Origin of the sequence: Saccharopolyspora sp. NPDC050389 (assembly GCF_040655595.1) — a bacterium.
GTDB lineage: Bacteria > Actinomycetota > Actinomycetes > Mycobacteriales > Pseudonocardiaceae > Saccharopolyspora.
Genome location: NZ_JBFAKG010000030.1, coordinates 1 through 56,806, shown reverse-complemented (window position 1 = coordinate 56,806; position 56,806 = coordinate 1). Strand labels below are relative to the sequence as shown.

Here is a 56,806-nt window from a genome sequence, read left to right as displayed (position 1 = left end):
AGCGCAACAACCCGCTGAACATCTTCCGCCGCGGCAAGGAGTGATCATCGTGCGTGCTCGTCCCAGACGAGTACGCACGATGCGAGCAGCGGGATGATCTGCCGCCACCGGTGCACGGAGAAGGTCGTCGGCTTCGGCCCCGGAACCTCGTCGAGCAGGTCGAGCACCTCGGGCAGCTCGCAGTGCAGGGCGAACTCGGCGGCGATTTCGCTGCACCATCCGATCCTCGCGCCGAGGTCGCCGAACCTGTTCTGGCGAAGCGTCACGTGGAAGTCGTGGTGGTCGAAGCGATCGGCGTCGGTGGGCAGTGGCAGCGGCCAATGCCATCGCTGGCCGAGCGATCGCCACTGCTGGGCGAGCGGCACGTCGGAAGCCGTGAAAGACCGCAGCAGCTCGATGTCCCGGAACAACCACACCTGCTTCTCGCCGCCAAGGAACGCCACGCCGTAGGACGCGTTGATCGACCCGAAGCGCATCGTGTAGCCGGATTTGTCCCCGAGGCGCAGCCAAAGCAGGCGGTACACCTGATCAGTGTCGGGCGCGGCGGATGTCGTGTCATCCGATTTCGCGGATCAGAGTGCTTTGAGCTCTTCGACGACTTCTCGCACCGAGGCTTTCGCGTCGCCGAAGAGCATCGTGGTCTTCGGGTCGGTGTAGAGCGGGTTGTCCACGCCCGCGAAGCCCGCCCGCATCGAGCGCTTCAGGACGACGACCGCCCTCGCCTGGTCGACGTTGAGGATCGGCATGCCGTAGATCGGCGAGTTCGGGTCGGTGCGGGCCGCCGGGTTGGTGACGTCGTTGGCGCCGATCACCAGCGCGACGTCGGCGCGGGCGAACTCGTCGTTGATCTCGTCCATCTCCTTGAGCTGCTCGTAGGGCACGTCCGCCTCGGCGAGCAGCACATTCATGTGGCCGGGCATCCGACCCGCCACCGGGTGGATCGCGTAGTCGACGGAAACTCCCTTGTCCGCCAGCAACTTCGCCATGTCCTGCACGGCGTGCTGGGCCTGCGCGACCGCCATGCCGTAGCCGGGCACCACGATCACCTGCCCGGCGTAGACCAGCTGGATCGCCACGTCGGCCGCGCTGACCGAGCGCACCGTGCCGTCGATGGTCGCCGGGGCCGAGGCCGCGCCGCCGCCGAAACCGCCGGCCACGATCGACGGGATCGACCGGTTCATCGCCTTGGCCATCTGGTCGGTGAGGATCGAACCGGACGCGCCCACCAGCATGCCCGCCACGATCATCGCGGTGTTGCTCAACGCCAGCCCGGCCGCCGCCGCCGACAGCCCGGTGAACGCGTTCAGCAGCGACACCACCACCGGCATGTCGGCCCCGCCGATCGGCAGCACCACCGCGATCCCGGCCAGCCCGGCCAGCACCAGCACCGCCACGATCAGCAGTTCGGCGGTGCCGCCGAGGCCGATCGCCACGGCGCACCCGACCGCCCCGGCCAGCAGCAGCACGTTCAGCGGCATCTGCAGCCGGCCGACGGTGATCGGGCGGCCCGGCACGATCTCCTGCAGCTTGCCGAAGGCGACGAGCGAGCCCCAGAACGAGATCGAGCCGACGATCGCCGCGAACAGCGTCGCGATCGCCACGTTCGCCGGCTCGCCCTGGAAGCCGGTGGTCTCCCGGAACTCGACCCACGCGGTGAGCGCCACCGCGCCGCCGCCGACGCCGTTGAACAGCGCGACCATCTGCGGCATCGCGGTCATCTTCACCCGCCGCGCGGCGGGAATGCCGATGACCGTGCCGACCACCAGGCCCAGCACGATCAGCCACCAGTTGCCCAGGCCCGGGGTGAGCAGCGTGGCGGCGACGGCGATCGCCATGCCCGCCGCCGCGATCGCGTTGCCCCGGACCGCGGTGCGCGGGCCGGTCAGCCCCATCAGGCCGTAGATGAACAGCGCGAACGCCAGGATGTAGAGCACCGAGCGCAGCGTGATCACTTGTCGGCACCCTTCCGCGTAGCTTCCGGCTTCCGCTTGAACATGCCCAGCATCCGGTCGGTGACCAGGAATCCGCCGACGACGTTGATGGTGCCGAACACGATGGCCACCAGCGCCAGCAGCTGCGAACCGAGGTCCTCCACCCCGGATCCCAGCACCAGCACGCCGCCGAGCAGCACGATGCCGTGGATGGCGTTGGTGCCGGACATCAGCGGGGTGTGCAGCGTGTTCGGCACCTTCGAGATCACCGCGAAGCCGACGAACCCCGCCAGCACCAGGACCGCGAGATCGGCCAGGAACATCGCCCCTCCTCCACCTGGAAGCTCGTTGACGCTCATGTCGGGTCCGGGCGGGTGATGCAGGCGGCGGCGAGGACCTCGTCGGTGAGGTCGGGCGCGAGGCGGCCGTCGACGAGCATCAGCTCCAGGAGCGCCTGGACGTTGCGGGCGTAGAGCTCGCTGGCGTGCTCCGGCATGCTCGCCGGGAGGTTCAGCGGGGCGGCGATGGTGATCTCGTGGGAGACCACGGTTCGCCCCGGCTCGCTGAGCTCGCAGTTGCCGCCCGTCGCGCCGGCCAGGTCGACGATCACGCTGCCCGGCCGCATCCGGCGCACCGCCTCCGCCGGAACCAGCTTCGGGGCCGGCCGGCCCGGCACCAGGGCGGTGGTGATCACCACGTCGAAACCGGCGATGGCCGAGTTGAGGCGGTGGGCTTGCTCGGCGCGCTCGTCGGCGGTCAGTTCCCGGGCGTAGCCGCCCTCGCCGACCGCCGAAACACCCAGGTCCAGCCACTTCGCGCCAACCGAACGCACCTGGTCGGCGACCTCCGGTCGCACGTCGTAGCCGGTGGTGCGGGCGCCGAGCCGCTTCGCGGTCGCCAGCGCCTGCAGCCCGGCCACCCCGACGCCGAGCACCAGCACCGACGCGGGTTTCACGGTGCCCGCCGCGGTGGTCAGCATCGGGAAGAACCGAGTGCATTCGCTCGCCGCCAGCAGCACCGCCCGGTATCCCGCGACGTTGGCCTGGGAGGACAGCGCGTCCATCGACTGGGCACGGGAGATGCGCGGCACCGATTCCAGCGCGAAGCCCCGCACCTCGGCGGCCCGCAGCCGGTCGGCGATGTCCGGATCGGTCAGCGGCGCCAGGAATCCGATCAGCGCCGACCCGGGCGACAGCCGGGCGATCTCCGCCTCGGTCGGCGCGTTCACCTTGACGACGACATCGGCGGACCACGGATCGCCGATGCTCGCGCCGGCCTTGGCGAACGCCTCGTCCGGGATCAGCGCGGCATGCCCGGCGCCGGCCTCGACCACGACGCCGAGCCCCTGCGCGCACAACCGCTCCACCACGCCCGGCACGAGCGCCACCCGGCGTTCACCGGGCGCCGTCTCGCGCGGGACACCGACGCTGGTGCGACCGCTCTCCGGAGAGGTCATGACTCCAGATGTCCACACCGCGGCGCAAACCGCAAGGCCACCCGCCCGTTCGCCCCGGCGGATCACTAAGTGGATGTAGCGCGGATGCCCCGCGCGGCGGGTTGGTACGGTCCAAGTGCGCTGAGCGAGAACCAAGCCAGCGCAGCAACCCCCAATCTTTGGGGAAACCGGGCTGGTTCCAACCCGGCTGGTGCTGATCGCGGAAGACCTGGCCGCTCGTCGAGCGACCCGGCAGCGTGAGCCAGGGATCTCCCTCGTTTACGGAGGGAGAGGGTTCAATAGGACAGACGTACTGGGTGGCGAACGCTGCACAGCGTCGAGAGCCTGCTGTTCAAATCTCACAGCATTTGGCTAGCAAGGGGCAGGATTTGCAGTTCCAAGCGAAACTGTAAATCCTGCCCCTTCTTCAGAGGTCGGTGATGTCCCACGTGAGGGTGCGCTGCTCGTCGCCGGGTCGGGGCGTCCAGCGCACCTTCGTGAGCTCCGTGTTCTCCGGCAGCACGTACACCGTGTGGCCGCCCGCCGTTTCGCCCGGCTGCACTCCGATGCGGTGCGGCGGGCGGGAGGACAGCGACACCGGCGCCTTCGACACCGCCGCGCCGTCTTCGGCGATCAGCTCCAGGTACAGGTCGGGCAGCGACGCGAACGGCGTCGCCCCGCGGTTGGTCAGCTCGGTGTGCACGACGACCGAGCGCTCACCTTCCTGCAGCTCGTAACCGGCCGCGGTGAACAGGAAGTCGGCCGGGTCCACGACCTCCACGAGCAGGATCGTGATCCGCTCGCCTTCCAGTCCCTCGACGTCGAGCTTGCTGCCGACCTTGCCGGTGCGTACCGGCGGCGGCTGCTGCTGCGCGGGCTGGGCGCCCGGCCACTGCTGGTCGCCGCGTGCCCACGCGGCCGATCCCGGCGGCCCCCACACGTTCATCGGGTTCGGCGGCCCCTGCGGCGCGGGCTGCTGCTGGAAGGACGTCGCCGGCGGGCCGGTCGGGACGAACGGCTGCGGGCCGTTCGGGCCGCCGTATGGCGTCGGATAGCTACCGCTGGGCATCGGGTAGCCGCCGGTCGGCTGCGGGTAGGAGCCGGACGGCTGCACCTGGTGGCCGCCGCTGCCCGGCCCGGGCACCTGGTACGGCCCGCTGGCCATGTTCTGCTGCGCCGCCCAGTGCTGCGCGGCGGCGACCGCGTTGCGGATGGCCTGGGCGTCGCATTCGACGCCGACGACCAGCGGCAGGCCGGTTGTGGAGAGGGCAGCAAGGCGCGCGGCGACGTCACGCACGTCCATGCCGAGCCGACCGGCGATCTCGGGAACCGCCGCACGGCCCATCTCGGCGACGACGCTCAACAGACGCACGTCCACGGGATCAGGGCCAGCCACGTCGTGCCACGCTACCCGCTCGCCCCTTCCCATGTGTAAACGGCACGTCGTTTTGATCCGGACTTCGAGCCGTGGCGGGCGGGGAGAGGGCCGGCTCACACCCCGCCCGCGGGAAACACCGCGCAACGCCGGGGGAATCTCCGGACGCGTCGGAGCCGGGAGTTAGGCTGACAGCTCTCCCAGAAGCCCGCCGAAGGAGGACTTTCCCGTGCCTGTCGACCCCTTCGTTCACCTCCATGTGCACACCGAGTACTCGATGCTCGACGGTGCGGCGAAGGTGGGGGCGTTGTTCGCCGAAGCCGAGCGGTTGGGCATGCCCGCGGTGGGGATGACCGACCACGGCAACATGTTCGGCGCGGACGAGTTCTACCAGCAGGCGCGCAAGAGCGGCATCAAGCCGATCATCGGGATCGAGGCGTACCTCGCGCCCGGCAGCCGGTTCCACAAGAAGCCGGTGTTCTGGGGCGAGGCCAAGCAGCGCGGCACCGACGAGTTCGGTGAGGGCGGCGACGTCTCCGGCGCGGGTGCCTACACGCACATGACGATGCTGGCGCGCAACGCGACCGGGCTGCGCAACCTGTTCACGCTGTCCAGCCGGGCCAGCTTCGAGGGCTACTACCGCAAGCCGCGCATGGACCGCGAGCTGATCAGCGAGTTCTCCGAGGGCATCATCGCCACCACCGGCTGCCCGTCCGGCGAGGTGCAGACCCGGCTGCGGCTGCGGCAGTACGACGAGGCGCTGCAGGCGGCCGCGGACTACCAGGAGATCTTCGGCAAGGACTACTTCTTCCTGGAGCTGATGGACCACGGCCTGGCGATCGAGCAGGCGGTCCGCGAGGGCCTGCTCCGGATCGCCAAGGAGCTGAACCTCAAGCCGCTGCCGACCAACGACAGCCACTACGTGACCGCCGACCAGGCCGAGTCGCACGAAGCGTTGCTGTGCGTGCAGTCCGGCAAGACGCTCAGCGACGCGAGCCGGTTCAAGCTCGACGGCAACGGCTACTACCTGAAGTCCGCGGCCGAGATGCGCGAGTACTGGGACAAGGAGCTGCCCGGCGCGGCGGACAACACCCTGCTGGTCGCGGAGATGGTCGAGTCCTACGAGGATGTCTGGAAGTTCCAGGACCGGATGCCGCGCGTCACCGACGGCACCGGCCGGAGCGAGCGCGAGCTGCTGGAGGCAGAGGTCCAGCAGTACCTGCCCACCCGCTACCCGGACGGGCCGACGCAGGAGTGCCTGGACCGGGTCAAGGTCGAGCTGGACGTGCTCGACACCAAGGGCTACTGCGCGTACTTCCTGGTCGTCGGCGACCTCACGCGGTGGGCCAAGTCGCAGGGCATCCACGTCGGGCCGGGCCGTGGCTCGGCGGCCGGTTCGCTGCTGGCCTACATCCTGCACATCACGAACCTGGACCCGCTGGAGCACGGGCTGATCTTCGAGCGGTTCCTGAACCCGGAGCGCGACTCCCCGCCGGACATCGACCTCGACTTCGACGACCGCCGCCGCGACGAGGTGCTGCAGTACGCGATCAACAAGTACGGCCGCGACAAGGTGGCGCAGGTCATCACCTTCGGCAAGATCAAGACGAAGGCGGCGATCAAGGACTCCGCGCGGGTGCACCACGGCCAGCCCGGATTCGCCATCGCGGACAAGATCTCCAAGGCCCTGCCGCCGCCGATCGCGGCCAAGGACATCCCGCTGTCGGGCATCGTGGACCCGCAGCACGAGCGCTACGCCGAGGCCGCCGAGGTCCGCAGCCTGATCGAGACCGATCCGTCGGTGTCGCAGATCTTCGACACCGCTCGCGGTCTGGAGGGCCTGATCCGCAACGCCGGCGTGCACGCCTGCGCGGTGATCCTCTCCTCGCAGCCGCTGCTGGGCACGGTGCCGCTGTGGGCGCGCGACGACGGCTCGATCATCACCGGCTGGGACTACCCGTCGTGCGAGGCCATCGGCCTGCTGAAGATGGACTTCCTGGGCCTGTCGAACCTCACGATCCTCGGCGACTCGCTGCGGATGGTGAAGGACAACCACGACCGCGACATCGACCTGTCCAACCTGGGCCTGGACGACAAGACCACCTACGAGATGCTCGCCCGCGGGGAAAGCCTGGGAGTGTTCCAGTTCGAAGGTGGCGGCATGCGGGAGCTGCTCAAACGCCTGCAACCGACCGCCTTCGGTGACCTGGTGGCGGCCAACGCGCTGTACCGACCCGGCCCGATGGACGTCAACGCGCACCTCGACTACGCCGACCGCAAGAACGGTCGCAAGGAGATCGAGCCGATCCACCCCGATCTCGAAGAGGACCTGCGCGACATCCTCGACGAGACCTACGGTCTGATCGTCTACCAAGAGCAGATCATGGCGATCGCGCAGAAGGTGGCCGGTTACAGCCTCGGCCGAGCGGACATCCTGCGCCGCGCGATGGGCAAGAAGAAGAAGTCCGTCCTGGACCAGGAGTTCGAGGGCTTCCACGCGGGAATGAAGGCCAACGGCTACCGCGACGAGGCCATCACCAAGCTCTGGGAAACGGTGCTGCCCTTCGCCGGCTACGCGTTCAACAAGTCGCACGCGGCCGGTTACGCCCTGGTGGCGTACTGGACGGCGTACCTGAAGGCCAACTACCCGGCCGAGTACATGGCCGGGCTGCTGACCTCCAACGGCGACAACAAGGACAAGATGGCGATCTACCTCGCCGAATGCCGCCGGATGGGCATCAAGGTCCTGTCGCCGGACGTCAACGACTCGCTCGACACGTTCAACGCCGTCGGCTCCGACATCCGCTTCGGGATGAGCGCGATCCGCAACGTCGGGTCCAACGTGGTGGCCTCGATCGTCAAGACCCGCGACGAGAAGGGCCGCTACACCTCGTTCACCGACTTCCTGGACAAGTCGGAGATCCTGGCCTGCAACAAGCGGGTCATCGAGTCGCTGATCAAGGCGGGCGCGTTCGACTCGCTGGGGCACAGCCGAATGTCGCTGGTGCAGCACCACGAGGCCGCGGTGGACGCGGTGATCGGGCTGAAGCGGCAGCAGGCGATGGGCCAGTTCGACCTGTTCGGCGCGGATTCGTCGGAGGACAGCGCGGACGCCTCGCCGCTGGCGCACCTGGTGTTCACCGCGGAGGAGTGGCCGCGCAAGCAGCTGCTGTCCTACGAGCGGGAGATGCTGGGCCTGTACGTCTCGGCGCACCCGCTGGACGGGGCGGAGCGGCTGCTCGCGCCCTACCAGGACACCGGGATCGCCGACCTGGTCGGCGGCGAGCGGGAGTTCGGCGGCGGCAAGGAGCAGCTCAAGATCGCCGGCATGATCTCGGGAATCCAGCGCCGCATCAACAAGAACGGGCACCCGTGGGCGATCGTCACGCTGGAGGACCTGGACGCCAGCGTGGAGGTGCTGTTCTTCCCGAAGTCCTACGAGATGTTCTCGGACTGCCTGGTGGAGGACACCGCGCTGGCGGTCAAGGGCCGCATCAACGAGCGGGAGGGCACGATCAGCGTGTTCGCCTCGGATGCGGTGCCGGTGGACATCTCGGCGGCGGAGACCGATCCGGGCACCGACCCGGCGTTCGTGATCAAGGTGCCGGTGGGCCGGGTCGACCAGTCGCTGGTGGCGGAGCTGAAGCGGACGTTGCAGGCGCACTCGGGCACCACGCCGGTGCAGCTGAAGTTGCAGAGCACGCGCGGCACGACCCGCCTGGCGCTGTCGAGCGACTACTTCGTCTCCACGGAGACCGGCCTGCAAGGCGAGCTGAAGGGCCTGCTCGGCGCGGGCTGCTTCGAGGCGTACTGATGCCGCGGCGCCCTCGGGTCCACAGTGGACCCGAGGGCGCCGGTGTCATCGGACGGCGCGCAGCCGGTCCACCACGGGTTGGTAGTTGGGGAGGCCGTGTTCGACCCAGGACTGGGCGTTCTCCAGCGCGGTGCTCCCGTCCTCCGCAGGGGAGTCCTCGGCTCCGTGGTCCAGCAGCACCTCGACCAGTTCGAGGAGGGTCTCGGCGGGCACTTCGTGCTCGTCGTACCCGGTGTCGCCGATGAGCGCGCTGAGCGCGTGCTCCTTCTCCGCCCCTGATTCCAGGAGGAAGCGCACCTCGTTCGTCCGGACCCGCAGTGCTCGGGCGGACTGGTAGGGCAGGTCTTCGAGCAGCTCGTGGAGGGACTGGCCGTCCAGTTCGCCGCTGCGCGCTCCGCGGCCGACGAGGAAGCGCACGTCGTCCTCCGGGTAGGGCAGGCTCCTGATCGTCAGGTCGAGCATCGTCGCGCCCGTGAGCGAGGTCGCGTTCATCGGGGCTCCCGCCTCGACGAGCGCCCGCAGGATCTGCCGGTGGTCGTCGTCATCGATCTGCGCGGCGCACGGCTTGACCCGCTGGTTGACGTCCAGCGCCGCGAAGTGCGGAGCGTTGCCGTACTCGGCCTGGAGCTCGGTGCGCGCTCCGGCCGCGAGCAGTGCTGCCACGGCGGCCGGCTGCCGGTGCGCCACGGCGACGTGGAGCGGCGCCATGCCGCGTTCGTCCAGCGCGTTGACGTCCGTACCGGCTGAGATCGCCGCTGCGATGCCGTCCGCATCCCCGCGGCGGCACGCGTCTGCGAGCGTGCGGTCCTGTTCGGTCGGGGCGCCGGTCGGCTGGAGCTCGACGATGGCGTACGCCAGCTCCTGGTGGGGCGGGGCCGCGCTGGCGAGGAAGGCGAAGCGCGCGCCGTTGAACCGGATCAGCGCCCGGCCGAGGTAAGGATCGTTCCAGAACCCGGTCGTCACGATTTCCATCGCGCCGAAATCGCCGTCGAGCAGGCGCGCGACGAGCCGCCGCCCGGGCGACTCGACCACACCCGCCTCGGGATGGCGGTACTCGGCCTGGTCGTGCTCCTCGGGATCTTCCACATCGTCGATGCGGTTCGCCAGCAGGTCCAGCGCTTCGTACATCGACGAGGCGTCGCCCACCGCCATGCCGACGGCGTACTCGAGCTCGTCCTCGTCCTCGAACTCGTCGTCCTCGAAAACGTCGAATTCGTCGTCGAGCTCGTCTTCGTCGAACGGGGTGTGGTCGTGTTCGCCGGTGTACTCCACGAGCACGTAGTGCCCGTTGCAGAGTTCGGGGCGGAGCCGGCCGGCGTCGGCTTCGGCCAGGCAGCGGAGGACTTCTTCTAGATCCACGTGGAGATCCTGCCTGACGCCGGAGCGGCGTTGGTCTGGTTTGGGCAAGCCCGTGCGTACTTTGTGTTGCGGTAGCAGCACAAAGTACGCACGGGGCCGGTGCTCAGCTGTCGCGGAGGCGGCTGATCAGGCCCGCGAGCATGGCGATCTGGCCGGGCGACTCGCCCGGGATCACGTGCTCGTCGCGCGAGTGCGGTCCGGCGCCGACCGCGCCGAGGCCGTCGAGGACCGGCTTTCCCAGCGCCGACACGAAGTTCGCGTCGCTCACCCCGCCCACGGCGGTGCCCTCCAGGTCGCGCCCGATGTCCTGCGCGGCGGAGCGGGCGGCGTCGAACAACTGCTCCGACGGTGGGTTCGGGTTCATCGGCGGCCGGTTCCAGCCGCCGGTGATGTCGAACTTGATCCGGCCGTCGGTGACCGCCAGCGCGGCGAAACCCGCGTCGATCCGGGGCATCTCGGCCGGATCCTGGATGCGGATGTCGATCTCGCAGCTCGCCCGGCCCGCCACCACGTTGCGGCCGGTGCCGCCGGTGATCAGGCCGAGGTTGATGGTGGTGCCGCGCTCCGGCGCGGCCAGCGCGGTGATCTGCGGGACGAGCTCGGCGATGGCGTGGATGGCGCTCGCGCCGGCCGTCGGATCGAGCCCGGCGTGCGCCTCGACGCCGTAGACCGCCAGGTCGAACATGCCCAGGCCCTTGCGGCGGATCTTGGCCATGCCCTCCCTGCTGGGCTCCAGCACCAGGGTCGCGGTGGCCTCGGTGCAGGCGCGCTCGATGTGCGGGCGGGACGCGATGCTGCCGATCTCCTCGTCACCGGTGAGCAGGAACCGCACCGCCGGGTGCGGGATCTCCAGCTCGCGCAGCAGGCGCAGCGCCCACACGCCGTGGACGATGCCGAGCTTCATGTCCAGGCAGCCCGGCGCGGTGATCCGGTCGCCTTCGGTGGTGAAGGGCCATTCGGCCAGGGTCCCGATCGGCCACACCGTGTCGTAGTGGCACAGCAGCAGGACGGTTCCGCCCGCGGTGCCGGGGAAGGTGATGTCGAGGATGTCGCCGCGGTCGCCGCCGTCGTGCCGGGCCTGCGCGCTCGGCTCGCCCAGCCGCTCGGCGAGCCAGTTCGCGATGTCCGCGAGCCCGGCGTCCAGCGCGGCCTTGTCGTTGCTGGGGGTCTCGTGCTCGACCAGCCGACGCAGGTCGGCGATCACCTCGGGAAGGTCGCGCTCGGCCGCACCGGCCAATGTCGTCGCACTGCTCACTCGTCGTCACCTCTCTGCTCGTGTTTGCGGGGTCATCGCACCGGGGCACCCGGGCCGAGCGGCACGCCGAGCGCCCACCACGCGATGAAGAACAGGGTCCAGCTGATCAGCACCGCGAAGGAGATCGGGATGGTCAGCGACATGAGCGTGCCGATCCCGGCTTCCTTGCGGTAGCGCTGCAGGAGGCCGAGCGCCATCGCGAAGTAGGGGCTCATCGGGCTGATCAGGTTTGTCGCCGAGTCCGCGATCCGGTACACGGCCTGGGTCGTCTCCGGCGACACGCTGAGCAGCATGAACATCGGCACCAGGATCGGGCCGACCAGCGCCCACTGCGCCGAGCCGCTGGTGATCAGCAGGTTGATGCAGGTGACGAGCGCGATCAGGCCGAGGAACAGCACCAGCGGATGCACGTTCGCCGCCTGCAGCTGCGCCGCGCCGTGGATGGCGATGATCTCGCCGATGTGCGTCCACTTGAAGTAGGCCAGGAACTGGGAGGCGGCGAAGAACAGCACCACCACGGGCGCCAGGTCGACCACGCCCTTGGCCATCGCGCCGGGGATCTCCGCGGCGCGGCCGATCGATCCGGTGCTGCGGCCGTAGACCGCGCCGGTCAGCAGGAAGGCGAAGCCCAGGACGTAGGCGACTCCGGTGATGATCGGCGAGCCGAGGACGTCGCCGTCCTCGCCGCGGAACGGCGAGCCGCTGGGCACCAGCACCGCCACCAGCACCGCGACGAGGGCCAGCAGGGTCAGCCCGGCGTTGCGCAGGCCCCGGCGTTCGGCGGCGGACAGCCGCATCTCGCCGAGCTGCTGGTCCGGGGCGCCGTCGCCGTCGGTGGTCATCCCGGCGGTGCGCTTGGTGAGCACGAACTCGGTGACCAGGGTGATCACGAACGCGAGGAAGATCGCCGAGCCGATCGAGAAGTAGCAGTTGGCCAGCGGCGTGACGGTGTAGTTCGGGTCGATGAGGTGGGCGGCGGTGGTGGTCAGCCCGGCCAGGATCGCGTCGGTGGGCGTCAGCAGCAGCGAGGCGTTGTACCCGGCCGAGATCGAGCCGAACGCCACCACCAGGCCGAGGACCGGGCTCCGGCCGACGGCCTTGAACACCATCGCGCCCAGCGGGATCAGCACCACGTAGGCGGCGTCGGAGGCCACGCTGCCGCTGATCCCGACCAGCGCCACGACGAAGGTCAGGTACTTGGCCGGGACGCGGGTGACGCTGCCGCGCAGCATCGCGCTGAGCAGGCCGCTTTGCTCGGCGACGGAAACGCCCAGCATCACCACGATGATCAGCGCCAGCGGCGGGAAGGACGCGAAGTTGTCGACCGCGTCGCCGATGATCGCCTGCAGGCCTTCGGCCGACAGCAGGCTCTTCACCTGGATCGTCTTGCCGTCCACAGGGGACACCGCGGATACGCCGATCGCGCTCAGCACCGCGCTGAGCGCGATGACGAGGCCGGCCATCATGGTGAACAGCCAGAACGGGTGCGGCAGCTTGTTCCCCAGGCGTTCGACGCCTTGCAGGAAGCGCAGCAGCAAGGACATCGAGCGCGTGCTACGCGCGTCCCCGGTGGTGGTCACCTTGCAGCTCCTAACCCGGTCCGGTCGGGCCCGGCATTGCTCCGATAGGGCGACATTTAAATCGGACATGATGGGAACTGTCAATAGTGGTGAATCGGATGGTGCATCTATTCATCTAGCTGGAACATGTGGGGATACTATCGACGATGTGGTCGGAGATGTCGTGCTGGACGAGCTCGATCTGAACCTGGTCGCCGCGTTGCAGGAGGCGCCGCGGGCGCCCATCAACGCGCTGGCCGAGGCGCTGGGCAGTTCCCCGAGCACCGTCGGGCGGCGGTTGCAGCGCCTGCACGGCGAGCGCCTGTTGCGCGTGATCGGGCAGCTCGACTGGCGGCTGATCTCCGACACCCATCCCCGGCACGTCTGGATCACCACCGAGGCCGGGCAGCTGCAGAACGTCGCCCAACGCGTGGCGGAACTCCCCGAAGCGCAGTACGTCGCCATGACGACCGGGCGCGCGGACGTGTACTGCACCGTCCACCCGCCGCGCCGGGACGCGGTGAAAGACTTGCTGACGCGGCACATCCCGGGCCTGGCCGGGGTGGTCGCCACGCAGTCGGACCTGGTGCTGCGGCCCTTCGGCAGGGCCGACGCGTGGCGGGTGCGCCACCTCGACGACGACCAGCGCGCCGTGCTCGCCCCGCACCGCATCGGGCAGCCCGAAGTGCCTGCGGCCCAAGGGTTTTCCGAGCACGAGCGCCAGGCGGCCCGATTGCTGCACGCCGATGCGCGGCTGACGTCCAGCGAGCTGGCGCGCGATCTGGGCGTCAGCCAGTCCACCGCGCACCGGCTGATCACCGGGCTGCTGGAACGGCAGATCGTGCGGCCGCGCGTCGAGGTGGAGCCCGCCCTGCTGGGCTTCCACCTGGAGGTGGTGCTCTCGCTGACCACCGAACCGGGATCCACCGACGAGGTCGGGCGGGCCTTGGGCGGTCATCCCTCCGCCCGCTACGTGTCGATGGTCGCGGGCAACGCGACCGTGATCCACCAGGGCGTCTTCCGCGACGAGGAGCGGCTGGCGGACTTCCTCTCCGGCGACCTGGCGCAACTGCCGGGCATCCGCTCCGTCGAGGTTTCGGTCGTCCTGGACGTCCTGCGCCGCTACTGGATCGGCCGGGACCGCAACCGCCTCGGCGCGGCCCACCTGCCCACCGACGGCTGATCTGCCGGGTGGCGCGGGCCGCCGATCGGGGGTGCCGGTTGCGGCGAGGTCCGTGTGCACTTTGCGTTGCTATAGAGGCTGTTTTGGATGTGGTGACGTGCGGATGTGGTAACCGTTTTGTATTTGAAGCGGCGCAGCCGCTTAGCCCACCCACGCAACCGGCACCGCCGCGGGTTCACGGTGCCCACCCCTCCGGGGTTCTCCCAGCGAGGACAGCCCCGACGTGGTGAATTGGCATTCATGATGTCGGGGATCCCACAGCGAGAAGACCGCGGTGACTCCCGCAGGGGGCCGCCACCCGCACCGCTACGCAGGACGAGTTTGGAAACAGGCTCTATAGCAGCACAAAGTGCACACGGGGCCATCGTCACACCGTTTCGAAGGTCGCCATCATGCCCATGTCCTCGTGTTCCGCGTTGTGGCAGTGGAAGACGTAGCGGCCTCGGTAGCCGTCGAAGCGGGTGATGACCTCCACCGCCTCGCCCGGGCCCATGTCGACGGTGTCCTTCCAGCCGCCGTCCAGCGCGCCGGGCGCCCGGCCGCCGCGCGACAGGACCTGGAAGTTCACCAGGTGCAGGTGGATCGGGTGGTGCAGGTCGGTGACGAAGCGCCAGATCTCCACGTCGCCGAGGCGCGGCCGGGCCGCCACGTAGCCGGTGTCGAACGGGCGGCCGCCGATCAGCCAGCTGTGCCGTCCGCCGTGCTGCCCGCTGCGGAAGGAGAAATCCCGGGTGACCACGGCCTGTTCGCGGCGCAGCGGCTCCACTTCGGACAGTTTCGCCGGGATGGCGGTGTCGTCGAGCTCCCGCCGCGTCACGCGGAACCGCATCACCTGCGCCGTCGAGCCGGCGCCCAGCCGGTTGACGAGGGTGACCTCGGTGCCGACCGGGTAGCGCCCGAAGTCGACGATCGCGTCGACGCGTTCGGCCGACGCGAGCGTGATGCTGCCGTGCTCGCGCGGGGATTCGAGCAGGCCGCCGTCGGAGCCGATCTGCACGAATGCCGGGCCGTCCGGTGGCGGCGGGTCCAGCGCGAGTTCGTAGCGGCGGGCGTTCGAGGCGTTGAGCAGGCGCAGCCGGTGCCGCGTCGCCGAGACGTCGTGGACCGGCCACGGCACGCCGTTGACCAGGATGACGTCGCCGAGCACGCCGGCCAGGTAGGAGTCGGTCACGCCCGGCACCCGGGTCAGCGACGGGTCGAGCGACGGGTAGTCGAAGGAACCGTCCGCGGCGAACGCCCTGTCGGTGATCAGCAGCGGGATCTCGCGGTCGCCGCGGGGCAGCGGGAGGGATTCCTCCTCGTCGTCGCGCACGATGTGGAGCCCGGCCAGCCCGCGGTACACCGCCGGGCCGGTGAAGTCCATCCGGTGGTCGTGGTACCAGAGCAGCGCCGCGCGCTGTTCGAGCGGGAAGGTGTAGTCGCGCGTGCCGTTGGTGATCACGGCCGCCGGGTCGTGCATCGAGTGGTGGCCGCCGGACCAGCCCCGGGTGGGCAGGATCAGGTCGGTGGGGTAGCCGTCGGACTCCGGCGGGGTGTGCCCGCCGTGCAGGTGCACGACGGTCGGCACCGGCAGGTCGTTGTGGTGCCGGACGATCGTGGCCCGGCCGCGCCGGGATTCGATGGTCGGGCCGGGGAAAACGCCTTCGTAGCCCCAGATCGGGGTGCGCACGCCGGGCAGGATCTCCGCCTCGGCCTCCCGGGCGGTGATCTCGTAGTGATCGGCTTTCCCGTCCCGCGCAACGGGTTCGAGCACCGGCGGCATGAGCAGCGGCATCTGGAACGGGGCGGGCAGCCGGACGGCGCTGCGCAGGATCGCGCCGGCCGAGGTGCGCTGCGCCAGCAGCTGAGGGCCGCCCAGCCCGGCGGCCAGCACCACTCCGGCGCCGCCGGCGAGGCCGAGGAAGCGGCGGCGTCCCAGTTGGCCGCTCATCGGGTCACCGCCGGGAGGCCCAGGGTGCGCGGCCGCCAGAGCGCGATCAGCGAGGTCACGGTCAGGACGATCAGCGCGACGCCCAGCGGCAAGTGCAGGTCGAGCGCGCCGTTCATGCCGGCGATGTACTGGACCGTTTCGCCGAGGACGATCAGCAGGGAAACTCCGCTTGGCCAGCGCGCGCCGCGCAGCGCCCACAGCACGATCGCGGCGACCAGCTGCGCCAGGCTGAGGTAGAAGACGACGTCGGCGCCGACGGCGTGGTTGTGCAGCATGTCGTAGTTGCCGCTGAGGAACACGCCCGCGAACACCGGTTGCCCGAAGATGGCCACCGCGTGCGCCGTCGCCACGAGGCGGAGCGTGAACAGCGCCGGGCGGGCCCGGTTTCGGACAGGTGCGGCCGGTTCGGCCAAAGTGGACGGTCCCATCGCGGTTCTTCCTGATTGTTCGGGGATTCTCGGAGCGATTGCGACGTTAACGGCGTTTTCCGATACCTTCCAAGGCCAATTTCGCTATGTGCTCATGCCTCGTGAGGCATGATGAACGGATGGACCTACTGCCGCTGCGCTACTTCCAGGCCGTCGCGCGCCACGAACACATCAGCCGGGCCGCGGCGGAGCTGCGGGTCTCCCAACCGTCGCTGAGCCGCACGATCGCACGACTGGAGAACGAGCTCGGCGTCCCGCTGTTCGACCGGCAGGGGCGCCACATCAGGCTGAACCGCTTCGGCGCGGCGTTCCTGCGGAGGGTCGACCGGGCGCTGGGGGAGCTCGACGACGGCCGGCAGGAACTCTCCGACGCGGCCGGGCTGATCAACGGCAGCGTCGCGGTCGCCGCCGAAACGATGTTCACGGTCGCCTCCGCGCTGGTCGGCTTCCGCGCCGAGTACCCGGGCGTCGACGTGCGGCTCGTGCAGGCGCCAGCGGAGGCGATGCTGCAGCGGCTGCGCCGCGGTGAGGTGGATCTGTGCCTGTCGTCGCAGCCGGTGGACGATCCGGCGCTTGAGGTGGCCGAGGTGCTGCGCGAGGAGGTGCTGCTCGCGGTGCCGGCCGGCCACCGCTTAGCGTCCCGCGAGAGCGTCGGCATCGAGGAGCTGCTTGGGGAGCCGTTCATCAGCACCGACCGAGGCCACTGGCCGCGCGAACTGGGGGAGCGGCTGTTCGCCGCCGCGGGCCGGCGGCCGACGATCGTCTGCGAGGGCAACGAGCCCGGGGCCACGGCGTTCCTGATCGGCACGGGGCTCGGCATCGGCTTCGTCCCCGAGATGGCCAGCCGGTACGACGTGGCGCCGATCGCGTACCTGCGGGTCGACGCGCCCGACTGCCACCGCACCCTGTCGTTCGTGTGGCGCCGCGACGCCTACCTCTCCGCGGCCGCGCGGCGATTCCGGGAGCACGTCACCGACGCCATTCGGAGCAACGCCGAGGATTCCGCCGGCCGAATCTCGTGAGTGCTTTGGAGTGCCATAGCGACCCAAAACGCTCACGAGGTGCGAACCGGAAACGCTTTGCCTGAGCCGGTTCTCAGGTCTATATGACAGCCGGACGTGAAAGGAGTTCACTGGATTCAGGGTCAACGCTGCCTAGCACGAAGGAATCCGATGTCCACCACCGAGGCGCCCACCGATCTTCCCGTCTTCGACCACGAGTTCGTGCAGAACCTGCACGCCCGGTACGACAAGCTGCGAGCCACCACCCCGGTGCAGCGGATGGTCACCAGGGACGGCTTGGAGGTCTGGGTGATCACCCGCTACGACGACGCGCGCGCCGCGTTGGCGGACTCCCGGCTCAGCAAGGACGTCACCCGGCTCAAGCTGGTGATCAACGAGAAGCTGCCGCCGGAGGCAGCCCGCCGGGAGTTCGCCAGCGAAATGGCCGAGCACATGCTCAACATGGACCCGCCGGACCACACCCGGCTGCGCAAGCTGGTGGTCAAGGCATTCACCGCGCGCCGGGTGGAGGCCATGCGCCCGCGCGTCGAGGAGATCAGCGCGGGACTGCTGGACGCGATGGCCGATGAGTCCGAAGTGGACCTGCTGGACGCGTTCGCGTTCCCGCTGCCGATGCAGGTGATCTCCGAGCTGCTCGGAGTGGATGAGACCCGCCGGGACGACTTCCGGGCCTGGACCAACACCCTGGTGGACGCCTCGGACCACGAGTCGGCCAAGCAGGCCGCCGAGGCGATGGCCAAGTACCTGATCGAGCTCATCGAGATCAAGCGCCGCGAACCGGCCGACGACCTGCTCACCGGGCTCATCGAGGCCACCGAGGACGAGGATCGGCTCAGCAAGCATGAACTGGTCTCGATGGTGTTCCTGCTGCTGCTCGCCGGGCACGAGACGACGGTGAACCTGATCGGCAACGGCGTGCTGGCGCTGCTGCGCAACCCCGATCAGTGGGCGGCGCTGGTGGCGGATCCGGGGCTGGTGCCCGCCGCCGTCGAGGAGATGCTGCGCTTCGACGGCCCGGTGATCCACGGGACGTTCCGGCACACCGCCGAGGCGGTCGAGGTCGGCGGCGTGGAGATCCCGGCGGGCGAGATCGTCTGGGTGGGGCTGGCCTCGGCGAACAACGACCCGGAGCGCTTCGCCGAGCCGGAGCGCTTCGACATCAAGCGCGACGCGCACGGCCATCTGGCCTTCGGCCACGGCATCCACTTCTGCCTCGGCGCGCAGCTGGCCCGCCTGGAGGCGCAGATCGCGATCCGGCACCTCGTCGAGCGCTTCCCGAACCTCCGGCCGGTCGGCTCGGTGGAGGACGCCCAGTGGCGCTTCAGCAGCCTGATCCACGGCCTGCGGGGCTTGCCGGTGCACCCGAGCTGATCTCCTCCTCGAGGAGGAGGTTCCGGTCCGGTCGGCGCGGCTACCGTGGTCCGATGCGGATCTCGTGGCCGGGCCGACCGCTGGTGGCCGACGGCGTGCTCGCGGTGCTCGTCTTCGCGTTGGCGGGCGGCACGTCGTTGACCGCCGTGCGGGACGCCGATCCGCTGCTGTGGGCGGCGCTCCTCGCGGTTTCGGTCTGGCTCTCCGCGAGCCTGGCCTTCCGCCGGGCCCGGCCGACCGGGGCGTTCGTCGCGGGCTCGATCGCGATGCTGGTCCTGGTGGCGCTGCCGGACATCCCCGGCGACATTTCGCCGGTGCTGTTGCCGTTCTCGCTGATCTACCCGGCGTTGCTGTACTCGGTCGTCGCCTACGCCGAGCGGTCCGCGCTGCCGGTGCTGTGCGGCTTGCTCCGCGCCGCGATCGTCGTGGCGCGGGTGTTGTTCGACTACCCGGAACCGGCGATCGACTGGCCCACCGTCGTCGGCCTGGGTGCCGGAGCGGTCGGGTCGGTGCTCGCGGCCTGGGCGCTCGGCCGGTACCGGCGGATCAGGGTCGCTTACGTGCGCTCGCTGGAGGAGCGCGCGGCGCAGGCGGAGCAGCTGCGCGAGCAGCAGGTGCGCGAGGCCATCGCCGCCGAGCGCCGGCTGATCGCCCGGGAGATCCACGACGTGGCCGCGCATTCGCTGGCCGTCGTGCTCGCCCAGGCCGACACGGCGCGGCTGGTCTTCGACCGCGATCCGGACAAGGCGCGGGCGATGATCGGCACGGCGGTGGAGGTCGGCCGGGAGGCGATGGGCGAGATGCGCAGCATGCTCGGCGTGCTGCGCTCCGGCGACGAGAAGCTCGAAACCGGTGGAGATCTCGCCGAGCTGGTCGAGACGTTCCGCGGCGCGGGCGCCGACGTCGAACTGGTCAGCACCGGCGACCCGCGGGACATCAGCACCGCGCAGCGCCACGCCGTCTACCGGATCGTCCAGGAATCCGTCACCAACGCCCTCAAGCACGTCGGATCCGAGGTCTCCTGCCGGGTCGCCCTGGACTGGGGCGCGGACCGGCTCGTGGTGGCGGTGTCGGACGACGGGCCGGGAACCGCCGCGGATCTCGCCGCGCGCGGCGGCTATGGCATCGTCGGCATGGCCGAGCGGATGCGGCAGAGCGGAGGCGATTTCGTGGTGCGCAGCGCGCCCGGTGCCGGGACCGAGGTCCGGGCCGAATTCGGGTATTCCGCGCGATGACGATCCGAGTCGTCGTCGCCGACGATCAGCAGCTCATCCGGTCCGCGCTGACCACGGTGCTCGGTCTGCACGACGACCTGGAGTGCGTGGCCGAGGCGTCGACGGGCCGGGAGGCCGTCGAGGCGTGCCGGGCGCACCGGGTGGACGTGGTGCTGATGGACATCCGCATGCCCGGCCTGGACGGCATCGCCGCGACCGAGCTGATCACCGGCGAGGTGCCCGGCACCCGGGTGCTGGTCCTGACCACGTTCGACCTGGACGAGAACCTGTTCGCCGCGCTGCGGGCCGGCGCCAGCGGCTTCCTCACCAAGGACACGCCGGGCGAGGATGTCGTCGAAGCGGTCCGAACAGTCCACGATGGACATTCGATCGTCTCGCCCCGCGCGACCGGCAGCCTGCTGGAACTCGCCCGCCGCGCGGCGCCCCGGCACGGGCCGGAATGGGCGGCGCTGACCGGCCGGGAACGCGACGTGCTCGTCTCGCTGGCGCGCGGCTCGTCCAACGCCGAGATCGGCGCCGAGCTGCACCTCGCGGAGACCACGGTGAAGACCCACGTCGGCGGCATCCTGCGCAAGCTCGCGGTCCGTGACCGCCTGCACGCGGTGATCTGGGCCTACGAGAACGGCGTGGTGTGACCGAACCTCCTCCTTGAGGAGGAGGAAGCGGGGCCGTCGCGGAGGAAGTCGGCGAGAGGTGCTTCCGGCGAATATCGGGGCATGACAACCGAAAGACACCGCTTTCCGGTCTACCTGGCCGGAATCACCGGACTGGCCCTGATCGCGATCGCGCTGCTGTGCTGGGCGACCGGAAGCCCCAACCCGCTCGCCGTGGCGGATGACAACTTCGGAAGATCGCTGCTCTTCCTGCCGCAACCCGCCGCGCACCTGGTGCTGGGCGCGGTCGGTGCGCTCGCCCTCGTCGCGGTCGTGCTGAGGCGCAGCCGGCTAGCCGGGGTGGCCGCGGTCGGCGCGCTGGCCCTGCTGCTGGACTCGAGCGTGCTGGGCGCCATCGGATACCTGCCGTTCATGGCGTTCTCGGCCCTGACCGGGCACGTCGACAGGCTCGGCGTCTACCTCTCGCCGTCGCTGCTGGCGCAGGTCGGCATCGCCGCTGCCGCCGCGAGCCTGCTGTGGGTGCAGGTGAGCCGGGCGACGAGCGCCGCAGGCCAGGACCCGGCGGCGCACGAGCGGGCGGCCGTGCGGACCCGGCGGTGGACCAAGATCGCCATGGAGGCGCCGCTGATCTACGCCGCCACCCGGGTCCTGATGGCGCTGCAGGTGCCGGGCTTCGACCTGCCGATGGAGCGCGACGCGGTGCTGGCCGGGCTCGGCCTGGCCGTGGCGGCGACCGGCGGCGCGGTGCTCACCTGGGGGCTGATCCGGCCCTGGGGCGAGCGCTTCCCGCGCTGGATCCCCGGTGCCGCCGGGCGGCCGGTTCCGGTCAACCTCGCCGTCGTGCCCGCGCTGACCGTGGCCGTGCTCGTGCTCGCGGCGTCCAAAGTGGTCTTGACGATGCTGTTCGCCGAAACCGGGATCGGCCTCGAGCACGTGCTGGTCTGGCTGCCGATGTTCCTCTGGCCACTGTGGTCGGTCGCCCTGGCGCTGGCGGCGGTGAACTACAAGATCCGCCGCAGCGCCGATCAGCGCAGCGCGATGATGGTGTAGGGGCCGACCTCGCGCTTGGCGAAGGCGGGCGAGTCGAACACGGCAGGGTCGAAGTAGACGTCGTAGTCCCGGACGTTCGGCAGCTGCGGGAAGGCGTCGTCCTTCAGCTGCAGCACCAGCTTGCCCGCCTCGTCATCCGGAAGCTCCACAGTGGAGTACCGGCTCGCCGGGTTGCTCAGGACGAAGACGTTGGGCGTCTTGAACCGGCTGTCGCGCAGCATGTTCAGGAACTCGTCGGAGGTCTTCGCGGTGGTCCACCGCCGGATCTCGGCGGCCCGGTCCTGGTAGTCCGCCAGCGGGTTGGCGTAGTGCGGCGTCTCCTGCTGGAAACCCCAGTAGGGCTTGAAGGACATCAGCTTGTAGTCGGTGGTGAGCAGCACGTTGTGCTCCGGCTTGCGGCCGGTCAGCTCGGCGATCGCGCGGATCTCGGCGTCGGTCCACGAGCCGGGCTTGGCCGGGTCGCGCTGGCCCATCGCGTTGTCGCCGGTGGGGTAGTAGTCCGCGTAGGCGCGTTCGACGGACGGCTGCAGCGCCAGCCCGATCGCGCCCTGGTTGATGGTGATCGCACCGAGCAGCCCGAGCGCGGTGGCGACCATGCTGATCCGCAGCGCGTACCGGGCGTCCAGCTTGCGCCGCAGGTAGCCGATGAGTTCCAGCAGGCCGAAGACGCCCGCGACGGCCAGCGTCACGTCCAGGATCACGTTGAGCCGGAACGCCAGCAGCGTGGTCTTCGCGATCAGCGCCAGCGTCGACAGCACGAACCAGCCGTAGACGGCGAGCACGATGGTCAGCATCGCGGCGGCGACCTCGCTGCGCCGGCACCGCAGCAGCAACCACACCAGCCCGGCCAGGCACAGCATCCCGAACGCGGTGCCCTCCAGCATCGGCACCGGCAGGAACGCGCCGTCCTCGGGCAGGTAGTGCTGCGCCGCGCTGCGCGGGTTGGACAGCAGGAAATGCGTGGAGAGCAGGTACGGCAGCCAGACCAGCAGCGCGATGACGAGGCTGACGATGCCGATCGGCAGCAGCCGCAGGAACAGCTGCCGCACCGTCGGCCACAACCGCTGCCCCTGGTGCACCCGGAACGCGCCGATGATCACCGCCATCAGCACGACCATCAGCACCGCGAACGCGAAGTGCAGGGTGTAGGTGATCGCCGCGAAACCGACGTAGCCGCCGATGCAGACCAGCGCCCACCGCGGAGCGCGCTCCTGGCGGCGCAGCGCGTGCCAGGCCAGCACCGCGACCGGGGCCAGCCACGCCGCCGACGGCCAGGCGTAGGGCTCCTCGATGCCGTGCAGCATGCCGGCGAGCGCCGTCACCACCGCCGCGAGCAGCGCCAGCCGGCGCCGCACCACGACGCTCCACAACGTGAACGCGACGACGGTGGTCACCGCCACCCAGGCCAGCGCGTACGGCTTGTACGCCGCCCAGCCTTCCCAGCCGATGAGGTTGGCGAACCGGCCGCCCAGCCAGAACCAGCCGCCCGGGTAGTAGGGGGAGGTGTCGGCGTAGTTGAGGTCGGCCAGGCCCGGAGTGGTGGCCATCCGGGTCATGTACTGCAGGCGGAATCCATTGTCCACCGAGGACCCGCCGTAGTAGAACCTGGTGGCCTGCAACGGGATCGCGAGCGCGAAGGTGCTGAACGAGCTCAGCGCCACCCAGGTGCCGAACAGTCGCGCCCACCGCGGCGAGCTGCGATGCCCGAACGCCAGCAGCAGGAACAGCACCGCCAGCACCAGCGCGCTGCTGACGGCCGCGAGGGCCTCCGGCGCGAAGCTGGGTTCGCTGATGCCCAACCGGGCGATGGCGAACTGCAGCACCAGGCTCACCACGGCCGCCACGAACGCGCCGAGCAGCAGCTCGACGACGGTGCTGCGCAGCGGCAGCCGGACAGCCGAATTTCGGCGAGGTTCGTCGATCGGGCTCGGTCCGGTCAACAGCGGACTCGGCAGGATTCCCGCCACTTCGCGCGTCCTTCGGCGTAGCTGACATGGGGGCCCGCGCAGAATAGTTGATGTGCGCCCCGTGCCCCGCCATCGGGTGATGCGGGCAGGACGTGGCGGAGCGCTAGGGTGACGCAGCAGAATGGTCGTGGTAGCGGGTAGGAGGAGGTCGGCGGGTGGCTGACAGCCCGGAGGAGCCCGGCGGCACGCGCGCCGCCCCGGAGCGGATCGAGCCCGCGTCCAGGCCCGCGGCGGCAGTGCCGGTGCCGCGACTGGCCCCGCCGGTGCCGCACGTGGTGGTCAAGGCCGACCTGCTGCCCGCGGTGAGCGCGGTGTCGCTGATCGCTCTGCTGGGCCTGCCGATCGGCTGGGTGTGGTCTCGGCTGGCGCCGCCGCAGGAGAGCGTGCTCGGCCATCGGGGAACGCTGACCCCGCTGCTGGTGGAGGGCTACCACGACTTCGACGCGATCGCGATCTTCGGCCTGCTCGCCTTTGCCGCCGGGCTGCTGACGTCCGCGGTGCTGTGGCTGCTGCGCGGGCGCCGCGGCCCGGTGCTGCTCATCGCCGGCGTGCTCGGCTCGGTGATCGCGTCGTGGCTGGGCATGCAGATGGGCGCCTCGTTCGCCGGAGGCCTGTACGCGATGCCGCCGAACGCGCAGCTCGGCGACCTGATCACGGTGGCCCCGCAGGTCGGCAGCGGCTGGGTGCTGCTGTTCCAGCCGATGGGCGTCGCACTCGGCTACGGCCTCGCGGCCTCCTGGAACGGCCTCGACGACCTGGGCCGCCGCCTGCGCTGAACGGCCGGCGCGATCACTTCGGGGTCGCGCGGAGGGTCTGGGTGATCTTGTTCAGCGTGTCCATCGGAACCGCGTCCGGCACGCCCTGGTCCGCGACGGCGAGGAACACCATCGAGCTCTGCCCGTCGTTGTTGGTGGCGACCACGCTTACCACCGCGGACTTGGAATCGCACGGGCCGGGCGCCATCAGCGTGACCTGGGCGGTGACCCGGACGGCCGGGATGCCACCGGGGAGCTGCAACGGCTCCGGCGCGCCCGGGACGATCAGGGGCTTGACGCCGTCGCGGCTGTAAGCCAGCTCGGCCAGCTTCTGCACCGTCTCGTTCGCCACCGTGGTGTCGTCCGGGCCCTTGCGCGCGCTCGCACCCGTGGTCGCCCGGAAGCTGTTCGGGTCGCCGGGGCAGAAGCCCTCCATGTAGTCGGCGACACCCGTCATCGTCACCGCGTCGTCGGCCGGGCCGAAGGCGTGGATGTTCTCCGGGTTGGGATCCAGCTTCCAGCCCGCGTCCGCCGGCACGTCGTAGATCGCGCCCCGCTTCGGCACCGCCGCCACCTGCCAGCCGGCCACCACCGGCTGCAGGTGCGGGTTGGCCACCGTCGACGTGGCCGGGGGCGCGCTGGTGGTCGGCCTGGTCGGCGTGCTGGTGCGGGTCGGAGGCGGCGGTGCTGCTTCCGGCCCGCCGGAGGTGCTGAGCACGACGATCGTCGTGACGATGGCGATCACGGCCACCGAGGCGAGCGCGATCGCCGCGATCAGCGGCCCGCGGCTCTTGCCGGGCGGAGCCGGCGGGCCGCCGACCATGCCCGGATAGACCGGCTGCTGCTGTTGCGGCGGCGGTGGCGGCTGCTGGGGTGGCTGCTGGGGTGGCTGCTGGGGCTGGGAATACGTGCCGAAACCCTGGTACTGCATGCCGGGTTGCGGCGCCGACCCGCCGGTGTTGCCGGCGACGGGCTGACCGGTGATCGGGTCGTACTGCCCGTACTCGTTGGAACCCCAGTTGCCAGGTGATGACATGGGGCGATCCTATCGAGGCGGCCCACGCCGTCAGTTGACGCTGGTGTGCTGCGCGAATTCGGCTAGCGGCGCCGGAACCGCGCGGAGCTCGCGGAGGAACTCGGCCTCCCGCAGCAGCAACCGCCGGATGCTGCGCAGCCGCTCCAGCGGATCCGTTTCGGCCAGCAGCTCCTGCCGGTCCTCCACCGTCAGCACGCAATCGTCGGCCAGCAGGTAGGAAAGCGCTGCGGCGTCGGCATCTTCGCCGGCCACGTCGCGCCGCCGGCCGCGCAACCCGGTGTCGTGGTAGCGCTGGTGCGCCGAGCGGGCGGCGGTGACCAGGTGCTCGCGGCGGGCCGGCGAGTCGTTCTCCGGGGCGGTGTCCGGCAGCCACTCGACCTCGGCCATCAGGTACGGCGCCGCGGTCCGGTCGATCTGCAGCAGCCGGAACCGACGCTCGCCGTTGGCGCTGATGTCGTAGCGCCCGCCGGGCAGCTGCCGCACCTGGTCCAGCAGCGCCGAGCAGCCGACGTCGTACATCGAGTCCACGTTGTCCTCGCCGACCTCCCAGCCCTGCCTGATGCCCACCACGCCGAACCGGCGGTCCGGCAGCTCCTCGCCGACCAGGTCGGTGACCAGCTGCCGGTAGCGCGGCTCGAAGATGTGCAACGGCAGGTGGCCGCCCGGAAGCAGCGCGGAGCCCAGCGGGAACAACGGCAGCACGTCAGTCACGCCCCAAACCTACGTCCCAGTTCACCCGATGGCAGCACATCTGGGGGTGGGCGGGTCGTTCTGGCGCGGGAACTCCGGGCTACGTCGGTGGGCGGAACACCGCGAACGGGTCCGTGACCTGCAGGTCTCGGGAGGTGAACTGGAACAGCGCGGGCGGGCGGCCGCCTGCCGGGCCCGCCGGCACCGTGCGGCCGGTGGGTTCCAGCACGCCGCGCCGCGACAGCACGCGCTGGAGGTTGGTCGCCGCGACCTGGTAGCCGAGCGCCGCGGAGTAGATCCGGCGCAGCTCCGAGACGGTGAACTCGGCCGGGGCCAGCGCGAAGCCGATGTTGGTGTAGGACAGCTTCGCGCGCAGCCGGTCCTGCGCGGCGAGCACGATCAGCTCGTGGTCGAAGGCGGTCGGCGGCAGCGCTTCGACCGGGTGCCACGCGGTGTCGGCGGGCACCTCGGGGTCGATGTCGGAGGGCACCAGCCCGAGGAACGCGGTGGCGACCACCCGGCGGCCGGGCACCCGGTCCGGGCTGCTGAACACCGAGAGCTGCTCGACGTGGGAGAGCTTGTGCACGTCGACCTTCTCGGCCAGCTGGCGGCGGATCGAGGTCTCGACGTCCTCGGTGGCCGCGAGCCGCCCGCCGGGCAGTGACCAGCGGTGCACGTCCGGTTCCTGGGCGCGTTGCCAGAGCAGCACCTGCAGCCCGTCGTCGCGGACCTGGAGGACGCCGGCGAGCACTTCGTGACCAGCGTCGCTCTTGTCCGCACAACTTGCGGTGTTAGGATGTTGCACGTTTTCGATTCTAAGGCGAAAACCTCGGAGCGCTTGATCCGGGGTGCAAACGGAGCCTCCGGGCGGGTGATCCCGGAGGTCCGGCGAGGAGGACGACATGGCCGCGACTGCAACCTGGGAGCGGACCGACGCCGGTTACACCGGGGTGGAGCCCACCGCGGACTGGGCGCGCGAGGTGCGCCGGCTGGCCGACGAGCGGGACGCGGTGCTGCTGGCGCACAACTACCAGCTGCCGGAGATCCAGGACGTCGCCCACCACACCGGCGACTCGCTGGCCCTGAGCCGCATCGCGGCGAACAGCTCCGCGAGCACGATCGTCTTCTGCGGCGTGCACTTCATGGCCGAGACCGCGAAGATCCTCGGCCCGGAGAAGACGGTGCTCATCCCGGATGCCCGGGCGGGCTGTTCGCTGGCCGACTCGATCACCGCGGACGAGCTGCGCGCCTGGAAGGCCGAACATCCCGGCGCGGTCGTGGTGTCCTACGTGAACACCACCGCCGAGGTGAAGGCGGAGACCGACATCTGCTGCACGTCGTCGAACGCGGTGGACGTGGTGCGCTCGATCCCGGCCGACCGCGACGTGCTGTTCTGCCCGGACCAGTTCCTGGGCGCGCACGTCAAGCGCGAGACCGGCCGCGAGAACCTGCACATCTGGGCCGGGGAGTGCCACGTGCACGCCGGGATCAACGGGCCTGAGCTCGCCGACCGCGCGGCGGCGAACCCGGACGCGGACCTGTTCATCCACCCCGAGTGCGGCTGCGCCACCTCGGCGCTCTACCTGGCCGGCGAGGGCACCGTTGCCAAGGAGCGGGTGAAGATCCTTTCCACCGGCGACATGCTGACCGCGGCGAAGGAGACCGGCGCGCGCTCGGTGCTGGTGGCCACCGAGATCGGCATGCTGCACCAGCTGCGCCGCGCCGCCCCCGAGATCGACTTCCGCGCGGTCAACGACCGGGCGTCCTGCCGCTACATGAAGATGATCACCCCGGCGGCGCTGCTGCGCTGCCTGCGGGAAGGCGCCGACGAGGTGCACGTGCCGACGGACGTCGCCGACCGCGCGCGGGCCTCGGTCGAGCGGATGATCGCGATCGGCAAGCCGGGAGGCGGCGAATGAGCTGGGAAGCGGGCGCGGACTTACTCGTCGTCGGAACCGGTGTCGCGGGCCTGACGGCGGCGCTGCGAGCCCGCGAGCTGGGCCTGCGGGTGCTGGTGGTCAGCAAGGACGCAGTGACGGCGGGCAACACCGGCTGGGCACAGGGCGGCATCGCCGTGGTCCGGCCCGACGAGCTCGATCCGGGCGACAGCCTGCGCGAGCACGTCGAGGACACGCTGACCGCAGGCGTCGGGCTGTGCTCGCGCCCGGCGGTGCGGGACATCCTCGCCGACGGCGCGACGGCGATCGCGCGGCTGCAGGCGACCGGCGCCCGGTTCGACGTGGGCCCGGACGGCGAGCTGGCGCGCGCCCGCGAGGGCGGGCACAGCGCGTTCCGCGTGATCCACTCCGGCGGCGACGCGACCGGCGCGGAGGTGCAGCGCGCGCTGTCCGAAGCCGTGCGCGGCGGCGGGATTCCGGTGCTGGAGCAGCATTGCGTCGTCGAGCTGCTGCGCGGCGACAGCGGCGCCGTGGTCGGTGCGGTCGCGATGGACGCCGAGAGCAGGCCTGGTGTGCTGCGCGCCCCGGCGGTGCTGCTGGCGACCGGCGGGCTCGGTCAGCTCTACGCCGCGACCACGAACCCCGAAGTGTCCACTGCGGACGGTATCGCGCTCGCGCTGCGGGCCGGTGCCTCCGTGGCGGATCTGGAGTTCGTGCAGTTCCACCCGACGGTGCTCTACACGCCGGGCGGGCCGCGGGGGCGGCGGCCGCTGATCACCGAGGCGGTGCGCGGCGAAGGCGCGGTGCTCGTCGACGTGCACGGGCGGCGAGTGATGGAGGGCGAGCACCCGCTCGCCGACCTCGCGCCGCGCGACGTCGTGTCGGCGGCGATCAACCGGCGGGCCGCCGAAACCGGCGCCGAGCACGTGTTCCTCGACGCCACGAGCATCGGGGCCGGGTTCCCCGAGCGGTTCCCGACGGTCCACGCGGCGTGCCGGGCGGCCGGGATCGACCCGGTCCGCGAGCCGATCCCGGTGGCCAGCGCAGCGCACTACTCCTGCGGCGGCGTGGTCTCCAGCGTGGATGGTCGCACCGCCGTGACCGGGCTCTACGCCGCAGGTGAGGTCGCGTGCACCGGGCTGCACGGCGCGAACCGGCTGGCGTCCAACAGCCTGCTGGAAGGTCTCGTGGTCGGTGGGCGCGCGGCCGAGGCGGTGGCCAAGGACCTGTGCTGCGGGCTGCTCAACCGCAAGCCCGCCGGTGCGGCCGTGCAGTCCGCGATGGCTGTGGTCGACCGGGATCTGCTGCAGCGCACCATGAGCCGGTACGTCGGCATCGGGCGCGACGACGAGGGCCTGGCGACCGCGACGAAGGTCCTGGACCGGGCCGCGATCGTCCGTCCACTTCGGAACCGGCAGGCGGTCGAGGACTCATCGCTGGCGCTGACGGCGCAGGCACTGCTGGCGGCGGCCAGGCAACGCGCGGAGTCGCGCGGCTGCCACCGCCGAACGGATTTCCCGGACACCGACGACCTGCGCTGGCGGCGCAGCACGGTGCTCCGGCTGGACGCCTCGGGGTGCCTCATCCACACCGCGGCCGGGATTGCGAGGGCGGCATGACCATCGATCTGGACGAGGCGCGCGAGGTCGTGCGCATGGCGCTGGCCGAGGACCTGCGCTACGGGCCGGACGCGACGACCGAGGCGACGGTCCCGGCCGGCACGATCGCCGAGGCGGGGTTCAACACCCGCAAGGCCGGCGTTGTCGCGGGCCTGCCGCTGGTGCGGCTGGTGCTCGACGAGGTGCTGGGCGCGGACGCCTACGCGGTGCTCTCCGAGCGGGCCGACGGCGACGTGCTGGAGCCCGGCGACTGCGTGCTGCGGGTGAAAGCGCCTGTCCGCGGCCTGCTCACGGCGGAGCGCACGGCGCTGAACCTGCTGTGCCACCTTTCGGGCATCGCGACCGCGACGGCATCGTGGGTCGAGGCGGTCGCGGGCACCGGCTGCCGGATCCGGGACAGCCGCAAGACGCTGCCGGGCCTGCGGGTCCTGCAGAAGTACGCGGTGCGCTGCGGCGGTGGCGTCAACCACCGGATGGGCCTGGGCGACGCGGTGCTGATCAAGGACAACCACGTGGTGGCGGCGGGCTCGGCGGTCGCGGCGGTGCGGGCCTGCCGGGAGCACGCGCCGGACCTGCCGATGGAGGTCGAGGTGTCCACGCTGGACGAACTCGACGAGGTGCTGGCGGAGGACGTGGCGCTGGTCCTGCTGGACAACTTCACCCCGCAGCAGTGCGCGGAAGCGGTGCGCCGGGTCCGCGCGGCGGCGCCGCGAACGGAGCTGGAAGCATCGGGCGGCCTGACCCTGGAGGTGGCCCGGGCCTACGCGGAGACGGGAGTCCAGTACCTGTCGGTGGGAGGCCTCACGCACTCCTCCCAGGCCCTGGACCTCGGCCTGGACATGTAGCTACTCGGTGGCGAGGATCTTGAACAGGTCCGCGTCCCACTGCTCGACGAGCGCCCGATGAGTGCGATGCCAATCGTTGTGCGCGAGGCAGCGCTGAAGCGTGCCGTCGGGACCAGACTCGGAGTGGTTCGTGTCGTGCTCCGTCACAGCAGGGATTCGAAGTCGATGCGGAGCTCGACGGGGTCGGACACCGCGAGCTTGCCGGTGTCCACCCCGGCCGGGGCGTAGAGCCGTGTTGTCGGATCCAGCCGGTAGCGGAATGCGGCCAGCCGCCCGTTGTCTTGGTGTTCGCGTTCGATACGCCAGAAGTGTTCGATACCCGCAGCGGCGTACTCGGCGGGCTTGTCAGTTTGGTCGGCGGTGACCGAGCCCGGTGACATCACCTCGACGACCAGCAGGCAGTGCTGCGGGCGAAGCATAGCCTCGTCCGGCAGAGCTGAGTTGTAGACGACGATGTCCGGCCGGCGGTTGAGTAGGGGCACGTCCCGTAGCCGAAGGTCGACATCGAAGTCGACAGTTAGTCCGGGGCCAGCGGCAAGATCCAGTTCCTCCGCAAGGCGGCGAACGATCCTCTGGTGCGAGCGGCGGGGGGCAGGAGTCACGACGATGGCTCCATCGACAATCTCGATGCGGCGGCACACTTCCTCGGGCAGCGCCTCGTACTCCGCAGCGCTCAGCCCCTCCGGCGGTAGCGCCATCCAGTCAGGAAGTGCGGTCATTGTCGAGCCCCTCTCCCTACGGGTACCGGACCAGCGTAGCTGTAGCGCTTCGTCGCCGGGCATCTTGCACGACGACTAATTCACGTGGAGTGATCGAATGCTACCGACCGTGTTCGAGCTTGTGGATGTCGGGCATGATTTCGTCATGGCTCAGTTGATCGGGGTGGGGTACTGGTGAGCACTGTGCAGCCCGAGCGGGTTCTGCCTTCTCCGCTGCTGGGCGGGATCTACCAGGCCCGGCGGCCTACCGGGCCGGTGCTCGGGTTGCTCGTCGTGCTGTTCTGCCTGCTCGTCGGGCAGGCCGTCGCCGGGGTGGTGCTGGTCGCGGCGTTCGGGTTGCCGATGAACGCTCTGGTCGGTGGTGAGCTGGGGCTGACCACTCAGCTGGCGCTGATGCTCAGCTTCGCCGGGGCCTCCGGCCTGCTGGCGTTGTGGATCCGGGTCAAGGAGCGTCGGCCCTTCGGCTCCGTCGGGTTCTTCCCCGCGTCGCGCATCGGCGCGCACCTGGCGCTGGGGGCCGTCGTGGCGGTGGTGCTGCTGTCCGTGCCGGTCGCCATCAACGTCGTCAGCGGGCAGTTCGAGATCGGCTCGGTGCGCGCCGCGCAGATCGGCGGCGCGCTCGTGGCGCTGATCGGGTTCGCCGTGCAGGCCAGCACCGAGGAGATCCTCACCCGCGGCTACCTGATGCAGGTCACCTACCGGAAGTGGGGCCTGATCGCCGCGATCGCCTTCCAGACGGTGGTGTTCGCGGCGCTGCACGGCGTCAACACCAACGTCGACGTGATCGCGCTGGTCAACATCCTGCTGATCGCCGTGGTGCTGGCGTTCTGGGCGCTGGCGGAGGGCGGGCTGTGGGGCGTGTGCGCGTTCCACGCGGTGTGGAACTGGTGGCAGGGCAACGTGTACGGCATCGAAGTGTCCGGAATGGACATCCAGACGACCGTGCTGGAGATCGGCGGATCGCCGGGCAGCGCGCCCCTGCTCACCGGCGGCGGATTCGGCATCGAAGGAAGCCTGCTCACCACCGCGGTCCTTCTCGTCGCCGCGGTGCTCGCCGCCCTCGCCTTCCGCCGGAAGCTCGCCCGTTCGAACCGTGAAGATCACTAGTCCGTGCGCTGCTGCTAACCCACCGCGGACAGGCCGAGGATCGACGAGGCGGCCACGCCCGCAGCGACGGCGAGCACCACCCAGGCGAACGCCCGGCGGACGGTGCGCGTCGGCAACCGAGCCGCCAACCTGGCCGCGGCCACCGACACGAGCATCGCGGTACCCGCGAAAGCGACCAGCACCCCCACGTCGAGTCCGCCGGCGGTGCCGATGTGCGCGAACAGCCCGCTGGTCGAGTTGATCAGCACCACCACCAGGGAAGTGGCCACGGCTTGCGGTGCGGTAAGGCCGAGCAGCACGGACAGCGCCGGGACCACGACGAAACCGCCACCGACGCCGAACAGCCCGGTGAGCGCGCCGACACCGGCTCCGGCCGCGGCCGACCTCGGCAGGCAGCGGCGATGGTCGATGCCGCCATCCGGCATCCGGCACGCGCCAGTGCGCTCGTCGTTGCCGGTGAACATGCGCACGGCCACGACGACCATCAGCACCGCGAAGCCCAGCAGCAGCCACTGCTGCGGGAGCATCCGGCCGAGCGCCGTCCCGCCGAAGGTGCCGGGCAGGCCGGCGGCGCCGAACACCAGCGCCACCGGCCATTGCGCCGCACGCAGCCGGGCCCGGGACGACAAGCCGCCGATGGACGAGGCGGCCACCACCGCCAGCGCGGTCGGTATCGCCGTGCTCACCGGCTGCCCGGCGCCGTAGACCAGTGCCGGTACGGCCAAGATGGAACCGCCGGCGCCGAGCAGTCCGACCGAAAGGCCGATCACGACGCCGAAAACCGCCGCCAGCAGCATCGCTTCAGCGGGCTGGTGCGTCGGCTGCGGTCAGCGCCGCGAGCAGCGTCGGCGCGTCCTCCGCGGGAGTCCGGTTGTACGGCACCAGCGAGAGCACCCGAGCCATCGCGCAGGTGTTGCTCAGCGCGGAGAACGTGAGCCCACCGCCGATGAATCCGGCCAGCCACTTCATCCTCGGGGCGAAGACGCTGCCCAGGACGCCGGTGAGCACCAGAGATCCGGCGACCAGTCGCACCTGGCGTTCCATGGCCCACTTGCCGGTGCTGCGCACGACCGGGGCGTCCCGCTGCTCCCATGCGGTGATGCCGCCTTCGAGGACGCTGAGCCTGCGCAGCCCGGCGGCAGTGAGCACATTGCGGGCGTCCTCGGCGCGTACGCCGGAACCGCACACCAGCACCACGGGGTCGGCGTGCTCGGCGGCCAGCTCGGACCGGCGCTCCCGCAGCAGGTCGAGCGGCACGTTGCGGGAGCCGGGAATGTGCGCGGCGGCGAACTCGCCGGGCGTGCGCACGTCGATCAGCCGGGTCCGGGGCTCCTCCTCGAGCAGCTCGCGGGCGCCGTGAACGTCCACAGTGGATGGTAAGGGGCGGGTCATGGTCCTCCTTCTGCTGAAAGGTGTTGTCACGCCGCGGTGACCAGGGAGACCCCGGCCGAGCACGCGGTGGCGAACGCGTCGTCGATGACGACGGCGGTGCGTCCGGCGGATTCCAGCAGCGAGGCCGCGGCGGTCGCCCGGTACCCGCTGCCGCAGTGCACCCACACCGATCCGGCCGGAATCTCCGACAGCCGGTCCGCCAGCTCGTAGAGCGGGATGTGCACGGCGCCTTCGATGTGCGAAGCGCGCCATTCGTTGTTGGTCCGGACGTCCAGCACGACATCGGCGCCCGGTAACTCGCCGGGAGCGCCGGCCAGCGCGGCGGCCAGTTCGGCGAAGGTGGCGGTCGGGGTGCTCACGAGCTGGGACTCCTCGACCGCCAGCTCCGCGGGCTGCCCGGTGGCCGCGGCGGCGAACTCGTCGATCCCGATGCGGGCGAGCTCCCGCTGCGCGTCGGCGACCTGCTCGCTCGACTCGCCGACCAGCGTGATCGGCGCGCCCCAGTCGATCATCCAGCCCAGCCAGGTGGCCATCGGCCCGTCCAGGCCGAGGCTGACCGTGCCCGCCAGGTGCGTGTCGACGTAGGCCTTGCGGGACCGCAGGTCGATGACCCACTCCCCGCGCCGCAAGCGTTCGGCGAGGTCGGCGGGCGTTGCCTTGGCCGGCGCGCGCAGGTCCAGCGGCTCGGGGCCGGCGATGTTGCGCGCCCCCATGTGCGCGTAGTAGGCCGGGTAGGCGTCCAAACCGGCCAGGGTGGTGTCGACGAAGTCCTGCTCGGCCAACGACAACGCCGGGTTGGCCGAATGCTGCTCGCCGATCGTCGACGAGTCGCCGCTGGCCTGGGTCGCCGAGCAGAAGCTGCCGAACCCGTGCGTCGGCCAGATCCGGGCGCCCTCGGGCAGCAGGTCGGCCAGCTTCCGGACCGACCTGTGCTGGTGCCGGGCGAGTTCCTCGCTGTGCTGGTCGCCGAGCAGATCGGTGCGCCCGGTCGTGCCGTAGAGCAGCGATCCGCCGGTGAACACGCCGACCGGCGCGTTGTCGCTCTCCAGCACGTACGAGAGGTGGTGGAAGGTGTGCCCGGGCGTGGCCACGACGCGCACCCGGAGGTCGTCGCCGACTTCGAGCACGTCGCCGTCGTGCAGCGGGCGGTGGGTGAACGGCGCGTCGTCGGCCGCGGCGATGCCGTACTCGGCTCCTGTCAGGCGGGCGAGCTCCAAGCCGCCGGAGACGTAGTCGTTGTGCACGTGGGTTTCCAGGACGAGCGCGATCCGCACGTCCAGCCGACCGGCGAGGGCGATGATGCGGTCCACGTCGCGCTGGGGGTCGATCACCACCGCGTGCCACCCGTCGGTTGCCAGGTAGCTGCGGTCGCCCAGCGACGAGGTCTCGACGACCTCGACGCGGAGCCCGGCGAACTGGGGCGCCGTCGTCAAATCGGTTCACCTCCGATACCCATGGGGGTATGTGTAGGGCATACCTGTGCGCTCGGCATGTCGCGCCAGGCGTCAGGCGAGGGCGAGGAAGAGCCGTTCGAGTTCTTGCTCGGTCATCGGAGGCTCGTCCCCGCTGTCCCGGGCGCTCTGGCAGTACCGCATGCCGGTGGCCACGATTTTGAAGCCGGCGCGGTCCAGGGCACGGGAAACGGCGGCCAACTGGGTCAGCACCGCTGCGCAGTCGTCGCCTTCCTCGATCGACTCGATGACGCTGGCCAGCTGGCCCTGCGCGCGCCGCAGGCGGACCAGGGCGTCGCCCAGCATTTCGGGTTTCATCTGCATGTCTCTCACCTCTCGGTGTCCAACATACCCATGGGGGTATCAGGTGGACAAAAAAGTGGCCGGGCGCACAGCCCGGCCACCGGTCGGCGTCAGAAGCGGCGGTTGGCGAGGACCGGGATGGCTTGGCGGGCCTGCTCGACCGCGGTCGGGTCGATGTCGACGACCAGGACCTCGGGGGCGTCGGCGAGCTGCGCGTGCACCTGGCCCAGCGGGGTCGCCGCGAGGCTGTAGCCGATGCCGGTCGGGGCCTTGCCGCTCGGCTCCCGGCCGATGCTGCGCGGGTCGGCCTGGCCGCAGGCCACCACCCACGACGTGGAGTCCAGCGCGCGGGCGCGCACCAGCAGTTCCCACTGCTCGCGCTTGCCCTCGCCGGAACCCCAGGACGCCGAGGTGACGATCACCGACGCGCCCTGGTCGGCCAGCTTCGCGAACAGGCCGGGGAAGCGCACGTCGTAGCAGGTCGTGAAGCCGATCTTGGTGCCGTCGAGGTCCACCACCACGGGCTGCTCGCCCGGCGCGACGGTGTCCGACTCGGCGAAGCCGAAGGCGTCGAAGAGGTGGATCTTGTCATAGGAGGTGTCCAGGCCGCGGCCGGTGATCAGCAGCGTGTTGGTCACCCTGCCGTCCTCGGTGGGCGTGAACATGCCCGCCACGACGGCGATTCCCGCCTCCTCGGCCAGCCGCCGAACCTCGGTGGCCCACGGCCCGTCGAGCGGCTCGGCCAGCGGCCCGAGCTTGATCCCGAAGCAGGCCATCGTGGCCTCAGGGAACACCGCGACGTCGGCGCCCGCGTCGGCGGCCCGCCGCACGTAGTCGGCCACCAGCTCCAGGTTCGCCTTGGGATCCGGGCTGGAAACGATCTGGCACAGAGCAATCCGCATAACCACAACCATCCTTCAGGGACTGTTTCCGAACTCGTTCTGCTTTGCGGTGCGGGTGGCGGCCCCCGCGGGAGTTACGGCCGCCGTCTGGACTGTGGGATCCCCGATTTGTGCATGTCCAAATACGCGGCTTCGGGGCTGTCCTCGCCAGACACGTCTGAGAACCCGCGGCGGTGCGAGCTGCGTAGGTGGGCTAAGCGGCTGGCGCCGCTTCAAAGACGAAGAGCACCCTCTAACGCTAACCCGTTACGATGTTTGTATACCAGCGATATGCACACGGCTGAATTTCACGCAGGGGGTCTTCGTTGCCGTCGGGACGCGAACTGGCTTACGACCATCTCAAGGACACGGTCCTCAGCGACCCGTCGATGCAGGGGCAGTTCGTCAACGAACAGGCGCTCGCCGACGAGATCGGGGTGTCCCGCACGCCGATCCGCGAGGCCCTGCTGCTGCTCGCCGCCGAGGAGCTGGTGCAGCTGGTGCCCAAGCGCGGCGCCTACATCGCGCCGGTCGGCGGCCGGGAGATCCGCGAGCTGTTCGAGATCCGCACGATGATCGAGTGCTACGCGGCCCGCCGCGCCATCGAGCTGGACGCGGTGCCGCTGGAGCAGATGCGCGCCGAGCTGGAGGCCCAGCGCGAGCTCGGTGGCGACGACCAGGCGCGCGCGTTCATCGACCGCGACCACGGGTTCCACGCCGCGCTGGTGTGCGCGGTCGGCAACGACATGCTCAGCAAGACCTACGACGCGTTGCGAGCCCGCCAGATCCGCGCGGGCATCGTGGCGCTGTTCAGCGTCAGCGGGCGGCGCAAGGCGGTGCTCGCGGAGCACGAGGCGATCCTCGCGGCGCTCGCCGCAGGCGACGCGGAGGCCGCGACGGCGGCGATCACCGGGCACCTGATGGCGACGCAGCAGGTCGTCCTGGCGGGCTGACGAGACGTTCACTGCGCGTTCCGGCGGCCGAGGGACAGGCCGATCAGGGTGACCACGCAGGTCACCGCGAGGTAGCAGGCCGGGGCGAACCAGGTGCCGAACGACGCGAACAGGTAGGTGAACAGCAGCGGGGCCAGTGCGCCGCCGATGACGCCGGCCAGCGTGTACGCCAGGGACGATCCGGTGGCGCGCAGCGCCGGGCTGAACTGCTCGGACACGAACGCCGCCTGCGGCCCGTACATGAGCGCGTGCCAGACCAGGCCGACGATCACGCCGAAGATCAGCAGCGGCGCCGAGCCCCCGCCGACCATCGGGAAGAACACGAACGGCCACACGCCGGCGCCGATCGCGCCCACCGTGTAGACCTTCCGCCGCCCCACCCGGTCCGACAGCGCGCCGGCCAGCGGCATCAGCACGAGCTGCAGCGTCGAGCCGAGCATGACTCCGGTGACCGCCCAGCTCTTCGGCATGTTCAGCTGCTGGGTGGCGTAGGTGAGCACGAACACGGTGAACAGCGCGTAGAGCACGTCCGGGCCGACGCGCGAGAGGATCGCCGACACCAGCGCGCGGGGTTCGTGGGTGAAGACGTCCCGTACCGGCGCCCCGGCCTGCTCGCCCTTCTCCTGCAGCTCCTTGAAGACCGGGGTCTCCTCCAGCTTCACCCGGATCCACAGGCCGAACAGCACCAGCACGGCGGAGAGCAGGAACGCGACGCGCCAGCCCCAGGACATGAACTGCTCCTGGGTGAGCAGCGCCGCGAGCGCTGCCAGGACGCCGTTGGCCAGCAGGTTGCCCGCGGGAGGGCCGATCTGGGCGGCCGACGCCCAGAAGCCGCGGTGCTTGTCGCTGCCGAACTCGCTGGAGAGCAGGACCGCGCCGCCCCATTCGCCGCCGATGCCCACGCCCTGCGCGAAGCGCAGCACCACCAGCAGCACGGCGCCGAGCGCGCCGACCTGGCTGTGCGTCGGCAGCAGTCCGATGAGGACGGTGGAGATGCCGGTGATGAGCAGGGTGATGACCAGCACTTGCTTGCGCCCCAGCACATCGCCGAGCCGGCCGAACACGAAGCCGCCCAGCGGCCGGGAGACGTAGCCGACGGCGTAGGTGGAGAACGCCAGCAGCGTGCCGGACAGCGGGTCGTGGCTGGGGAAGAACAGCTGGCCGAACACCAGCGCCGACGCCACCGAGTACGCGGCGAAGTCGTACCACTCCAGGGAGGTGCCGCTGAGGCTCGCGACGAAGGCCTTGATCAGGTCCTTGCGGGCCGGCTTGGCCGGCGTGGATAGCACTTGGGTCATCGGGTCCTTCTCCTGCCGGGGCTTCCGGGGTTGGCGGGTTCGTGGGTGCCGACCATCGGGGTACTGTGATACACCAAATGTATACAACCAGTATGCGGACGTTGGAGGACATCTTGTTTCCACTGAGTTTCGATGTCAACGGCGAGGTCGTCGAGGTGTCGGTGACGGCCCTGCTCAACGGCGGCTACGCCGGGCGCAGCCAGGAGGACGTCGCGGCGCACGTCGCCGAGCTGGCCGAACTCGGTGTGCCCGCGCCGACCAAGACGCCGTGCCTCTACCCGGTCGCGCCCTACCTGGCGATGCAGGCCGACGAGGTGCCCGCGCAGCACGGGCGCACCTCCGGGGAGGCGGAGTGGGCGCTGGTCGTCGCCGGGCCCGAGGAGCGGGACGTGCTGCTGACGGTGGCCTGCGACCACACCGACCGGGCGCTGGAGGTGCACGGCGTCGCGTGGAGCAAGCAGGCCGGGCCGGACGTGCTGGGCCGCAAGGCCTGGCGGCTGGTCGACGTCGCCGACCGGCTCGACGAGCTGACGCTGACCGCGTGGGCGGACGGCGCGGTGATCCAGAAGGGCACCCTGGCGGAGCTGCTCACGCCCCAGTTCTGGCTCGACGACCTGCGCGAACGCGGCCTGCTGAAGCCGGGCACCGTGCTGCTGTCTGGCACCATCCCGATGGACGCCGCGGTCGACCAGTTCGCCGACTCCTGGCGGGTCGAGCTCGGCGACCCGAAGACCGGCGACGTCATCGCCTGCGAGTACCGGGTCGGCCGGATGCCCGAACCCGTGGAGTGAGCGGGCGATTTCCGCAGGTCAGGTACCGTGAGCGCGTTGGGGCGCCATAGCACCCCGAAACGCTCACGGATCTGGCCCGCGCCGCCGGGGCGTCCTGGCGAGCAAGATCTCAGGTTATTGAGAAGTACTTGCAATAGCACCTATTGTTCAGGGGTGCTGAATCGTCGCGCCTTATTCGTCGCTGTTCCGGTCGCCCTGAGCCTGCTCGGGGCCGGTTGCGCCGCGCCCTCCGCGCCGGGCACCGGCGATCCCGGTTCGATGCTGCTCGCCGACGGCTTCGAGCCGGAGAGCCTGAACCCGCTGCTCGGCTACGGGGTGGAAGGCGCCGCGAAGTTCTACGACGGCCTGCTGGCCTTCGACGGAAAGGCCGCGCTGCGTCCCGCGCTGGCCAGCGAGGCGCCGCAATCCACGCCGGACGCCAAGACCTGGACAGTCAAGCTCCGCGACGGCGTCCGCTTCCACGACGGCACGCCCTTGGACGCCGACGACGTCGTCGCCACCTACCGGGCCGCGATCGACCCGGCCTACGCTTCCACGGTCTCGTCGGACTTCGACATGCTCGCCGGCGTCCGCGCGCTCGACCCGCACACCGTGCAGTTCGACCTGAAGATCCCCTACGCCGCCTGGCCGTCGAAGCTGGTGCTCGGCATCGTGCCGAACGAGCAGCTCGCCGAGCCGAAGTCGCAGGAGAGCTCGCCGCTGAACACCAAGCCGGTCGGCACCGGCCCCTACAAGCTCGTCGAGTGGCGCCAGGGCGACCAGATGACCTGGGAGGCCAACGCCGACTACTGGGGCGGTGCGCCCGCGATCGGCAAGGTCACCGTCGTCTTCGCCAAGGACGACAACACCCGCGCCCAGCGCCTGGCCTCCGGCGAGTTCGACGGCACCGTGCTGCCGCCGGTGCTGGCCGAGAGCGTCGGCCGCAACGGCTACCGGACGGTGCACCACAGCACCGCCGACTACCGCAGCATCGCGCTGCCCAACACGCACCCGGTCGCCGGTGATCGCGCCGTCCGGCTCGCGCTGAACCTCGCCGTCAACCGCGAGGGCATGATCCAGGCCCTGCTGGGCGGGCACGGGAAGCCCGCCTACGCCCCGATCCCGGAGTCGATGGGCGCGAACTACGAGCCCGCCGCCCGGTTCGACTTCGACCCGCAGCGCGCCGCGAAGCTGCTCGACGACGCCGGCTGGCGCGTCGGCGGCGACGGCATCCGGGAGCGGGGCGGCGTCCGCGCCGAGTTCACCGTGATGTACTTCGCCGACGACAGCCTCCGCAAGGATCTGGCCCGCGCGTTCGCCTCGGACGCCAAGGCGATCGGCATCCAGGTCGAGCTGGCCGGGGTGGACCGCTCGGCGGTGGCCGCGCGGCTGGCCACCGACGGGATCGTGCTCGGTGGCGGGAACCCGATGGATCCCGACCCGCAGGCCTACGCCAGCCTGCACTCCTCGGTCATCGGCACCGGCACGTACAACAACCCGGGTCAGTACCGCAACGCCGAGGTGGACGCCGCGCTCGACGGCGGCCGGCAGGAGCTCGACCGGGCCAAGCGGGCGGAGTTCTACAAGCAGGCGCAGCGCGCCTACGTCGCCGACCCGGGCCTGGTGTACCTGGCGTTCATCGACCACAGCTACGTGATGCGCGACGGCAAGTGGTCCGGCTACCAGCCGCCCGTCGAGCCGCACGTGCACGGGACCACCTGGGGCCCGTGGTGGAACATCGAGGCCTGGAAGCCGCAGGCATGAGCCGCGCGATCGGCCGCCTGGTGCTGCGGCGGATCGGGTTCGCCGTGCCGGTGCTGGTGATCGTGGCGTTCGGGGTGTTCCTGCTCGCCGCGGCATCCCCGTTCGACCCGATCCACCAGTACTACGGCGTGGAGATCTACGGCGCGTCCGCCGCCGACATCGCCCAGGTGCGGGCGCGGCTGGGGCTCGACGAGCCCGTGCTGGTGCAGTTCTGGCAATGGGCCACCGGCGTGTTCGGCGGCGATCTCGGCGTGTCGCGGTCGTTCCGGCAGCCGGTCGCGCAGGTCGTCGCGGAACGGCTGCCGTGGACGATCCTGCTGGCCGCGACCGGGCTCGCGCTGGCCGTGGTGATCGCGCTGGTGCTGGGCACCGTGGCGGCGTGGCGGCAGGGCGGCTGGATCGACCGGTTCGTCACCGCCATCGGCCACGCGCTCGAAGGCGTGCCGCCGTTCGTGCTGGCGCTGCTGTCGATCGCGGTGTTCTCGCTCGGCCTCGGCTGGCTGCCGGTGGCGGGCCTGACCGACGCGGGCGAAGCGGTGTCGTTCGGGCAGGTCGTGAAGCACCTGGCGCTGCCCGCGCTGGTGCTGGGCGTTTCGCAGTCGCCGTGGCTGGTGCTGCACGTCCGGCAGTCGATGCTGACGTCACTTTCGGAGGACCACGTGACCGGGGCGCGGGCGCGTGGCCTCGCGGAACGCGTCGTCGTGCTGCGGCATGCGCTGCCGACCGCGCTGCTGCCGTTCGTCACGCTGATCGGCGCGCGGGTACCGGAGCTGGTCACCGGGGCGGTGCTGGTCGAGGAGGTCTTTTCCTGGCCGGGCCTGGCCGCGGCGGTCGTCACCGCCGCGACCGCCGTCGACTATCCGCTGCTGGCGATCCTGACGCTTGTGGCCACGGCGGCGGTGCTGCTGGGCTCGCTGCTCGCCGACGTCGCCGCAATCGTGCTCGACCCGAGGGTGGCCGTCGATGGCTGATGAATCCGTGCGAAGCGCCGCTCGTCCGTCCACATCGGATGGTCCGTGGCGGGCCGTGGGGCGCGGGCGCACCGGGATGTCCCGCGCCCGGCCCAAGGCCCGGCTGTGGGTGTCGCTGGGCGGCCTCGCGCTGCTGGTGCTGGCCGCGATCGCGGTGCCAGCGATGTTCGGCAGCGAATCGGTGCGCTACGACTCGATCCGGCTCGCGCCGAGCCCTGCGCACCCGTTCGGCACCGACTCCGGCGGCCGGGACCTGTTCGTGCAGTCGCTGGCCGGACTGCGGATCTCCTTGCTGGTGGCCGGAATCAGCGCGGTGGTGTCCACCGTGCTCGGTTCGCTGGTGGGCGCGGTCGCGGGCGGCGTCGGCGGCTGGCCGGACCGGCTGCTGATGCGCCTGGTCGACACCGTCAACTCGGTGCCGCACCTGCTGCTGGGCATCGTGATCGTCGCGCTGTACCGGGGCAGCCTGCTGGCGGTGATCCTGTCCATCGCCCTCACGCACTGGACGACGGTGGCGCGCATCGTGCGCTCGGAGGTGCTGTCGCTGCGGCAGCGGCCGCACATCGACGCGGCGATCGCGGGCGGCTCGTCGCGGTGGCGGATCCTGCGGCGGCACCTGCTGCCCGCGATCGTGCCGCAGGCCGCGCTGTCGGCGGTGCTGCTCGTGCCGCACGCGGTGTGGCACGAAACCGCGCTGAGCTTCCTCGGCCTCGGCCTGCCGCCGCACCTGGCCAGCATCGGCAACATCCTCGGCGACGGCCGCGAAGCGGTGCTGCTGGGCGCGTGGTGGATCGTGCTGTTCCCGTCGGTGCTGCTGGTGCTGACGACGCTGGCGGTGTCCGGGCTGGCCGCGACCTGGCGCGACCGGGTCGTGCCGCGACGGCGATCGGAGTTGGCGCTGTGAGCGAACCGCTGCTCGAACTGGACCGGCTTTCGGTGCGGTTCCTGCTGGGCCGCAAGGCAGAAGTGCGGGCGGTGACCGACGCGACGCTGCGGCTGCGCCCGGGCCGGGTGCTCGCGCTGGTCGGGGAGTCCGGCTGCGGCAAGTCGGTGCTGGCCTCCGCGCTGCTGGGGCTGCTGCCCGGCAATGCGCAGGTGCGCGGCGAGGCCGTGCTCGCCGGCGGCGTCGAGCTGCTGTCCGCGCCGGAACCGGTGCTGGCCGGGCAGGTCCGCGGCCGGCAGGTCGGCCTGGTGCCGCAGTCCGCGAGCACCCACCTGACCCCGGTACGGACCGCGCGCAGCCAGCTCGTCGAGGCGATCCGGGCGCTGGACGGCGCGGCCGGGCCGGACGAGCTCGCCGAACGGGTCGGGCTGCATCCCGCCGACCTGGACCGGTATCCGCACGAGCTCTCCGGCGGGATGGCGCAGCGGGTCGCGGTGGCGCTGGCGCTGGCCGGCAACCCGCGGATCATCCTCGCCGACGAGCCGACCACCGGGCTGGACCGGCCGCTGGTGCACCGCACCGTGGACCTGCTCGCCGAGGCCGCCGCGGAAGACCGCGCCGTGCTGCTGATCACCCACGACCTGGCGGCGGCCCGCCGGGTGGCCACCGACGTCGCGGTGATGTACGCCAGCCGGATCGTCGAGGCGGGGCCCGCGGAGCAGGTGCTCGCCGAACCCTGGCACCCGTACACCGCGGGGCTGCTCGGCGCGCTGCCCGACGGCGGCTTCCGGCCGATCCCCGGCCACCCGCCGGCCCTCACCGAACTGGCCCGCCTCGAACAGGAATGGGGTTGCGTGTTCTGCCAACGCTGTCCGGACGTGCCCGGATTCGGGCCCTGCACGGGAGATCCGGAACTGCTCGAACTCGGCGACCGGTGGGTCGCCGCGCATCCGCCGTGCTGAGCGCGACCGGCCTGGTCGCCGGCTACCGGCGCGGCGAACCGGTGCTCGACGGCGTCGACCTGGACGTCCCGGCCGGCGCGGTGGTCGGGCTGGCCGGGCCGAGCGGGTGCGGGAAGTCCACCCTGGCCAGGGTTCTCGGGCTGCTGCACGAACCGTGGTCCGGGCGGGTGGTGCTCGACGGCGAACCGGTCACCGGCTTCCGGCACGCGACCCCGCGGGCGCAGCGCACCGCGATCGGCATCGTGTTCCAGCATCCGCGGCCGGCCGTGGATCCGCGCTTCACGCTGCGCGAGATCATCGCCGAACCGCTGCGCGCCACCGGAACCGACGGCGACGTCGGCGAGCTGGCCGACGAGGTGGGGCTGACCGCTGAGCTGCTGTCGCGGCGGCCGCACGAGGTGAGCGACGGCCAGCTGCAGCGGGCCTGCCTGGCGCGGGCGTTGGCGTTGCGGCCGCGCTACCTGATCTGCGACGAGATGACCGCGATGCTGGACGCGTCCACCACGGCGGCGCTGGTGCGGGTCGTGAACCGGCGCGTCGAGGAGCACGGCGCCGGGGTGCTCGCGATCAGCCACGACGAGGACCTGCTGCGGCATTGGGCGGTGCACGTGGTTCGCCTCGGCGGCGAGGCGATATGACATGGTGGGGCGAACGCGGTCGCGGGGGACCGCTCGGCAAGTGACGACGGACCCTAGGAGTCGACGTTGAGCGAGGGCGAAGGCACTACCTTCATGCAGTGGCGGGAACGGGCCCAGACCGAGGTCCGCGACGACCGTCCGAAAATGCGGGCGCTCATGATCACCGCGGCGATCGTGGTGCTCATCGGGATCGTGGTGGGATCCCTCTTCTTGCTGCTGTCCTGAGCTGGACCCGAAGCGAACGGACCGTTCACCTCGCCGGACGAGGTGAACGGTCCGTTCGCTTCGAGCCGCCGGTTCACTGCTCCTCGGGGAGCTTGGTGACGAGCAGCCGGGAGACGCGGTGGCCGTCCATCTCGCGGACCGTGAAGCGGTGGCCCAGGGTCGCCACGGAATCGCCCTCCACCGGGACGCGGCCGAGCCGGCTGACCACGAACCCCGCCACCGTGTCGTAGGGGCCGTCGGGCAGCGCGATCCCGGTCTGCTGCTCGAAATCGGCGCGGTGCAGCAGGCCGTCGGTCTCGAAGCTGCCGTCGCCCTTTGGCCGCACCGTCACGGCGCTGGGGTCGTACTCGTCCCAGATCTCCCCGACGACCTCCTCCACCAGGTCCTCGACGGTGACGATGCCCGCGGTCCCGCCATACTCGTCGACCACCACGGCCAGGTGCCCGCCGCGCCGCCGCATCTGAGACAGCGCGGCCAGCACCGGCTTGCTGGCCGGCAGCGCGGTCACCGGTCGGGTCAGGTCGCCGACCGTGCTCGCCTCGTGGCCGCCGTGCGTCGTGGCGAGCAGGTCCCGAACGTGGATGAACCCGACGACGTCGTCGGCGGTGTCCCGGATGACCGGGTACCGGGAGTGTGGTTTGCCTGCCACCTCGGCGATCGCCTCCGGCAGCGGCATGGTGCGGTCCAGGAAGTCGACCTCGGTGCGCGGCACCATCACCTCGCCGAGCACCCGGTCGGTGGCCCGGAACGCGTCGCTGAGCAGCCGCCGCTCCTCGATGGTCAGCTGCTCGTTGGTGCGCACCATGTCGCGCAGTTCTTCCTCGCTGACCTTGTCCGCGTCGGCGCGCGGATCGATGCCCATCAGCCGGACCACCGCGTTGGTGGACTTCGACAGGAACCAGATCAGCGGCCGGAACAGCGTCGCGAGGTGGTCCAGCACGCCGGCGGTGAACATCGCGACGCCCTCGGACTTCTGCAGCGCCAGCCGCTTGGGGGCGAGCTCACCGAGCACCAGCGACAGGTACGAGACGAACAGCGTCACCAGTACCAGGGCCACCGACGCGGCCAGGCCGATCGGCAGGCCCCAACCGGCCAGCACCGGTTCCAGGCGCACCGCGATCGTCGCGCCGCCGTAGCTGGAGGCGAAGAACCCGGCGAAGGTGACGCCGATCTGCACCGCGGAGAGGAACCGGTTGGAGTCGGCGCGCAGCTTGGCAACCCGGACGCCGCGCCGGTCGCGTTCGGCGAGCTTGCGCACCTGGCTCTCGCGCAGCGACACCAGCGCTATCTCGGCCGCCGCGAAGTAGCCGCCGAACAGCACGAACAGCAGCACCAGCGCGAGGTTCCAGACAACACCGTCCATCGTCCGATTGTTCCACCCGCGACGGTCGCGAGCCCTTCAACAGGCTCGTGAGTGAGAGTTCCGGTTCTTACCGGACTAGCCGCTCACGAGCTCAGCCGGCGGCCCGCCAGTACTGGCGCTTCTTCTCGTCGCGCACCAGGATTCCGTGCTTGGCGAGCTCGGTGCGCAGCAGCGCCGCTTCCTTGCCGTCGCGCTTGCGCAGCGCGCGGTCGCGGTTCGCCATCAGCGCATTGATCCGCAGCGACAGCTCCGGGGTGTCCTCGACCCACAGGTTGTAGTGGCCGGCGAACGGGTCCTTCTCCCGCCACGGGTAGCGGTGCTCGACGAACGCCCGGCGCAGTTTCATCCAGTCCAAATCGGACGGTTGCCGGGCCTGCTCGGCGCCGGATTCGTCCAACACCACCAGGTGCTTGCGGTCGAGGAACACGGAGCCGATCTCGTCGCGCGCGATGTGCTGCGTCGAGCTGCCGACGGCCAGCGTCACCCGCTCCGGCTCGACGGTGACGGTCAACCGCTCCTGCGCCATCAGCCCGGCGAAACCGAGCCCGATGATCGCGCCGATGACGACGGCGCCGACGGTGCCCCACGGATCGGGCACCGACGCGGCGAGCTCGAAAACGCCCTGGAACGGCGCCCACGGCAACCCGGCGACCCAGCCGGCGGCGATCCGCAGCAGCCAGATGAGCAGCGCGCCCAGCAGCGGGCAGACGAACCACGAGCCGTGCCGGATGAAGCGGTGCTCGGCCACGACGGTGGCGGGTTCTGCGGCCATGCCGCCATTATCGCCGCTGCCCGTTCGCCGGGACCGTCGGTGCGGTAGAGGCTGGTTCTGAAGTTGGTTTGATCTTTTTGAACCGGCGCAGCCGCTTAGCCCACCTACGCACCCGGCACCGCCGCGGGTTCACGGTGCCCACTCCTCCGGGTTCTTCCAGCGAGGACAGCCCCGACGCGTCGTATTGGTCATACGTGTGTCGGGGATCCCACCGCGAGAAGACCGCAGTAACTCGCGCAGGGGGGGCCGTACCCGCACCGCTACGCAGAAAGAGCCTGGAAACGGGCTTTGCGAAATGGAAGGGCCCGGGGTGCCGTGGCTCCCCGGGCCCGTTCCCCCTCTCACTGGATCAGGCGCCGGCCTCTCGGAGCAGGATGTCCACCGCAGCGTCGTTGCGGGTGGTCTCCTTCTCGATGACGTCGGCGGGCGGGTAGAACCCGTCGATGCCGCCGCCGTTGGCCGGGTACATCTCGAACGTGTAGGCCAGGATCTTGTGCTGGCCCCACATCCAGTCCAGGCTGTCGCCGTCGGTGGTGTAGAGGTCGCTGGACTGCTGCGGGGTGTAGCCGTTGGTCTGGGCCATCTCGCCGCCGACCCGCGCGAACCGGTCGTACTCCTCCTGCGTCATGTCCTCGGTGACGTCGTCGGAGGTGTGCCCGAAGGGCCACAGCACGAGCTCGGAGTAGGTGTGCCAGTCGATGGCGGCCTTGATCTGCTGCACGCCGCCGACCACCCGCGAGTCGATGAAGTCGCGCATCGCCGCGGTCTCCGGCGCCGACCACTCGGCCGTGCCGCGGTAGGTCTCGCCGTTCGGGTCGTCGTCGGAGCCGCCGCAGCAGCCCCACTTGTAACCCCAGTTGCGGTTGAGGTCGGTGCCGGCGTCCTGCCGGTTCTTGCGCCAGCCCTGGAACTGGCCGGATTCCACGTCGTAGGACGAGCCGTCCGGGTTGACCACCGGGATGATCCAGATCTCCCGGTTGTCGACGGTGTCCTTCACGGCCTGGTCACCGGCGTAGCCGTCGGTGAACCGGTTGGCGATGCGCAGGCACATCTCGGTGGTGAGGTGCTCGCGGGCGTGCTGGTTGCAGTTGAACAGCACCTCCGGCTCGTCCTCGTCCTGGCCGACGTTGTCGCTGATCTTCAGCACCGGGATGTCGCGGCCCTCGAAGGACTTGCCGATGCTGGACTTCGACGCGATGTCCGGGTGGTCCTTGACCACGGTGTCGAGCTCTGCGTTCATCTCGTCGAGGTTGTGGTAGCCCTCGTACCCGGGCGGGAAGTCGCCGGGCACCTGCTGCGCCTGCGCCGGGTTGATCCGCTTGAGCGCGTCGGCGACCTTGGTCTCGTCGTTGAGCACGAAACCGCTGGCCCGCAGCTGCTCGGCCTGAGCCGGTGTGGCCTCCACGGTGGCCACCGCGCCGGACACCGCGATGACCTGGGCGCCGGTGCGGTTGATCTCGGTTCGGGTCTTGCTGTCGGTGTTGGGAACGGTGTAGGTGGCCAAGTCCTGGGCGGCGGTCGCCCCGGTCGGCTCTGCGGACACGCTGGCCTGGATCGGGGCCAGCAGGACCAGGCACGCGGCTGCCGCCACGGTCACTGCCTTGCGCCGTGAGCTGAACATCGGGTCTCCGATCGATCACTGGTGGTGATGTTGGCAGGTTCTAGGAGCGGCCCGATGTTGGCAAGCCACTGGCGAACAATGGCCTGCCGTTGACGTTTTCCCAATTCCGCGCGCGTCCCGGGTGACCTGCGACCGGGTTCGGGGACGGCGGGGCCCGGCGGCGATTACCCTGGTCGGTGTAGCCCCCGGGTATTGGAAGGACGCACATGCTCACCCGTACCGACCTGCGCGGTCGCGTTCCGTCCACCGTCGAGCTGCGCGCGACGCTGCCGCGCGCCGAGATGGACGTCGAGCACGTGCTGCATCGGGTTCGGCCGGTGATCGATGCGGTCCGCGACCGTGGGGTGGCGGCCGTCCTGGAATTCACCGAGAAGTTCGACGCAGTCCGACCGGAACGGGTGAGGGTGGCGGCCGACGAGCTGCGGCGCGCCCTCGACGAGCTCGACCCGGCGGTGCGCGCGGCGCTGGAGGAGTCGATCGCCCGCGCCCGCAGGGTGCACGACGACCAGCGGCGCACCGACACCACGACGCAGGTCGTGCCCGGCGGCACGGTCACCGAGCGCTGGGTGCCGGTCGCCCGTGTCGGCCTGTACGCGCCGGGCGGGCTGGCGGTCTACCCGTCCAGCGTGGTGATGAACGTCGTCCCGGCGCAGGCCGCCGGGGTGGAGTCGCTGGTGGTGTGCAGCCCGCCGCAGGCGGAGTTCGGCGGCCTGCCGCACCCGACGATCCTGGCCGCCGCGCAGCTGCTCGGCGTCGAGGAGGTCTGGGCGGTCGGCGGCGCGCAGGCGGTGGCGCTGCTGGCCTACGGCGGGCAGGACACCGACGGCGGCGAGCTGACGCCGGTGGACATGGTGACCGGGCCGGGCAACGTGTACGTGACCGCCGCGAAGCGGCACCTGCGCAGCCTGATCGGCATCGACTCGGAGGCCGGGCCGACCGAGATCGCGGTGCTCGCCGACTCCACCGCCGACCCGGTGCACGTGGCCGCCGACCTGATCAGCCAGGCCGAGCACGACACGCTCGCGGCGAGCGTGCTGGTGACCACGTCGGAGGAGCTGGCCGACGCGGTCGACGCCGAACTGGAGCGCCAGGTGGCGCAGACCAAGCACGTCGAGCGGATCGGCACCGCGCTGGCCGGCGTGCAGTCCGGCTGCATCCTGGTGTCCACTGTGGAGGACGGGATCCGGGTGGTGGACGCGTACGCCGCGGAGCACCTGGAGATCCAGACCGCGGACGCCGACGCGGTGGCCGCGCGGGTGCGCAACGCGGGCGCGATCTTCGTCGGCCCGTACGCGCCGGTGTCGCTGGGCGACTACTGCGCGGGCTCCAACCACGTGCTACCCACCGGCGGCTGCGCGCGGCACTCGTCCGGCCTGAGCGTGCAGAGCTTCCTGCGCGGCATCCACGTGATCTCCTACAGCGAGCAGGCGCTTCGCGACGTCGCGGACCAGGTGGTGGCGCTGGCCAACGCCGAGGACCTGCCCGCGCACGGTCAGGCGGTCACCGCCCGCTTTCCCCGCTGAGCGCCCGGAACAACCGAAGGTAGAACCCATGAGTGACGTGCCCGGCGCCGACACGACGCTGGCCGACCTGCCGTTGCGGGACGATCTGCGCGGCCGCAGCCCCTACGGCGCGCCGCAGCTGGACGTCTCGGTTCGGCTCAACACCAACGAAAACCCCTACCCGCCGCCGCAGGAACTCGTCGACGACGTGACCGCCGCGGTGCAGGAGGCCGCCACGGCGCTGCACCGCTACCCGGACCGCGACGCCAAGGCGCTGCGCGCCGACCTCGCCGCCTACCTGGCCAAGGCCACCGGCGTGGCGCTGGCGACCGAGAACGTGTGGGCGGCCAACGGCTCCAACGAGATCCTGCAGCAGATCCTGCAGGCCTTCGGCGGGCCGGGCCGCACCGCGCTCGGCTTCGAACCGTCGTACTCGATGCACCCGATCCTGTCGGCGGGCACCCGCACCGACTGGGTGCCCGCGCCGCGACGCGACGACTTCAGCCTGGACGGCCCGCAGGCCGCCCGGATCGTCGCCGAGAAGCAGCCCAGCGTGGTGTTCGTGACCAGCCCGAACAACCCGACCGGGCAGTCGGTGTCGCAGGACGACCTGCGCGCCATCCTCGACGCCGCGCCCGGCGTGGTCGTGGTGGACGAGGCCTACGCCGAGTTCTCCGACCGGCCCAGCGCGATCGAGCTGATCCGCCAGTACCCGGCGAAGGTGATCGTCAGCCGCACCATGAGCAAGGCGTTCGCGTTCGCCGGTGGCCGGCTCGGCTACCTGGCGGCGGCCCCGGCGATGATCGACGCCCTGCTGCTGGTGCGCCTGCCGTACCACCTCTCGGCGGTCACCCAGGCCGCCGCTCGGGCTGCCCTGCGGCACGCCAAGGCCACCCTCGGCTCGGTGCAGGCGCTCATCGACGAGCGCGAGCGAGTCGTGGAAGCGTTGCGGGAGCAGGGTTTCTCGCCGGTGCCCAGCGACGCCAACTTCGTCCTCTTCGGACGGTTCGCGGACGCGCACCGCGCCTGGCAGCGCTACCTGGACGCCGACGTGCTGATCCGCGACGTCGGCATCCCCGGCCACCTGCGGGTCACCATCGGCACGCCGGAGGAGAACGATGCCTTCCTGGCGGCGAGCAAGGTCGTGAGCGAGGAGATCAGCAAGTGACATTCCAGCCCGGGACCCGCATCGGCCGGGTCGAACGCACCACCAGGGAATCCTCGGTGCTGGTCGAACTCGACCTCGACGGCACGGGACAGGTCGACATCGACACCACGGTGCCGTTCTACGACCACATGCTCACGGCGCTGGGCACCCACGCGGCCTTCGACCTCAAGGTGAAGTCGACCGGCGACGTCCACATCGACGCGCACCACACGGTGGAGGACACCGCGATCGTGCTCGGCCAGGCGCTGCGCCAGGCGCTCGGCGACAAGAAGGGCATCCGCCGCTTCGGCGATGCCTGGATCCCGATGGACGAAACGCTCGCGCACGCGGCGGTGGACGTCTCGGGCCGCTCGTACTGCGTGATGACGGGCGAACCGGAGCAGTACAACAGCTTCACGATCGGCGGGAACTACCCGTTCGTCCTGAACCGCCACGTGTTCGAGTCGCTGGCGTTCCACGCCCAGATCAACCTGCACACCAGGGTGATCCACGGCCGCGACCCGCACCACATCGCGGAAGCCCAGTACAAGGCAATCGCCCGAGCCCTCCGCGCGGCGGTAGAACCCGACCCCCGCTTCACGGGCGTGGTCCCGTCGACGAAGGGTGCCCTGTAGGAGTTCGTGAGTGCGCAACCGGGTTGGAGCCCGGTTACGCACTCACGACCGCTCAAGCCGGTCGGGTAACCAGATCCCGGTTGACGGCGTCGACTGCGTCGCTGAGCGCGGCGAAGCCGCGGCGGGTGCAGCTGAGCACGAGCTCGTCGTTGCCGCGGGATCAGATTCACCTCGTCGACGACCTCGTCGTACTCGTGCGTGACCTCCACGGTCTCCGAGATCCCGACCAGCGTGGCGGTCTCAATCCCTTGCCCTCGGTACACAGCCGATTCCCCTCCGGGTACGAACCCCGAACTAGGTAAGGTTCAGTGAACGGAAACTTCAAGGCTCATGCAATAGCCTTGCGATGAGGATAAGGATTGCTGGCGAGCTTTGGCATTGCCCGAGTTGGGTGATCGTCTGACTAGGAGGGGCGTGTGCCAGCCGGACGTCAAACCGTGGAACGCCGCCAACTTGGTCTGATGCTCCGCCGTTTCCGCGACCGAGCGGGCAAAACTCAGCAGCAGGCAGCCCAGGCGATCGGCCGTAACACGGCCCGCATCAGCCAGGTCGAAACGGCCAAAGGCTCCTTCAGTCCGGAGGAATTGAACGCGCTTCTGGGCTTCTACGAGGTCAACGCAACTGAGCGACAGACGGTCCTTGACCTTGGTGTGCAAGCGAGGAAGCGCCAGCGCGGCCACATCTACACCGACCAGCTGCCGCTCGCCTTCGAGCGCCTGGCCGACCTCCAAGCCGACGCCAAGTCGATCGGGTTCTACGAAGCTGGCGTTGTGCCTGGCTTGGCCCAGTCGGCCGACTATGTTCGTGCGGTTATCGAATCGGGTGACGGCGTCTGGTGGGAGTCCTCTGAGGACGAGGTAGGAAAGCGCGTCGCGTTTCGCTTGGAGCAGCAGCGCCGGGTCCTGGAAGCCGGCGATCCGAAGGACGTCTCCTTCGTTCTGGCTGAAGCGGCAGTGGACCAGCCTGTTGGCAGTATTTCCGTGTTGCGTGGGCAAATCCTGCATCTGCTTCAACTCGGTGAGCGTCCGAACGTCATGGTTCAGGTGTTGCCGAACAACGTGCGGAACAACCCGTTGCTGGGCGGAGGCTTGATCACTCTTGACTTCGGGGGCGCAGCGCCGCAGATTGCCTTCGTCTCGGTGATCTATGGATCAGGGATCTATCACGATCAAGAAGAGGACACTGGACCCATGTTCCGTGCCTTCGAGCGAGTGCAAGATCTTGCGTTGGATGTAGAACAGACCCGCAACTTGCTGATCGACAAGCTGAAGGAGCTTGGGCAATGAGCTATGACACCGGCTGGTTCAAGAGCACCCGCAGCGCCGCCGCGAGCAACACGTGTGTCGAGGTCCGATTAACCGACCAGGCTGTCGCCGTGCGCGACTCGAAGGCTCCCGAGGACGGGCAGCTTGTTGTTCCGCACGCCGTGTGGCGGGCGTTCTTGCGTCGTTTGCGCTGATCAGCGGGTGCTGTTGCGCCGTTGTGAGCTACTTTCGCGATCTATCGGCCCTTGCCGAAGAAGGGGTCACCGGCTGGGGGAGCCGTTCTTGGGCGTGTGACGGTGATCGGTCAGGATGACTCCGTGACTCCGATACCTATGAGCGCTCCTCGTCGACGGTTGCTCGACGAGGTGGCTTCCCGAGTTCCCGTGTCGGTTGGTGCGGATTGCGTTCAGGTGGCGGTCGACGGCGTCGATGGTTCGGGTAAGACCGTGTTCGCTGACGAGTTGGCCCAACGACTTCGTTCCGATGATCGTGAGGTCGTCCGGATCTCCGTCGACGAATTCCACCATGTCCGCTCGGTCCGCTATCGCCGCGGGCGCAACTCGCCGGAGGGTTTCTGGCTGGACAGCTACGACTACGCCAGTCTTCGCCGCAGGGTGCTGGACCCACTGGGCTCGGGGGGCTCGCGTAGCTACCAGCCCGCATCGCACGACCTCGCCACTGATCTGCTCGTGTCCCCACCACATCGGCATGCCGGGCCCGGCGCGGTTCTGGTCGTGGACGGGCTGTTCTTACATCGCGATGAGTTGTTCGGCGCGTGGGACCTGTCGATCTTCTTGCAGGTGCCCTTCAATATTTCGGTCGCACGGATGGCCGCCCGGGACGGCAGCGTGTCCGACCCGGAGCATCCCAGTCTTGCTCGCTACGTCCAGGGCCAGCGCCTTTACTTCGCTGCATGCACGCCGTGGCAGCGCGCCGACCTTGTGATCGATAACAGCGAGCTGCACTCCCCGACCTTGGTCAGCGTTCGGTAATCCCAACACGAATCCGGGTTCAACAAAGACACCTCCTAAACCCTGGGCGTCCTGGCAAGCGGCTGTCTGGGGTGCGGTAAGACCTACCGCGCACACACTGGTCGTGAACGTCCTTCGCGTTCGATTCACGGCGGGACACGCTAGCAGCGCGAACACCGATGTGTCGGAGTTTCGGGCATCTGCAACAGCTCATGCGGGCCTTTCGCTTGTCGATCGAGCGCGGCGTGCGGCGTCTCACCGACCAGGAACGTGCCCGCTTCGGCCTGGCCTGATCACCGGCCCGGCCACGGTCCGTGGTGTTAGGAATGCCTACGGTTGCGCCGTTTGGCTGATGCCGGTGGTTCACCGTTGCGTCACTGCGGGTCTTACGCCGCTTGGCTTTCTTCGGTGACGATGTCCGCTCGTGACTGAGGTTTCTCGACGTCGGGTGTTGGCCGGTGCCGCCGGGGTTGTCGGTGGCGTTGCCGCCGCTTCGCTGCTGCCGCCTTCGCTGCACCGGGCCATGGCGAAGCAGGTGCCCGCGGGCGGGCTGGATGCGATCGAGCACGTCATCGTGCTCATGCAGGAGAACCGTTCCTTCGACCACTACTACGGAACGCTGCGCGGGGTTCGCGGCTACGGCGACCGGTTGCCGCTGGAGCAGCCCGACGGCCGATCCGTTTTCCAGCAGCCCGCCGTCGGCGGTGAGGTGCTGCCGTTCTCGCTGAGGCAGGGCGCCGAGCGCGAGGGCCGGCCGGTTTCGGACATCCAGTACCTCGGCGACCTCGACCACAGCTGGGGCGGCAGCGGCAAGGCCTGGGCGGGCGGCTGGAACAACGACTGGGTCGCCGCGAAGACCTCCGCCACCATGACCTACTACGAGCGGCAGGACATCCCGCTGCAGTACGAGCTCGCCGACACCTTCACCATCTGCGACGCCTACCACTGCTCGGTCTTCGGCTCCACCAACCCGAACCGCAACTACCTGTTCTCCGGCACCACCGGCTACGAGCCGGGCACCACCAAGCGCGCCGTCACCAACGCCGCCTACGACTACGACCACGCCGGCTACGAGTGGACGACGTACCCGGAGCGGCTCGAAAAGGCCGGTGTGCCCTGGCAGATCTACCAGGAGTGGGACAACTTCACCGACAACTCCGTCGAGTACTTCAAGACGTTCAAGGCGATCGGCCACAAGATGCTCGCCGCGGTGGACGGCGAGTTCCGCACCACCGAGGAGTTCTACACCGCCCTGTTCGACAAGCCCGCCCAGGAGCAGCAGCGGCTGCTCAAGCAGCTGGAGGCGGGGCGCGAGGCGCTGACCGACGCCGAGCGCAGCCTGTTCGACCGCGCGATGTACCGCAGCAGGCCGGGCACCCTCGTCGAGCGGCTGCGCGCCGACATCAAAGCGGACCGGCTGCCGAAGGTGGTCTGGCTGGTTCCGTCCGCTGTGGACTCCGAGCACCCGGGCAGCTCCACGCCGGTCGGCAGCGCCAACCTGATCTACGAGGTGCTGGACGCGATCGCCGATCCGAAGATCTGGCCGAAGACCGCGCTGCTGCTCAACTTCGACGAGAACGACGGCTTCTTCGACCACGTGCCGCCGCCGGTGCCGCCGAAGCCCGAATCCGGCGACGGCGACGACCACTTCGAGAGCCGGCCGATCGGCCTCGGCCCGCGGGTGCCGATGACCGTGGTGTCGCCCTGGACGATCGGCGGCTTCGTCAGCTCCGAGGTCTTCGACCACACGTCGGTGCTGCGCCTGCTGGAGCGCTGGACCGGCGTCCAGGAGCCGAACATCAGCTCCTGGCGGCGCACCGCCTGCGGCGACCTGACCTCGGTGTTCGACTTCGAGAACGCGGCGAAGCCGCCGAAGCCCGCCGAACCTGGCCTGGTGCCGGAGCCGATCAAGCGCTGGCACCCCAAGCCGCCGGCGGAGCAGGCGCTCCCGCTGCAGGAGCAGGGCCGCCGCCCGGCGCGGACCCTGCCGTATCAGCCGCAGGTTTCCGCTGCGGTGAACGGGGAAGTGGTGGCGCTGCGGCTGGGCAACGCCGGCGCCGGATCGGCGCACTTCGCGATCTACGCGTACGCGGGCGAGCTGCCCGGACCGTCCCATGTGGACGTTCGTGGCGAGCAGGTGGTGACCGTGCCGGCGAAGGAGGAGTACCGGCTCGCGGTGCAGGGGCCGAACCGGTTCTGGTTCGAGCTGAGCGGCTCCCGCGACGGCAAGGCCGCTGGCCTCGACGTGCGGACGAACCCCGACGCCCGCTCCGGCGGCCTGTCGCTGGAACTGCGCAACAGCGGCGCTGAGCCCGTCACGGTGCGCCTGCGCGCCCTGGGCTACGCGCCCGGCGAGCAGCGCGAGGTCAGGCTCGCCGCCGGCGGCGCGGAATCCGTCGCGTGGCCGACGGATCAGGGCTGGTACGACGTCGAGGTGACCGTGGCGCAGGACCAGTCGTTCCGGCGCCGCGCCACCGGCCGCGTCGAGAACGGCCAGCCGGGCCTCACCGGCTAGCCCCTCGGTACCCTGGCCGGGTTGAGGGGAGTGGTGATGCAGAGCTACCTGCCGATCATCCTGCTGGCCGTCGCGGGTTTCCTGATCGGCGGCGTCTACGCGACGTGGAAGACCGCCCGGTTCTTCGCCGTGGTGCTCGCCGTCGCCGCGCTGATGGCCGTCGCCGGCGGCATCGGCTGGATGATCTACGGCTGACCCGGCCTCGAACGGCTGAAGGGCGCCCCGAATGAATTGAAGTGGGCCCCGGAAGTTGGACTCGGTAATTGAGAGTCTAGGCAGCGAGGGCCTGGGCCCGGTATTGCACCGGGCTCAGGCCCTCGCAGTGTG

54 protein-coding genes (1 of these 54 cut by a window edge) are annotated in these 56,806 nt (G+C 70.4%); 29 read left to right on the top strand and 25 right to left on the bottom strand.

The window, feature by feature from the left end:
* Window positions 1–44, top strand: the 3' portion of a protein-coding gene (locus AB0I53_RS21025; protein WP_358605296.1) for a hypothetical protein. The gene continues 253 nt to the left of window position 1, outside the view; the window shows 44 of its 297 coding nt (coding positions 254–297); the start codon falls outside the window, past its left edge; it ends in the stop codon at window positions 42–44.
* On the opposite strand, the gene AB0I53_RS21020 is transcribed toward AB0I53_RS21025, so the two are convergent.
* The 5 genes from AB0I53_RS21020 to AB0I53_RS21000 all read right to left on the bottom strand — a co-directional run bounded on the left by AB0I53_RS21020 (window position 45) and on the right by AB0I53_RS21000 (window position 4,762).
* Window positions 45–524, bottom strand: a complete 480-nt coding sequence (locus AB0I53_RS21020; protein ID WP_358605293.1) for a hypothetical protein — start codon at window positions 522–524, stop codon at window positions 45–47.
* A gap of 48 nt (window positions 525–572) precedes the next feature.
* Window positions 573–1,952 carry an NAD(P)(+) transhydrogenase (Re/Si-specific) subunit beta gene (locus AB0I53_RS21015; RefSeq protein WP_358605290.1) on the bottom strand — a complete coding sequence of 460 codons (1,380 nt, stop codon included), beginning with the start codon at window positions 1,950–1,952 and terminating at the stop codon, window positions 573–575.
* The gene (locus AB0I53_RS21010) at window positions 1,949–2,254 is read right to left on the bottom strand and encodes an NAD(P) transhydrogenase subunit alpha (RefSeq protein WP_093261552.1); all 306 of its coding nucleotides are present in this window, start codon (window positions 2,252–2,254) and stop codon (window positions 1,949–1,951) included. The genes AB0I53_RS21015 and AB0I53_RS21010 overlap by 4 nt, the downstream gene beginning before the upstream one ends.
* Window positions 2,255–2,286: 32 nt before the next feature.
* Window positions 2,287–3,387, bottom strand: a complete 1,101-nt coding sequence (locus tag AB0I53_RS21005; protein ID WP_358605287.1) for a Re/Si-specific NAD(P)(+) transhydrogenase subunit alpha — start codon at window positions 3,385–3,387, stop codon at window positions 2,287–2,289.
* Window positions 3,388–3,793: 406 nt separating this feature from the next.
* Entirely contained in the window at window positions 3,794–4,762 is a 969-nt protein-coding gene (locus AB0I53_RS21000; RefSeq protein ID WP_358605284.1) for an AsnC family protein, read from the bottom strand.
* 208 nt (window positions 4,763–4,970) lie between these two features.
* On the opposite strand from AB0I53_RS21000, the gene dnaE reads away from it, so the two are divergent.
* Window positions 4,971–8,555: a DNA polymerase III subunit alpha gene (dnaE, locus tag AB0I53_RS20995; RefSeq protein WP_358605281.1), complete on the top strand. Its 3,585-nt coding sequence runs from the start codon at window positions 4,971–4,973 to the stop codon at window positions 8,553–8,555.
* A 45-nt stretch (window positions 8,556–8,600) separates the two neighbouring features.
* On the opposite strand, the gene AB0I53_RS20990 is transcribed toward dnaE, so the two are convergent.
* The 3 genes from AB0I53_RS20990 to AB0I53_RS20980 all read right to left on the bottom strand — a co-directional run bounded on the left by AB0I53_RS20990 (window position 8,601) and on the right by AB0I53_RS20980 (window position 12,713).
* On the bottom strand, window positions 8,601–9,914 hold the full coding sequence (locus AB0I53_RS20990; protein WP_358605278.1) for a hypothetical protein: 1,314 nt from the start codon (window positions 9,912–9,914) through the stop codon (window positions 8,601–8,603).
* Between the two features lie 103 nt (window positions 9,915–10,017).
* Window positions 10,018–11,169 carry a M20/M25/M40 family metallo-hydrolase gene (locus tag AB0I53_RS20985; protein WP_358605275.1) on the bottom strand — a complete coding sequence of 384 codons (1,152 nt, stop codon included), beginning with the start codon at window positions 11,167–11,169 and terminating at the stop codon, window positions 10,018–10,020.
* Between the two features lie 32 nt (window positions 11,170–11,201).
* Window positions 11,202–12,713 (bottom strand): AbgT family transporter, encoded by a 1,512-nt coding sequence (locus AB0I53_RS20980; protein WP_358605417.1) that lies wholly within the window; start codon window positions 12,711–12,713, stop codon window positions 11,202–11,204.
* A gap of 184 nt (window positions 12,714–12,897) precedes the next feature.
* Here AB0I53_RS20980 and AB0I53_RS20975 point away from each other — a divergent pair, with 184 nt between their 5' ends.
* Window positions 12,898–13,911: an Lrp/AsnC family transcriptional regulator gene (locus tag AB0I53_RS20975; protein WP_358605273.1), complete on the top strand. Its 1,014-nt coding sequence runs from the start codon at window positions 12,898–12,900 to the stop codon at window positions 13,909–13,911.
* Window positions 13,912–14,278: 367 nt separating this feature from the next.
* Here the strand turns inward: AB0I53_RS20975 and AB0I53_RS20970 are convergent, their stop codons facing one another.
* Window positions 14,279–15,841, bottom strand: a complete 1,563-nt coding sequence (locus AB0I53_RS20970; RefSeq protein WP_358605270.1) for a multicopper oxidase domain-containing protein — start codon at window positions 15,839–15,841, stop codon at window positions 14,279–14,281.
* Window positions 15,838–16,269, bottom strand: coding sequence for a hypothetical protein (locus AB0I53_RS20965; RefSeq protein WP_358605267.1), 432 nt, complete (start codon window positions 16,267–16,269; stop codon window positions 15,838–15,840). Before AB0I53_RS20965 ends, AB0I53_RS20970 begins: the two co-directional genes overlap by 4 nt.
* A gap of 119 nt (window positions 16,270–16,388) precedes the next feature.
* Here AB0I53_RS20965 and AB0I53_RS20960 point away from each other — a divergent pair, with 119 nt between their 5' ends.
* From AB0I53_RS20960 to AB0I53_RS20940, 5 genes are all read left to right on the top strand, one after another.
* Window positions 16,389–17,291, top strand: a complete 903-nt coding sequence (locus tag AB0I53_RS20960) for a LysR substrate-binding domain-containing protein (protein ID WP_358605264.1) — start codon at window positions 16,389–16,391, stop codon at window positions 17,289–17,291.
* Window positions 17,292–17,441: 150 nt separating this feature from the next.
* On the top strand, window positions 17,442–18,662 hold the full coding sequence (locus AB0I53_RS20955; RefSeq protein WP_358605261.1) for a cytochrome P450: 1,221 nt from the start codon (window positions 17,442–17,444) through the stop codon (window positions 18,660–18,662).
* 53 nt (window positions 18,663–18,715) lie between these two features.
* Window positions 18,716–19,897 carry a sensor histidine kinase gene (locus AB0I53_RS20950; RefSeq protein WP_358605258.1) on the top strand — a complete coding sequence of 394 codons (1,182 nt, stop codon included), beginning with the start codon at window positions 18,716–18,718 and terminating at the stop codon, window positions 19,895–19,897.
* Entirely contained in the window at window positions 19,894–20,532 is a 639-nt protein-coding gene (locus AB0I53_RS20945; RefSeq protein ID WP_358605255.1) for a response regulator transcription factor, read from the top strand. Before AB0I53_RS20950 ends, AB0I53_RS20945 begins: the two co-directional genes overlap by 4 nt.
* Before the next feature lie 81 nt (window positions 20,533–20,613).
* Complete coding sequence (locus tag AB0I53_RS20940; protein ID WP_358605252.1) at window positions 20,614–21,561, top strand: hypothetical protein; 948 nt, start codon at window positions 20,614–20,616, stop codon at window positions 21,559–21,561.
* Here AB0I53_RS20940 and AB0I53_RS20935 read toward each other — a convergent pair.
* Window positions 21,537–23,528, bottom strand: a complete 1,992-nt coding sequence (locus AB0I53_RS20935; RefSeq protein WP_358605249.1) for an arabinofuranosyltransferase — start codon at window positions 23,526–23,528, stop codon at window positions 21,537–21,539. The genes AB0I53_RS20940 and AB0I53_RS20935 overlap by 25 nt on opposite strands.
* A 155-nt stretch (window positions 23,529–23,683) precedes the next feature.
* Here AB0I53_RS20935 and AB0I53_RS20930 point away from each other — a divergent pair, with 155 nt between their 5' ends.
* Entirely contained in the window at window positions 23,684–24,304 is a 621-nt protein-coding gene (locus tag AB0I53_RS20930) for a DUF2567 domain-containing protein (protein WP_358605247.1), read from the top strand.
* 13 nt (window positions 24,305–24,317) lie between these two features.
* On the opposite strand, the gene AB0I53_RS20925 is transcribed toward AB0I53_RS20930, so the two are convergent.
* From AB0I53_RS20925 to AB0I53_RS20915, 3 genes are all read right to left on the bottom strand, one after another.
* Window positions 24,318–25,319, bottom strand: coding sequence for a hypothetical protein (locus tag AB0I53_RS20925; protein WP_358605245.1), 1,002 nt, complete (start codon window positions 25,317–25,319; stop codon window positions 24,318–24,320).
* A 30-nt stretch (window positions 25,320–25,349) separates the two neighbouring features.
* A complete protein-coding gene (locus tag AB0I53_RS20920; RefSeq protein ID WP_358605242.1) occupies window positions 25,350–26,030 on the bottom strand; it encodes an LON peptidase substrate-binding domain-containing protein in 681 nt (226 codons plus the stop codon).
* 79 nt (window positions 26,031–26,109) lie between these two features.
* Window positions 26,110–26,760, bottom strand: coding sequence for an NUDIX domain-containing protein (locus AB0I53_RS20915; RefSeq protein ID WP_358605414.1), 651 nt, complete (start codon window positions 26,758–26,760; stop codon window positions 26,110–26,112).
* A 151-nt stretch (window positions 26,761–26,911) separates the two neighbouring features.
* Between AB0I53_RS20915 and nadA the strand changes: the two genes are divergently transcribed.
* From nadA to nadC, 3 genes are read left to right on the top strand one after another with little or no spacing between them, the layout of a single operon-like run.
* Window positions 26,912–27,928, top strand: a complete 1,017-nt coding sequence (gene nadA / locus AB0I53_RS20910) for a quinolinate synthase NadA (protein WP_358605240.1) — start codon at window positions 26,912–26,914, stop codon at window positions 27,926–27,928.
* A complete protein-coding gene (locus AB0I53_RS20905; RefSeq protein ID WP_358605237.1) occupies window positions 27,925–29,526 on the top strand; it encodes an L-aspartate oxidase in 1,602 nt (533 codons plus the stop codon). Before nadA ends, AB0I53_RS20905 begins: the two co-directional genes overlap by 4 nt.
* Window positions 29,523–30,371 (top strand): carboxylating nicotinate-nucleotide diphosphorylase, encoded by an 849-nt coding sequence (gene nadC, locus AB0I53_RS20900; protein ID WP_358605234.1) that lies wholly within the window; start codon window positions 29,523–29,525, stop codon window positions 30,369–30,371. Before AB0I53_RS20905 ends, nadC begins: the two co-directional genes overlap by 4 nt.
* On the opposite strand, the gene AB0I53_RS20895 is transcribed toward nadC, so the two are convergent.
* Together AB0I53_RS20895 and AB0I53_RS20890 are read right to left on the bottom strand one after the other, a co-directional pair.
* Window positions 30,372–30,518 (bottom strand): hypothetical protein, encoded by a 147-nt coding sequence (locus AB0I53_RS20895; protein WP_358605231.1) that lies wholly within the window; start codon window positions 30,516–30,518, stop codon window positions 30,372–30,374.
* Window positions 30,515–31,090 carry a Uma2 family endonuclease gene (locus AB0I53_RS20890; RefSeq protein ID WP_358605228.1) on the bottom strand — a complete coding sequence of 192 codons (576 nt, stop codon included), beginning with the start codon at window positions 31,088–31,090 and terminating at the stop codon, window positions 30,515–30,517. Before AB0I53_RS20890 ends, AB0I53_RS20895 begins: the two co-directional genes overlap by 4 nt.
* A gap of 174 nt (window positions 31,091–31,264) precedes the next feature.
* On the opposite strand from AB0I53_RS20890, the gene AB0I53_RS20885 reads away from it, so the two are divergent.
* Window positions 31,265–32,197 carry a CPBP family intramembrane glutamic endopeptidase gene (locus AB0I53_RS20885; protein ID WP_358605225.1) on the top strand — a complete coding sequence of 311 codons (933 nt, stop codon included), beginning with the start codon at window positions 31,265–31,267 and terminating at the stop codon, window positions 32,195–32,197.
* A gap of 14 nt (window positions 32,198–32,211) precedes the next feature.
* Here AB0I53_RS20885 and AB0I53_RS20880 read toward each other — a convergent pair whose 3' ends face one another.
* The 5 genes from AB0I53_RS20880 to AB0I53_RS20860 form a co-directional block, all read right to left on the bottom strand.
* The gene (locus AB0I53_RS20880; RefSeq protein WP_358605222.1) at window positions 32,212–32,994 is read right to left on the bottom strand and encodes a sulfite exporter TauE/SafE family protein; all 783 of its coding nucleotides are present in this window, start codon (window positions 32,992–32,994) and stop codon (window positions 32,212–32,214) included.
* Between the two features lie 4 nt (window positions 32,995–32,998).
* Window positions 32,999–33,589: a rhodanese-like domain-containing protein gene (locus tag AB0I53_RS20875; RefSeq protein ID WP_358605219.1), complete on the bottom strand. Its 591-nt coding sequence runs from the start codon at window positions 33,587–33,589 to the stop codon at window positions 32,999–33,001.
* Between the two features lie 26 nt (window positions 33,590–33,615).
* On the bottom strand, window positions 33,616–35,022 hold the full coding sequence (locus AB0I53_RS20870) for an MBL fold metallo-hydrolase (protein ID WP_358605216.1): 1,407 nt from the start codon (window positions 35,020–35,022) through the stop codon (window positions 33,616–33,618).
* Window positions 35,023–35,094: 72 nt separating this feature from the next.
* On the bottom strand, window positions 35,095–35,364 hold the full coding sequence (locus AB0I53_RS20865; protein ID WP_358605214.1) for a metal-sensitive transcriptional regulator: 270 nt from the start codon (window positions 35,362–35,364) through the stop codon (window positions 35,095–35,097).
* Between the two features lie 89 nt (window positions 35,365–35,453).
* The gene (locus AB0I53_RS20860) at window positions 35,454–36,245 is read right to left on the bottom strand and encodes a carbon-nitrogen hydrolase family protein (RefSeq protein ID WP_358605211.1); all 792 of its coding nucleotides are present in this window, start codon (window positions 36,243–36,245) and stop codon (window positions 35,454–35,456) included.
* A 305-nt stretch (window positions 36,246–36,550) separates the two neighbouring features.
* On the opposite strand from AB0I53_RS20860, the gene AB0I53_RS20855 reads away from it, so the two are divergent.
* Entirely contained in the window at window positions 36,551–37,177 is a 627-nt protein-coding gene (locus AB0I53_RS20855; protein WP_358605208.1) for a GntR family transcriptional regulator, read from the top strand.
* 8 nt (window positions 37,178–37,185) lie between these two features.
* Here AB0I53_RS20855 and AB0I53_RS20850 read toward each other — a convergent pair whose 3' ends face one another.
* Window positions 37,186–38,475: an MFS transporter gene (locus tag AB0I53_RS20850; RefSeq protein WP_358605205.1), complete on the bottom strand. Its 1,290-nt coding sequence runs from the start codon at window positions 38,473–38,475 to the stop codon at window positions 37,186–37,188.
* 113 nt (window positions 38,476–38,588) lie between these two features.
* Between AB0I53_RS20850 and AB0I53_RS20845 the strand changes: the two genes are divergently transcribed.
* The 7 genes from AB0I53_RS20845 to AB0I53_RS20815 all read left to right on the top strand — a co-directional run bounded on the left by AB0I53_RS20845 (window position 38,589) and on the right by AB0I53_RS20815 (window position 44,688).
* Complete coding sequence (locus tag AB0I53_RS20845; RefSeq protein ID WP_358605202.1) at window positions 38,589–39,266, top strand: DUF2848 domain-containing protein; 678 nt, start codon at window positions 38,589–38,591, stop codon at window positions 39,264–39,266.
* 153 nt (window positions 39,267–39,419) lie between these two features.
* Entirely contained in the window at window positions 39,420–41,009 is a 1,590-nt protein-coding gene (locus AB0I53_RS20840) for an ABC transporter substrate-binding protein (RefSeq protein WP_358605199.1), read from the top strand.
* Window positions 41,006–41,980, top strand: a complete 975-nt coding sequence (locus AB0I53_RS20835) for an ABC transporter permease (RefSeq protein ID WP_358605196.1) — start codon at window positions 41,006–41,008, stop codon at window positions 41,978–41,980. The genes AB0I53_RS20840 and AB0I53_RS20835 overlap by 4 nt, the downstream gene beginning before the upstream one ends.
* Window positions 41,973–42,884 carry an ABC transporter permease gene (locus AB0I53_RS20830; protein ID WP_358605193.1) on the top strand — a complete coding sequence of 304 codons (912 nt, stop codon included), beginning with the start codon at window positions 41,973–41,975 and terminating at the stop codon, window positions 42,882–42,884. Before AB0I53_RS20835 ends, AB0I53_RS20830 begins: the two co-directional genes overlap by 8 nt.
* Complete coding sequence (locus AB0I53_RS20825; RefSeq protein WP_358605190.1) at window positions 42,881–43,825, top strand: ABC transporter ATP-binding protein; 945 nt, start codon at window positions 42,881–42,883, stop codon at window positions 43,823–43,825. The genes AB0I53_RS20830 and AB0I53_RS20825 overlap by 4 nt, the downstream gene beginning before the upstream one ends.
* The gene (locus AB0I53_RS20820; RefSeq protein ID WP_358605187.1) at window positions 43,819–44,463 is read left to right on the top strand and encodes an ATP-binding cassette domain-containing protein; all 645 of its coding nucleotides are present in this window, start codon (window positions 43,819–43,821) and stop codon (window positions 44,461–44,463) included. The genes AB0I53_RS20825 and AB0I53_RS20820 overlap by 7 nt, the downstream gene beginning before the upstream one ends.
* Before the next feature lie 66 nt (window positions 44,464–44,529).
* Entirely contained in the window at window positions 44,530–44,688 is a 159-nt protein-coding gene (locus AB0I53_RS20815; protein WP_358605184.1) for a hypothetical protein, read from the top strand.
* A gap of 73 nt (window positions 44,689–44,761) precedes the next feature.
* On the opposite strand, the gene AB0I53_RS20810 is transcribed toward AB0I53_RS20815, so the two are convergent.
* The 3 genes from AB0I53_RS20810 to AB0I53_RS20800 all read right to left on the bottom strand — a co-directional run bounded on the left by AB0I53_RS20810 (window position 44,762) and on the right by AB0I53_RS20800 (window position 48,444).
* The gene (locus AB0I53_RS20810; protein ID WP_358605181.1) at window positions 44,762–46,051 is read right to left on the bottom strand and encodes a hemolysin family protein; all 1,290 of its coding nucleotides are present in this window, start codon (window positions 46,049–46,051) and stop codon (window positions 44,762–44,764) included.
* Window positions 46,052–46,142: 91 nt separating this feature from the next.
* The gene (locus tag AB0I53_RS20805) at window positions 46,143–46,823 is read right to left on the bottom strand and encodes a hypothetical protein (protein WP_358605178.1); all 681 of its coding nucleotides are present in this window, start codon (window positions 46,821–46,823) and stop codon (window positions 46,143–46,145) included.
* A gap of 349 nt (window positions 46,824–47,172) precedes the next feature.
* On the bottom strand, window positions 47,173–48,444 hold the full coding sequence (locus AB0I53_RS20800; RefSeq protein ID WP_358605175.1) for a M14 family metallopeptidase: 1,272 nt from the start codon (window positions 48,442–48,444) through the stop codon (window positions 47,173–47,175).
* A 206-nt stretch (window positions 48,445–48,650) separates the two neighbouring features.
* Here AB0I53_RS20800 and hisD point away from each other — a divergent pair, with 206 nt between their 5' ends.
* The 8 genes from hisD to AB0I53_RS20760 all read left to right on the top strand — a co-directional run bounded on the left by hisD (window position 48,651) and on the right by AB0I53_RS20760 (window position 56,674).
* Window positions 48,651–49,967, top strand: a complete 1,317-nt coding sequence (gene hisD / locus AB0I53_RS20795) for a histidinol dehydrogenase (RefSeq protein ID WP_358605172.1) — start codon at window positions 48,651–48,653, stop codon at window positions 49,965–49,967.
* Between the two features lie 28 nt (window positions 49,968–49,995).
* Window positions 49,996–51,114 (top strand): histidinol-phosphate transaminase, encoded by a 1,119-nt coding sequence (locus AB0I53_RS20790; RefSeq protein WP_358605170.1) that lies wholly within the window; start codon window positions 49,996–49,998, stop codon window positions 51,112–51,114.
* Complete coding sequence (gene hisB, locus AB0I53_RS20785; protein WP_358605167.1) at window positions 51,111–51,728, top strand: imidazoleglycerol-phosphate dehydratase HisB; 618 nt, start codon at window positions 51,111–51,113, stop codon at window positions 51,726–51,728. The genes AB0I53_RS20790 and hisB overlap by 4 nt, the downstream gene beginning before the upstream one ends.
* 416 nt (window positions 51,729–52,144) lie before the next feature.
* A complete protein-coding gene (locus AB0I53_RS20780) occupies window positions 52,145–53,014 on the top strand; it encodes a helix-turn-helix transcriptional regulator (RefSeq protein WP_358605164.1) in 870 nt (289 codons plus the stop codon).
* Entirely contained in the window at window positions 53,011–53,187 is a 177-nt protein-coding gene (locus tag AB0I53_RS20775) for a DUF397 domain-containing protein (RefSeq protein ID WP_358605161.1), read from the top strand. The genes AB0I53_RS20780 and AB0I53_RS20775 overlap by 4 nt, the downstream gene beginning before the upstream one ends.
* 159 nt (window positions 53,188–53,346) lie before the next feature.
* Complete coding sequence (locus tag AB0I53_RS20770) at window positions 53,347–53,985, top strand: uridine kinase (protein WP_358605158.1); 639 nt, start codon at window positions 53,347–53,349, stop codon at window positions 53,983–53,985.
* Window positions 53,986–54,388: 403 nt separating this feature from the next.
* Complete coding sequence (locus AB0I53_RS20765) at window positions 54,389–56,479, top strand: phosphocholine-specific phospholipase C (RefSeq protein ID WP_358605155.1); 2,091 nt, start codon at window positions 54,389–54,391, stop codon at window positions 56,477–56,479.
* A gap of 21 nt (window positions 56,480–56,500) precedes the next feature.
* Complete coding sequence (locus tag AB0I53_RS20760) at window positions 56,501–56,674, top strand: hypothetical protein (protein WP_358605435.1); 174 nt, start codon at window positions 56,501–56,503, stop codon at window positions 56,672–56,674.
* Window positions 56,675–56,806 lie beyond the last annotated feature (132 nt).

Excerpts from the sequence above, each read along its gene's own strand:
- nadA (WP_358605240.1), top strand. The coding sequence starts at position 26,912 with ATGGCCGCGACTGCAACCTGGGAGCGGACCGACGCCGGTTACACCGGG.
- AB0I53_RS20835 (WP_358605196.1), top strand. The coding sequence starts at position 41,006 with ATGAGCCGCGCGATCGGCCGCCTGGTGCTGCGGCGGATCGGGTTCGCC.
- AB0I53_RS20955 (WP_358605261.1), top strand. The coding sequence starts at position 17,442 with ATGTCCACCACCGAGGCGCCCACCGATCTTCCCGTCTTCGACCACGAG.
- AB0I53_RS20810 (WP_358605181.1), bottom strand. The coding sequence starts at position 46,051 with ATGGACGGTGTTGTCTGGAACCTCGCGCTGGTGCTGCTGTTCGTGCTG.
- AB0I53_RS21005 (WP_358605287.1), bottom strand. The coding sequence starts at position 3,387 with ATGACCTCTCCGGAGAGCGGTCGCACCAGCGTCGGTGTCCCGCGCGAG.
- AB0I53_RS20880 (WP_358605222.1), bottom strand. The coding sequence starts at position 32,994 with ATGCTGCTGGCGGCGGTTTTCGGCGTCGTGATCGGCCTTTCGGTCGGA.
- nadC (WP_358605234.1), top strand. The coding sequence starts at position 29,523 with ATGACCATCGATCTGGACGAGGCGCGCGAGGTCGTGCGCATGGCGCTG.
- AB0I53_RS20905 (WP_358605237.1), top strand. The coding sequence starts at position 27,925 with ATGAGCTGGGAAGCGGGCGCGGACTTACTCGTCGTCGGAACCGGTGTC.
- AB0I53_RS20970 (WP_358605270.1), bottom strand. The coding sequence starts at position 15,841 with ATGAGCGGCCAACTGGGACGCCGCCGCTTCCTCGGCCTCGCCGGCGGC.
- AB0I53_RS21010 (WP_093261552.1), bottom strand. The coding sequence starts at position 2,254 with ATGTTCCTGGCCGATCTCGCGGTCCTGGTGCTGGCGGGGTTCGTCGGC.
- AB0I53_RS20830 (WP_358605193.1), top strand. The coding sequence starts at position 41,973 with ATGGCTGATGAATCCGTGCGAAGCGCCGCTCGTCCGTCCACATCGGAT.
- AB0I53_RS20925 (WP_358605245.1), bottom strand. The coding sequence starts at position 25,319 with ATGTCATCACCTGGCAACTGGGGTTCCAACGAGTACGGGCAGTACGAC.
- AB0I53_RS20875 (WP_358605219.1), bottom strand. The coding sequence starts at position 33,589 with ATGACCCGCCCCTTACCATCCACTGTGGACGTTCACGGCGCCCGCGAG.
- AB0I53_RS20860 (WP_358605211.1), bottom strand. The coding sequence starts at position 36,245 with ATGCGGATTGCTCTGTGCCAGATCGTTTCCAGCCCGGATCCCAAGGCG.
- AB0I53_RS20965 (WP_358605267.1), bottom strand. The coding sequence starts at position 16,269 with ATGGGACCGTCCACTTTGGCCGAACCGGCCGCACCTGTCCGAAACCGG.
- AB0I53_RS20775 (WP_358605161.1), top strand. The coding sequence starts at position 53,011 with ATGAGCTATGACACCGGCTGGTTCAAGAGCACCCGCAGCGCCGCCGCG.
- AB0I53_RS20945 (WP_358605255.1), top strand. The coding sequence starts at position 19,894 with ATGACGATCCGAGTCGTCGTCGCCGACGATCAGCAGCTCATCCGGTCC.
- AB0I53_RS20800 (WP_358605175.1), bottom strand. The coding sequence starts at position 48,444 with ATGTTCAGCTCACGGCGCAAGGCAGTGACCGTGGCGGCAGCCGCGTGC.
- AB0I53_RS20980 (WP_358605417.1), bottom strand. The coding sequence starts at position 12,713 with ATGTCCTTGCTGCTGCGCTTCCTGCAAGGCGTCGAACGCCTGGGGAAC.
- AB0I53_RS20850 (WP_358605205.1), bottom strand. The coding sequence starts at position 38,475 with ATGACCCAAGTGCTATCCACGCCGGCCAAGCCGGCCCGCAAGGACCTG.
- AB0I53_RS20790 (WP_358605170.1), top strand. The coding sequence starts at position 49,996 with ATGAGTGACGTGCCCGGCGCCGACACGACGCTGGCCGACCTGCCGTTG.
- AB0I53_RS20960 (WP_358605264.1), top strand. The coding sequence starts at position 16,389 with ATGGACCTACTGCCGCTGCGCTACTTCCAGGCCGTCGCGCGCCACGAA.
- AB0I53_RS20890 (WP_358605228.1), bottom strand. The coding sequence starts at position 31,090 with ATGACCGCACTTCCTGACTGGATGGCGCTACCGCCGGAGGGGCTGAGC.
- AB0I53_RS20805 (WP_358605178.1), bottom strand. The coding sequence starts at position 46,823 with ATGGCCGCAGAACCCGCCACCGTCGTGGCCGAGCACCGCTTCATCCGG.
- hisD (WP_358605172.1), top strand. The coding sequence starts at position 48,651 with ATGCTCACCCGTACCGACCTGCGCGGTCGCGTTCCGTCCACCGTCGAG.
- AB0I53_RS20865 (WP_358605214.1), bottom strand. The coding sequence starts at position 35,364 with ATGCAGATGAAACCCGAAATGCTGGGCGACGCCCTGGTCCGCCTGCGG.
- AB0I53_RS20940 (WP_358605252.1), top strand. The coding sequence starts at position 20,614 with ATGACAACCGAAAGACACCGCTTTCCGGTCTACCTGGCCGGAATCACC.
- AB0I53_RS20950 (WP_358605258.1), top strand. The coding sequence starts at position 18,716 with ATGCGGATCTCGTGGCCGGGCCGACCGCTGGTGGCCGACGGCGTGCTC.